We start from the raw sequence: 55,941 nt of genomic DNA, 5'->3' as shown, positions 1-55,941 counted from the left end.
GCACCAGGCCATCGTCGATCGTCCGGTCGATGATAAGTGCGGATTTCGGATCGCCGCCGGCCGGGATCAGATAGGTGATGTTGACCAAAGCGAGCGTGACGTCGTCGAGCGAGCGGTAGGTCTGCGCGGGATCGAGCTCGACGATCTTCAGATTCTTCGGGTTCTCGATGATGTCGAATTTCGAGACCGAGAACCCCTTGCCCGGCGTCAGCTTGATCAGGCCGGCCCGCTCCAGCAGGATCAGCCCGCGCGCGCCATTGAGCGGCTCATTGGGGATGGCGACAGACGCGCCCTCCTTGACCTCGTCGAGCGCCTTGATCTTCTTCGAGAACAGCCCGACCGGCGCGATCACGCCGACCTTGTCGACCTGCACGAAATTATAGCCGCGCTGCTTGTTCTGCAGGGCGAGATAGGTGGCGTGCTGGAACAGATTGGCATCGACGTCACCCGAATTGACAACCTCGTTGATCGCGACCCAATCGGACAGCTCGACGACCTTGACGTCCTGGCCCTTTTCCTTGGCGAGCTTGGCGGCGAAGCCGACGAGCTGCCCGATCGGGCCGGCGCTGGTCGAGATCTTGAGCGGCTCATCAGCGCGACCTGCCACTGAAAGTCCGGATACGAGGCCCAAGGCGAGCGCCACGCGCAACAACATCTTCATCAATATCACATCCTCATGGTCGCGGGCGGCATCGACCGCCGGGCTAACAATGATGTGCAGGGACCGCGTGCCTGTCGAGCACCTGCGAGAAAAAACGATGCGCATCCTTTGTTGCGCGGTTGCGTGGCCGGTTTCTTCCCTGATCGCTGCATCGAGGGACTTATTTGTTGTTCGGCTTCACGTTCCCCCGCCTGCATCGCACGACATATTCTGCTCATCAGCCGATCAGACGCGTCACTGCGGGGCTTATGCCGAGGCTTCTGCCCGCCGGTTAAACCATGTCGTTTCGGCACATGACGGCAGAAGGATTGCTATTAGGCCGGCTTGAAATCGAAACAACGTGCTCCACGTGAGCTGCTATCGTCGGTGCAGACAGGCAGCGCCATATCGTAGGACTCGCGTTGAGCCGCACGTCTATCCGCACACTGGAAATCGCCCATGACCAAGCCGCGAGAGCTCCGGATCAACGCCTTCAACATGATGGCGCCGAGCCACAATTGGGGCGGACTGTGGTCGCATCCGCGCGACCGTTCGGTCGACTACAACACGCTGGACTATTGGGTCGACTATGCCAGGACGGCCGAGCGTGGCCTGCTCGACGGCATCTTCCTCGCCGACGTCTTCGGCGTCTATGACGTGTACGGTAACAGTCCCGACACCGCGCTGGCGCAGGCGATCCAGCTACCGAACGCCGAGCCGACGCTGCTGGTGTCGGCGATGGCGCTCGTCACCCGGCATCTCGGCTTCGGCATCACCGCGAACCTGACCTACGAGCACCCCTACCAGTTCGCGCGGCGCTTCTCGACGCTCGATCATCTCAGCGGCGGCCGGATCGGCTGGAACATCGTGACCGGCTATCTCGACAGCGGCGCGCGTGGCATGGGCCTGCCGAACAACCGCGCCCATGACGACCGCTACGATGCGGCGGATGAGTTCCTCGCCGCTGTCTACAAGCTCTGGGAGGGCAGCTGGCAGCCCGGCGCGGTGCGCCGCGACCGCGCCGCGGGCCTGTTCACCGATTCATCGAAAGTGCACCGGGTCCGGCATGACGCCGCGCATTTCAAGGTCGACGGCATCCATCTCGCCGAGCCCTCGCCGCAGCGCACGCCCCTGCTCTACCAGGCCGGCACGTCGACGCGCGGCCGCGCGTTCGCCGCCCGGCATGCCGAAGCGATCTTCCTGAACGGCCAGACGCGGCCGGTGCTGGCGCGCGCCGTGCGCGAGATCCGGGAGGCGGCAAAGGACGCCGGCCGCGATCCCTATGACATCCGCCTGTTCGCCGGCGCCACCGTCATCGTGGCGCCGACGCGGGCCGAGGCGCATGACCTGCTCGCCGACTACGCAGCCCATGTCGACCAGGCCGGACAGCTCGCGCTGCTCTCAGGCTGGGCCGGCATCGATTTCTCGACCTACAATCCGGACGACCCCATCCGCTATGTCGAGAGCAATGCCATCCAGTCGATGGTCGAGAACTTTACCGTACGCAGCGAGCGTCCGGTCCGCATCGGCGATCTTGCCGCCCTGAGCCGGGCCGGCGCGCGCTCGCCCTTCGTCGTCGGCTCACCGCAGGACGTCGCCGACGAGCTGATCGCCTGGGCCGACGAGACCGACGTCGACGGCTTCAACCTGTTCCGCCTGGTGGCGCCGGAATCCCTCGAAGCCTTCGTCGATCTGGTGGTGCCGGAACTGCAGTCGCGCGGCGTGTACAAGACGGCCTATCGCGACGGCACCTTGCGAGAAAAGCTATTCCCCGGCCGCGGCCCCCTGCTGCACACGACGCATCCCGGCGCCGGCTATCGCGATCCTGCAACCTTGCAGTCCAGTCACCACGCAAGAGACGCGGCCGAGTGACATACGTAAGGGTTCGAGCGCGAACGGCTCCACGCGAGCGAACATGGACATTTTAGAGGGCAGACGGCACCATATTGCTGCCCTCCAACGCTGCCCTCCCACATCGAACCAGATCGGCTAGGCCGCCTCGACCGCCGGAACAGGCAACGCCGTCACTGATTTGATCTTCTCCATTGCGAACCTTGACGTCACGTTCTTCAAGGCTACGGCACCGATCAGCTTCTTGTAGAACAGATCATAGCTCTGCATGTCGGCCACGACCACGCGCAGCATGTAGTCGACGTCGCCTGCCATGCGGTAGAATTCCATGACTTCCGGCATTGCGCTGACCACCTCGGCAAACGTCTTCAGCCATGCGTCCGAATGATCGCCGCTTTCGACGGACACGAACACCGACAATCCGAGACCGATCTTGTTCTGATCGACCAGCGCGACCTTGCCTTTGATGATGCCATCGGCCTCCAGGCGCTGAATCCGCTTCCAGCAAGGCGTCGAGGACAGGCCGACACGCTCGCCGATTTCGGCGACCGACAGCGCCGCATTCTCCTGCAGCACCGTCAGGATCTTGCGATCGATGGTGTCGATACGCCTTGATGCATTCGACGAGGACACAGCAACATCCGCCATTCGGGAAACTTTCTTCTAATAACTTGACCACAAGAACTCTGCATAGAAGCATATTCTATTCAAGCTGATATTTGGCGCGTAAAAGTGCGAGATTGTGAAATATCTCTTCTCGAAATGGCACCCCGCCGCAACGGTCATTCTTTCTCGCGCCATGGCGGACGACCGCTGCCGGCAGAGAGCGCAAGGCAAGGGACGAGGAGGAGCAATACAGCCTCTGGATCGCGTCAGACGAGGATCGCGCGCAGCGACGTCCGGCGCTTTACCGACCCAACATGGCCAGTACCGGCCGGCAGGGTCGACATCGGCTCGTGACCGCAGCGAGAGCAGCGCGCCCCCATAGACGAGCTGCCCCCGATGCGAGGTCGTCACCCCGCCGAAGGCAGCGCCGGCTCACCGAGCGTCAGCATCAGCCGATTGGCCCAGTTGAAGAACGCCGCCGCGTGAATCGCGTCGGAAATGGCGAGGTCGTCGAGACCCGCTGCGCGGAGCGCGGCGATCTCGTCCTGGCCAAACGCAACCGGGGTCTCAGTCAGCGCGACCGAGGCCGCGACGATCGCCTTCCAGCGCGCGTCGAGCTCGACGGTCACGCCTTCCGCCAACAAGCGTTCGATATCCTCGCCGCGCTTGGAATAGGTGGCGGAGAAGCGCGCATGGACCGAGGCGCAGTAGATGCAGCCATTGAAGCGCGACACCGCAGCCGCAGCCAGCTCGCGCTCGGCGCGCGGCAATCCGGCATCGCTGTTGTAGAAGATGTCCTTGTCGGTCAGCGTGCGCGCCTTGAGGATCGCAGGATCGCTCGCCAGCAGCCGGAAATAGGCCGATTTGGCACGGGCGCGATCGATCAGCGCGTCCTGCTGCTCGGCGCTGAGGCTCTCTTCCGCCGGCGGCTGCAGCCAGGGCAGCCAGTCGAGCTGCGCCTGGGTGAAAACCTCCGGCGCAACGTGGCCGGAATGCGTGACGACGGTGTCAGACATGGGCAGCTTCCTCGGAGCGCGGCTCGGCCGCAGTGGCGTTCAGGGCGATCAGGCCGGCGACGACACGCGACTGGAAGGAGACGAAGGCGATGATCTGCGACAGCGTGACAATCGACGGCGTGGTCCAGCCGGCGTCGAGCAGCGCCTGCAGATCGGCCGGACCGGCATCGCGCGGATGCAGGACCAGGAGATGCGCATGACGGAACGCCGCGGCGAGACGCGTGCCGAGCGCCTCGCGCGCCGCTGCATCGGGCTCGTAGACGGGACCGGCGACGGTTTCATGCGACAGCGGACCGTCGGGATAGCGGCCATAAGGCCCCTTGGTCCGACCCTGCGCAAGCTCACGGCCCACCGCCTCGCCCGTCGCAGCGCCGAGGCGAGCGGTCTCCGCGAGATAGAACGACGCCGTTGCTGGCTCGCCCGTCAATCCTGCAACGAAGGCGGCGACCGCCAAGCGTTCAATCCGAGAGACTTCACCCGGCGTCGCCGGCGCAAACAGCGCATCGAAGCTCGCCTGCGCATTGTCGCGCGCCTGCCCCCGGCGTCGCCGGATCAGATCAAGCGAGGACCCCGGAACAATGCCGACGAGCTGGTCGATGACGTCGATCTTGATGGACATGGCGGACTCCGATCAGCCGACGCTCGCGAGCAACGGCTTCGCGGGCGTATGCCGGTTGACCCAGCCCAGCGCCGGCGCGACATGCGCCGCGGTGAGCTCGATCGAACGCAAAGTGTGAGGATGCGGCGGATCGACGGAATGGACCTGGAACACGAGGTCGGTCGCGCGCGCCAGCACGCTGTCGGCACGCAGCGTCTCGATGACATCGTCCGGCGTGCCAACATGCACATCGAGCGCCTTGATGACGTCCTGCAACGAGCCGCTGCCGATGCGATGCCCCTGCTTGGCGAAGCGATGCGCGACGCGGGCGAGCCCGATCTCGGCGAGCCGCAGGGCCTCGGCGCGATCATCCGCCACGAACAGGCTGCGCGAGGCCATGATGCGCGGCGCGCGCCCTGCGGGCAACGCCTCGAGATAGGCATCGATGATCGGATTCTGGATCTCGTCGAGGCGCAGCTGCGGCTGCTCGGCCGGCCTCGGCTGCGTCCGCGACAGCATCAGCCCGTCACCGGCGCGGCCCGCCTGAACCCCGCCATAAACGGAGAAGCTCGCCAGCCAAACCCGCTCGATGAGATGCGGCGCGGCCGGGTAGAGCCGGTTCTCGTCATGCCCGAGCGGTTCGCCGGCCCAGGCGTCCAACAAAATCTTATGACGCGCCTGATACGCCTCGTGGCGCTGCTCGGCGGAGAGGCCGAAGGCCTCGAACGAGGCCGGCGTAGACCCTGCACCGAGGCCGACTTCCAGACGGCCGTCGGAGAGCAGATCGGTGACGATCGCGTCCTCGGCGACGCGGACCGCATCCTCCATCGGAAGAGTGATGACACCGGTGCCCAGACGAATGCGCGAGGTGCGTGCCGCGACATAGGCAAGAAACGGAAACGGCGATGGCAGCCCGCCTTCCTGCTCGTGAAAATGATGCTGCGCGACCCAGGCGCTGTCGAAGCCGTGACGTTCGGCGTGCACGATCTGCTCGGCTGCGAGGCGGTAGCGCTCGGCCGCGGTGGTCTGGTCCAGCAGGCGCGAGAAGAAGCCGAGACGTTTGGTAGGTTGTGTCATGACGATTGAGTCCAGTCTGCAGTTTCATTCGGCCGCAATCGCGACGCGTCGCGGCAGATTGCGGCCGGGCACGGCGGCGATGAGGTCGATCGTATATGGATCGCGCGGATGATGGAAAACGGATTCGACACGACCGCTCTCGACGATCCGGCCGTTCTTGAACACCGAGACGGTGTCCGCGATCTGCCTGACGACAGCGAGGTCGTGCGAGACGAACAGATAGGTCAGCGACAGCTCACGCTGCAGCTCGTCGAGCAGCTTCAGGATCTGCGCCTGCACGGTCACGTCGAGCGCCGACACGGCCTCGTCGAGCACCAGGATCGGCGGATCGAGAATCAAGGCGCGGGCAATGGCGACGCGCTGGCGCTGTCCGCCGGACAGGGCCGCCGGACGCCGGTCGAGGACGGCGCGTGGCAGCTTGACACGGTCGAGCATCGCCTCGACCTTTCGTTGCCGTTCGAGGCGGGGGACCGGCGCGTAGTTCAGCAGCGGCTCGGCAATGATGTCGCGGATGTCCTGCCGCGGGTCGAGCGAGCCGAACGGGTTCTGGTAGACGAGCTGAATCGACCGCCGAAACTGGCGCAGCCGCTCGCCGCGCAGCGAGGACAGCTCGGTGCCCGCGACGATCACCTGTCCGGAGGTGGGGCGCTGATAACCGACGATGGCGCGCACCGTGGTTGTCTTGCCCGAGCCGGACTCGCCGACAATGGCATGCGTCGTTCCCTTGGCGACCCTGAACGAGACGTCGTCGACCGCACGGAACCGCGTCCGGCTCCAAGCGGTCCCGAATTCCACGGTCAGGTTGCGGACCAGGACGGCGTCGGCCGCGGCTGCCGACGGCGCAGGCCGCAGCACGGCTTCCGCCAGCACCGGCACGTCGGCGAGGAGCTGGCGGGTGTAGACGTTCTGCGGCGCAGCGATCAGCTGCCGCGTCTCGCCCTGCTCCTGGATGCGGCCATGCCTGAGCACGACGATACGGTCGGCGCGGTCGGCGGCAATGCCGAGATCATGGGTGATCAGCAGCACCGCGGTGCCGATCTCGCGCCTGAGATCATCGATCAGATCGAGGATGCGGCGCTGGACGGTGACGTCGAGCGCCGAGGTCGGCTCGTCAGCGATGATCAGCTCGGGCTTGAGCGCGATGGCGATGGCGATGAGGACGCGCTGGCGCATGCCGCCCGACAGCTCGTGCGGATACTGCCCGGCGCGCAGCTCAGGATCGGATAGCCCGACCCGGGTGATCAGCTCGATGACGCGCCGCCTGATCTCGGCGCGGTCGCGCTGGCCATGGATGCGGAAGATCTCGCCGATCTGGGCACCGATCGTCCGCGTCGGATTGAGCGACTGGCCGGGATCCTGCGGTACCAGGCTGATGCGCGCGCCGCGCAGCGAATTCAGCCTCGTGTCGTTCCAGTCCGAGATCGTGATGCCGTTGAGGCGGATGGCGCCGGCCTCGATCCGGCCGTTGCGCGGCAGCAGGCCGATGACGGATTGCGCGATCGTGGTCTTGCCGGAGCCGGATTCGCCGACCAGCGCCACGAACTCGCCGGGGCGCACCTCGAACGACACGTCATGCACGACCTGCTGGCGGCTTTCCCCGCTCGCATAGGAGATGGCGAGATTGTCGACGGCCAGCAGGGAGGGAACGTTGGGTGCAGCCGTCACAGCGTCCTCCGCACGAGCGATTGACCGATGCGGTTGGCCGCGAGCACCACCGCGACCACAACGAGGCCGGGAAACACGGTAAGCCACCAGGCGGTCGAGATGTAGTTGCGGCCTTCGGAAATCAACAGTCCCCATTCCGGCGTCGGCGGCGGCGCGCCGTAGCCGAGGAAGCCGAGCGTGGAGATCGCGAGCACCGCATGCCCGAACTGCAGCGCAGCCAGGGCCAGCACCGCCGTCAGCGAGTTCGGCAGCACGTGGCGCCAGAGCACGGCGAAGAACCGCCCACCGCTGCCGAACCCCGCCTCGACATAGTCCATGCGCCGGACGCGCACGACTTCGGACCGCGCCAGCCGCGCAAAGCTCGCGATCGAGGCAACGCCGACCGCGATGGCCGCGTTCACGGTGCCGAAGCCGAGAATGATGATGACCGAGAGCGACAGCAGCAGCGCGGGCACGGCGAGCATCACATCGATCACGCGCATGATGGCATCGTCCAGCCGCCGCTCGACCGAGCCCGCGATCAGGCCGATCAGCGTGCCCACGGCCAGGCCGACGGCGACGGAGATCAGCGCGCCGCTCAGCGTGTGGACCGCGCCATGGACGACACGCGCATAGAGATCGCGCCCAAGCTCATCGGTGCCGAACCAGTGCAGCGCGCCCGGGGGAAGCCGCCGCTGCCGCGGAACGCCATCGACCGGGCTGTAGCTGGTGAAGAGCCAGGGCAGCGTTGCCCAGGCCACCGCGATCGCGACCGTCGCCCACGCCAGCACAAGTCCCGGCCGCAGCCGGCGCAATCTGGCGCGCCAACGCTCCGACGAGACCGATGGCTGATCCGCTGTCGCGAAGCCCTCCGGAGACTGCACGATGCTCATGATGCGCCCCCGAATGCCTTGCGCAGCCGCGGATCGAGGATCGGCATCGCCAGGTCGACACTGAGATTGACCAACACGAAGCCGAGCGCTGCGATCAGCACGATGGCCTGCAGAATGGCGGCGTCCTGCAGGTTGACGGCCTGCTCGGTCAGCCGGCCGAGACCGTTGAGGCCGAACACCGTCTCGGTGACGACGGCACCGGCGAGCAGCTCGCCGAACAGCACGCCGCCGATGGTCAGAGTGGGCGGCACGGCATTGCGGAACACATGGCGCCACAGCACCCAGCGCCGCGACGCGCCCTTGGCGCGGGCGACCGCCACAAAGCCCTGGGTCTCGACCTCATCGATCGAGCGCATCAGCACCTGGGCGAGCGGCGCCGAGATCGGAATGGCCAGCGCCAGCACCGGGAGCACCAACCCTTCCCACGGCCCTGCGCCGATCACCGGAATGAGCTTGAGCTGGAACGAGAAGACCTGGATCAGCACGATGCCGAGCCAGAACACCGGCAGCGAGATGAACAGCGACGGCAGGCCGCGCAGCAGCGACCGCAGGAACGCGAATGGCGTCAGCGTGGCGAGGAACGCGATCACGAGCGCCAGGCTTGCCGCGGTCACGAAGCCGAGGACGGTCAAGCGCAGGGTCGACGGCAGGTTGGCGGCGATCGCATCGATCACCGGCACGCCGCGTTGGATCGAATTGCCGAGCTGGCCGCTCAGCACGCGGCCGAGCGAAAACAGATATTGCTGATGCAGCGGCACGTCGGCGCCGTAAGCGAGCCGGATGTCGGCAATCTGCTGCTTCGAGAGTCCGAGATCCGGGTTCTCGAACTTGATCAGGATCTCGTCGCCCGGCAGCGCCTGCAGCAGGATGAAGCTGACCGTGAACGCGGCCCAGAGCACGAACACCGCCTGCAGCAGCCGCGTGAGGATGTAGCGCGCCATCGCGTGCCCCTATCCCGATCAGCGTTTGGCGAGCCAGGTGTTGTAGAACGACGGCCGCCCGACCGCCTCGAAGCCGAGCCCCTGGACATAGGGCGCCGCCGCGAACGCCTGCGGCTCCTCGAAGATCGGGATGACATAGGCCTGGTCGAGCAGATAGGTCTGCACCTGCACCACGTAGTCGAGCCGCTTCTCCTCATTCACCTCGGCTGCGATGGCTTCGAGCAGCTCATTGAGCTTCGCGTCGACGAATTCGTTGACCTTGCCGCGGCCCGGCTTCTGCCGCAGCATGTCGCGGTTCTCCCAGTGATACTGGCTCTTGATCACGTCGGGATCGGCGCGCCCGACCATGGCCGGCGACACCGGCGTCTTGAGCGGATCGAGATCGTCGGTGGCGCGACTGCCGGAATCGCCAGCGAGCACCGTGAGCTTCACGCCGACCCGCGCCCATTGCTGGGCGATCAGCTGCAAGGTCGCGCGGTTCTGCGGCTGCGGCAGCGATTCATAGGCCGTCAAAGCGAGCTCCTGCGCACCGCGCTGGCGCACGCCGTTGCGGCCAGGCTTCCAACCGGCCTCGTCGAGCAGCGCCTGCGCCTTGGCCGGATCGAAGGTCAGCTTGTCCGAGAGGTTGACATAGCCCTGCGCCGTCGAGGCGATGACCGAGGTCGCCTGCGGATAGTGCTCCGAGAACAGCGACTCCACGATCTCCTTGGCGTTGGTCGCATGCAGCAGCGCGCGGCGCACGCGGATGTCGGCGACCAGCGGATTGTCGGGGCGGAACACGACGCTGTTGTTCACGCCGCGCGTCGACGGCGCGTAGATCCGATAGCCAGCCTTCTCGACTTGGGCTTCGTCATAAGCCTGCACTTGGCGGATGACGTCGGCCTGGCCGGCGAGCAGCGCGCCGATGCGGACGCTGTCCTCGCCGGTCACGATATAGCGGATCTCGTCGAGATAGGGTCGGCCCTGATTGGCCGAGCTGGCCGGCGCCCAGGCGTAGTCCTTGCGCGCGGCCAGCACCAACTCGCGACCGAGTTGCTCGCTTGCCACCACGAACGGGCCGCTGCCGATGATCTTCGTGGCGTCGCCGAGCTCATCGAAACGACGATCCAGCGTCGCCGGCGATACGATCCCGGAGCCAATCACTGAGGTCCCCTGCAGGAAGCCCGGTGACGGTTTGCTGAAGCGGAACCGCACCGTGAGCGGATCGGCGACCTCGCTTCCGGCATAGTTGTTGATCACCTCGGAGACCGGATGACGCAGCTCCTTGCTGCCCTTGCCGTAGACGTCGAAATTCTTGGCCACGGCCGCCGCATCGAGCGGGGTGCCGTCGGAGAACGTCACGCCCTTACGCAGCTTGAAGACATACTCCGTCCGGTCGGCGTTGAAGCTCCAGCTCTCGGCGAGCCACGGCTCGATCTTCAGCGTCTTCGGATTCTGGTAGGTCAGCTTGTCCGTGATCTGATTGAGCACGCCGCCATTCGGATAGAAACCGCCGGCCGGCGGATAGAGATTGGTGTGAGCCTGTTGCTCGAGATAGACCAACCGTCCGCCGGTGACGGGCGCGGTCCCCTGCGCCTGCACGGCTCCCACGCCGCTGCCAAGCGCCACGCTCGTGGCCAGCGACGCAGTGCCGGCGAGAAAGGCACGCCGGGACGGAGCCGGGGTTCGCAAACCATCCGACATGATCAATCTCCTGAAGTGGTGAGCCGCATCGTTCCGGGCTGCGCCGGCCGGCTTCTCACAAAGAATTTTCCTGCACCTTATGCGAGGAGTCGCAGACTTTGCTGGCAATTTGACAAGCTGAGATGGAATGAAGCTATCGTCGATCAGGATCGAAGGAGAATGTTTCTCACTTCGACCTTTCCAGACGATCTCAGGCACGCAGCGTGCGTCGAGGTGCACGCCGCGAGCATCGCGCCGACCGTCACACCACGGCCGGCCCCTACCCCGCTGTGCCGATCCGGTACTGGCCGGGGGGCGGCGTGCCGTTGACGGCGAAGTCGCCGACGATGCGGTCGCGATAGACCCGCGGATTGTGCGAGATGATGGTCCGGGCATTGCGCCAGTAGCGGTCGAGCGCGAGCGGCTTCGCGGCCGAGGAGGCGCCGAGCGCATCGAACAGGATGGTGGTCGCCTGCAGGATCAGATCCGAGATCACGGTGACCGATTGATCGAGCTCGATCTCCGCAATCGCGATCGCCGCGACTGCGTGCTCCTCGTCACCGCCGAGATACGCCTCATGGGCGCGCTGCAGCGCCTCGGCGACCTTGAGCACGATCAGGCCGGCCGCATAGGCATTGCCGCGGACACGCCCCACGATCTGCAGGATCTGCGGATCGGCCGCCACGGTCGACGCATTGCCATGGCTGAATACGCGCTTGCGCTCGCGGACCAGACGGGCGACGTCCCCGGCCGCGGCGCGGCCGATGCCGGCCAAGGTCGCGAGATGGACCAGCTGATAGAACGGATTCGAATACTTGAAGCGTTCGCTGACCGGAACGATCTGGTCCGGCTCGACCGGCGCATCGGTGAAGATTGCGGTGCCGCTCGCGGTGGTCGCCTGGCCAAAGCCGTTCCAGTCATCCAGCACCTCGACGCCGCCGCCATGGCGCGAGACCACGACGCCGACGGGCTCACCATTCTCGAGCTGTGCCGCGACATTGATCCAGTCGGCGAACAGGGTGCCGGTCGTATAGTATTTGCGGCCGTTGAGGACGTCACGTCCATCCTTCTTCGAGACCACGGTCGAGAACGCGCTGACGCTGGCGTCGCCGATCTCGGTGTGACCGTTGCCGAAGAACGTCTTCTCGGCCAGGCGCCCGAGCCACAGCGCGCGGCGCTGCGGATTGCGCGCGTTCAGGACATCCTCAGTGAAGCCGAAATGCGCGCGCACCGCATTGGTGACGTTGGAGTCGCCCTCGGACAGCTCGATCAGCAGGTTGAACAGCTCCGGCAAAGTCGCGCCGCCGCCGCCAAACTCCGCGGGCACACGCACGGCGGTGAAGCCGGCAGCGCGCAGCGCCTTGATCTCGTCGTACGGCAGCTTCCGCTCGAGATCCCGCTCCACCGCGCTCGCGCGGATCTTTTGGAACAGCGGCCTGAACGGCTCGGCCAGCTGCTCATAGCGGGCGCTGGGGCCACTGCCCCAGCCGAGTTCGATCTGCGTCATGTCCATTCTCCTCAAGATCGATCATCGTCACGATCCACGTCGATCATGCCGCGCGCGGCCGCCGGCTCAAAATGCCGCGATCTGTCCGGGCAGCCGGTCCTTGATCAACTGGCGGATCGCGTCGTTCTGAAAGGCACGGACCAGGGTCGGTACCCAGGGCGCATCCTTGTCGCGCTCGCGCACCGCGATGAAGTTGCTGTAGGGATTGTCGACCGGCGATTCGATCGCAATCGAATCTTTGCCCGGGATAAGGCCCGCGGGAACCGCATAGTTGGTATTGACCACGGCGGCATCGAGATCGCCGAGACTGCGCGGCAGCTGCGCCGCGTCGATCTCGCGGAATTGCAGCTTGCGCGGATTGTCGACCACGTCGAGCACCGTAGGCAGCAGGCCGACGCCGTCCTTCACCTTGATCAACTTCTGGGCCTGCAACAGCAGTAGCGCACGACCGCCGTTCGAGGGATCATTCGGAATACCGATCAACGCGCCCGGCTTGATCTCCTCGACCGACTTTACCTTCTTTGAGTAGAGGCCGATCGGCGCGATGATCGTGGTGCCGACCGGCACGATCTTGTAGCCCCGCGTCTTGATCTGGTTGTCGAGAAACGGTCGATGCTGGAACGCATTGGCGTCGAGATCGCCGGCATCGAGCGCCGCATTCGGCAGCAGATAGTCGTTGAAGACGACGACCGAGACGTCGAGCCCGTCCTTGGCCGCGATCTCCTTCACCTTCGCCCAAAGAATCTCGGCATCGCCGCCGGAAATTCCGACCTTGATCTTTTGATCAGCCAGCGCCGGCGCAGCAAACAGAGCCAGTCCTGCGAAGATCGACAACAGGAAACGCTTCATCGGGCAATATCTCCAATTCGTCATGTTCTAGTGGTGACGCGCGCTCGGCGCGGAGTCTTGGCCGTGCTGCCGGACGGCATCATCGCGGCATCTGGGCATAGGGGGCCACGGCTGCGGGACAGGCTGCCTGCCGATCACCGGCAGCTATTCGGCTGCAACAGCCGCTGGCTTTCGCCGCTGCGGCCGGCGCAGGCCGAGATGATCGCGCAAGGTGCGGCCTTCATATTCCTCACGGAACAGGCCACGACGGCGCAGCTCCGGCACGACCAGGCGAATGAAGTCCTCAAGACCCGTCGGCAAGGTCGGCGCCATGATGTTAAAGCCGTCGGCACCGTAGTTCTCGAAGCGCTCTTCGAGCTGATCGGCGATCTGGCTCGGCGTGCCCACCACCTGCCAATGGCCGCGAGCACCGGCGATGCGCAGATAGAGGTCACGCAACGACAGGCCCTCGCGGCGGGCGAGATCGACCAGCAAAGCCTGCCGGCTCTTGCCGCCCTCGGTCTCCTTCAAGGCCGGCACCGGACCGTTGGGATCGGCGTTCAGGATCTCGGTCGTGCCGAGGAAGGTCGCGAGCAGGTCGAGGCCAACCTCGGGTGAGATCAGCGATTGCAGATAGTCGAACTTCTCCTTTGCTTCGCTTTCGGTTTCACCAACCACAGGAAACACGCCCGGCAGAATCTTGAGGTCATCGGGCTCGCGGCCGAACTTCGCTAGCCGGCCCTTGACGTCGGCATAGAACGCCACAGCATCGGCGAGCGTCTGCTGCGCCGTGAAGATGGCCTCTGCGGTCCGGGCCGCCAGCGCCTTGCCGGGCTCGCTCGACCCGGCCTGCACCACGACCGGCCGGCCCTGCGGCGCTGGCGGAATATTGAGCGGCCCCCTCACCTTGAAATGCCGGCCGCGGTGATCGAGGACATGCAGCTTGGCCGGATCGAAATAGCGGCCGTCGGCGCGGTCGCGCAGGAAGGCACCCTCCTCCCAGCTATCCCAGAGCCCGTTGACGACATCGGCGAACTCTTCGGCCCGCGCGTAACGATCCGCATGCGGGATGAGTCCGTCATGATTGAAGTTCAGCGCGGCCGAGGCATCGGTCGAGGTCACGAGATTCCAGCCGGCGCGCCCGCCGCTCAGCCGATCGAGCGAGGCGAACTGCCGGGCCACGTTGAACGGCTCGTTGTAGCTGGTCGACACCGTCGCGACGAGACCGATCCGCGACGTCACCGCCGACAACGCTGACAGCAGCGTCAGCGGCTCGAACGGGTAGACGCCGGTATGCGCCTTGCGGCTCGCCGCATTGAGCCGGTCGATCTTGACGCCAACCTGATCGGCCAGGAACACCGCGTCGAACTTGGCGTCCTCGGCAAGCCTGGCGAACTGCACGAAGTCCTGCAGTGTCTGGCTGTCGGAGGCATCCTTGGAGCGCCACGCCGCGACGTGATGGCCCGTGAACAGGAGGAATGCACCGAGCGAAAGCTTGTCCTTGCGGCGGGCCATCAGAAATCTCCGAGACGAGGTTTGAAAAGGCTGTTAGGATCAGGCCGAGGGGTCGATCCAGAGATCGGCGAAGCTCCCATTCAGCCCCTCAGCACCGGGCGCGAAATTGCGCACCTTGCGGTTGGCGATGATGACGCCGCCGGCAGCGACCAGATCGACCGACGCCACGTCCTCATGGATGATGGACTGGAATGACGACCACAGCTGACGGCGCTTCTCGACATCCGTCTCGATCGCCGCGGCCTCCAGCAGCCGGTCGATCTCCGGATTGCTGTAATGCGCGGCGTTGGAGAATGGCAGGCCGATCCGGAAGTTCTTCGACCAATAAGCCCGCTGCACGCCAAGCGTCGGATCGAACGTGTTCGACAGGCTCTCGATCGTCAGATCGAACGCACGGTCGCGATAGACGACGTTGAGATAGGTCGCGAGGTCGAAACGCTGGATCTCGATATCGAGTCCAATGCGCCGCAACGCGTTGCGAAGAAAATCGGCGAAGCTCGGCGGCAGGAACGGATTCTGCGTCAGCCGGAGCTTGGTGCGAATGCCGCCGGCGCCGCGCGGCAGGCCCGCCTCGTCCAACAGACGCTCCGCCGCCTTGAGGTCGACGGGCCATCCCTGGATCTTGGGATCGTAGAATTTCGGCAGCGCCGTACTGATCGGCGACGGCGAGACCAGACCATAGCCGAAATAGACAACGTCGAGCAGCGCCTTCAGGTCGATCGCATGCGCGATGGCCTTGCGGACGCGCCGGTCCTGCAGCGCCGGCGTATCGAAATTGAAGAACAGCTGCTGCTGCGGTCCGGAATAGGCATAGGTGGTCGTATCGACGACAAACCTCTTGTCGGCCTTGAACCTCTCGATGTCGCCATAGGGAACCGGCGTCGCACCGATATCGACCTCCCCGGCCTCCAGCGCCGCGGCACGCGCGGCCGGGTCGAGCACGACCTTCAGCACTAGGCGATCGACATAGGGCTTCGGTGCATCCCAGTAGTTGGGATTGCGGACGAACAGCAGATGGCTGCCCGGCACCCATTCGTGGAGAATAAAGGGGCCGGTGCCGATCATCTGCTCCAGCTTCGGCTGTTCGTCCGGCTTAAACGTCGAGTAGACGTGCCGCGGCACGATCGGCGACTCCGCGCCGGCCAGCGCCGAAATCAGGAACGGTGCGGGCTTCGCCAGCACGATGACGGCCGTTAGCGGATCCGGCGTCTCGACTGCCTCGACATTGGCGAAAGTGATGCGGCCGCGCGGATGGGCGATCTTGAGGCGTTCGACCGAGAACGCCACGTCGACCGAGGTGAACGGCTGACCATCCGACCATTTCACGTTCGGCCGCAGCTTGAACGTATAGCGCTTGCCGTCCTCGCTGATCGACCAGGACGTCGCGAGCACCGGCTTCGGATTGAGATCATAGTCGTAGGCGAGCAGGCCTTCGTTGACCTTGGTGCCGATCGTCTGGCCGGTGCCCGACGAGGTGTTGATCGCGATCAAGGCCGATGGATCGGGGTAGTAGACCCAATTGAGCGTTCCGCCCGAAACTGGCTTGTCGGCGGCGGCCTGGCCATGCTGCGGGAGCAGCAACGCCGCAGCCGACGCGAGCATGCCAAAGTGAAAGTCGCGGCGATCGAGCTTCATCGCGTCACCATTGAGCCAGGTTCGAGGGCGCGATCGACAGTCACATCCGCGCGTCGTGATCTGATCATCACGCGTTGTCAGCGCTTGATGACCGACCGAACCGATGCGTCATGATAGACACGAGCGACAGAGAATTTGCTTTTTTTGTTGGCGACACCCGCGCGCGAACGCATTCGCATTGTCACGTGTCAGCAGCTGCATTCTTTTCATTTGCGATTGGCCGACCAAATCGGATTGATTGATCAGTTGTTTGATGAATTACTCGTGCGATCGATTATCACCTGATGAGAATAAATGCTCCTCACGCGTCGCAATCTCAGCAAGACCCTTCTATTCGGAACGATCACTGCCGCCGCCGGCCATGCGCGCACGTCGCAGGCCGCAGAGCCGCGGCGTGGCGGAACGCTCAACCTGGTCATTCAGCCCGAACCCCCGATTCTGGTGAGCCTCACTCATACCGCAGGGCCGACGACGCGGGTCAGCCCGAAGATCACGGAAGGTCTTCTCACCTTTGATCTCGACTTCAGGCCGCGGCCGCAACTGGCGACGGACTGGCAAGTCAGCGACGACGGCCTGCGCTACACCTTTGCTCTGCGGCGCGGCGTGAAGTGGCATGACGGCCGGGATTTCACCTCGGCCGACGTCGCCTACTCCATCAGCCTGCTCAAGCAGCATCACCCGCGCGGCCGCGGCACGCTGTCGTCCGTCCGCGAGGTCGAGACACCCGATGCGCACACCGCCACAATCGCGCTGGACAAGCCGGCGCCCTATCTGCTCGCCGCGTTGACGGCCTCGGAATCGCCGATCGTGCCGCGCCATGTCTATGAGGGCAGCGATCCCCTGAACAATCCGAACGGGCGTGCGCCGATCGGTACCGGTCCGTTCGTGTTCAAGGAGTGGCAGCAGGGCAGCCACATCATTCTCGAGCGCAATCCGACTTATTGGGACCCGGGCAAGCCCTATCTCGACCGTATCGTCGTCCGCTTCATCGCCGATGCCAATGCACGCGCCGTCGCGCTGGAGACCGGTGAGATCCATCTGGCGCCCGACACGCCGGTTCCGCTCGGACAGATCGAAGCGCTGAAGTCCAACCCGGCGCTGCTGATCGAGACCCGCGGCTACGATTACCAGCCGATCGTCTACCGCCTCGAATTCAATCTCGCCAATCCATACTTCGCCAAGCGCGAGGTGCGCGCCGCCGTCGCCCACGCGATCGATCGCGACGCGATCACCCGCGTCGTGTTCTATGGCTGGGGCCGGAATGCGCCGAGCGCGATCAGCCCTGCCCTAAAGCAGTTCCACAACCCCGACATTCCCCGCCACGATTTCGATCCGAAGAAGGCCGAGGCGCTGCTCGATGCCGCCGGCTATCCACGCGGTCCAGACGGCATCCGCTTCAAGGTGTTCCACGACTACATGCCCTACAGCGAGGCCTACCAGCAGCTCGGCGCCTACACGCGCCAGGCGCTCGCCAATATCGGCATTGGCGTGACCTTGCGGGCGCAGGACGTCCCGACCTGGTTCAAACGGACCTACACCAACCGCGATTTCGATTTCATGAGCAACGGCATGAGCCACTCGTTCGATCCGACGGTCGGGGTGCAGCGGCTGTATTGGTCGAAGAACTTCAAGCCCGGCGTGCCATTCTCCAACGGCTCGGGCTACAGCAATCCGGAGGTCGACCGGCTGCTGGAGGCGGCCGCAGTCGAGAGCGATCCGGCCAGGCGACGCGAACTGTTCAAGGCCTTCCAGGTCATCGTCGCCACCGACCTGCCCGACGTCAATCTCGTCACCGGCGCCAATTTGACCATCGCCAATCGCAAGGTGCGCGACCACACCACCACGATCGACGGCCCATCGGCGAACTTCGCCGATGTCTGGCTCGAGGCATAGCGATGACCGGCGCCGATCCCGAGCCGTTTGCGTTTCAATAGCGGCGCATCGCAGGAGAGATCCTTGCCCAGGACACCCAAGACCATCGCCGTGAACGGCTTCGCGATCTTCAGCCCGGTGCATCTGTCGCCCGGGTTGTGGCGCCATCCGGACGACCGCTCGCTGGAGTTCGACACGCTCCGCTATTGGACCGACGTGGCGCGGACACTCGAGGCCGGCAGGTTCGATTCGATCTTCATCGCCGACGGCATCGGCATTCATGACGTCTATGCCGGCAATGCTGACGCCGCGCTCAGCACGGCGGCGCAGATCCCGAAGCTCGATCCGATGCTGCTGGTCTCGGCCATGGCTGCTGTCACCGAGCATCTCGGCCTCGGCATCACCGCATCCGTCTCCTACGAGCCGCCCTTCACCCTGGCGCGCCGCTTCTCGACGCTCGATCACCTGACACGCGGCCGCATCGCCTGGAACATCGTCACCGGCTATTCCGCGGCGGCCTCGCGGGCGGTCGGCCGTGCCGACATTATGGCGCATGATCCGCGCTACGATCTCGCCGACGAATTCCTCGATGCGGTCTATGCGCTGTGGGAAGGCAGCTGGGACGACGGCGCGGTCATCGCCGATCGCGACCGCGGCGTGTTCGCCGATCCCAGCCGTATCCGCAAGGTCCATCACCAGGGTCAGCATTTCAAGGTCGACGCCATCCATCTTGTGCACCCGTCGCCGCAGCGGACGCCGTTCCTGTTCCAGGCCGGCGCCTCCCACCGCGGCAAGGACTTTGCCGCGCGCCATGCCGAAGCGGTGTTTCTCGGCGAGCATTCGAAGACGCGCACCGCCGCCAATGTCGCGGAAACACGGGCGCGTGCCCAGGCGTTCGGCCGCAACGCAAACGACATCCGCTTCTTCGGCCTGATCACCGTCATCGTCGGCGAGACCCGTGCCGAGGCCGAAGCGAAATATCGTGACTATCAGCGCTACACCGACCCGAAGGGTGCGCTGGCGCTGCTGTCCGGCTGGACCGGCATCGACCTGTCCCGTTACAGCCTCGACGACCCGTTCCCGACCATCAAGAAGGACAACGCGGTCACCTCGATGATCGACACCTTCGCGGCGTCCGAGCGCGCCTGGACCATCCGCGACATCATCACCCACAATTTCATCGGCGGCCGCGGCCCGGTCGTGATCGGCTCGCCGGCCGAGGTTGCCGACGAGCTGCAGTCCTGGATCGCCGAGACCGATCTCGACGGCTTCAATCTGAGCTACGCGATCACGCCCGGCGGCTATCGCGACTTTGCCGATCTGGTCGTCCCGGAGCTGCAGCGGCGCGGCGTCTACAAGACGGACTACGCGCCCGGCACGCTCCGCGAGAAGACTTTTGGCGCCGGACATGCGCGGCTGCCTGACACGCACCCAGCCGCGCGCTTTCGTTTCGACGCGGCAGCGTCGCGCGCGCAGGCGCTGGCGTCGGTCTGAACCAATCATGCAGACACCATCCATCATCCGGGGGACGACATGTCGACCATGACCCGTCTTGCCAAGGTGCTGCGGCGGACCACGCTGCAGGCGGTGCCGACCGTCATCGGCATCGTCATCCTCAACTTCCTGCTGCTGCAGCTGGCTCCGGGCGATGCCGCCGACGTGCTCGCCGGCGAGTCGGGGTCGGCGACCATGGAGACCGTTGCGGCCCTGCGCGCGCGGTTCGGATTGGATCAGCCGGTGCTGGTCCAGCTGATCGCCTATCTCGACAATCTCGCCCATTTCAGCCTCGGCTTCTCGCCGCGCTACAATCTGCCGGTCTCCGACATCATCGCGCAGCGGCTGCCGGGCACGGTGATCCTTATGCTGACGGCGCTGGCGCTCGCCCTCGCCCTCGGCATCGCGCTCGGCACCGTGATGGCGACCTATGCGGGACGCTGGCCGGACCGGCTGATCTCGGTCGGCATCACGCTGTTCTATTCGATCCCCGGCTTCTGGATCGGCCTGATGCTGATCCTGCTGTTCTCGGTCAAGCTCGGCTGGCTACCGAGCGGCGGCTCCGGCACCATCGGCACCACTGTCAGCGGCTTCGCGCTCGTCATCGACCGGGCGCGCTACATGGTGCTGCCGGCGCTGTCGCTCGCACTGTTCTACATCGCGATCTATTCGCGGCTGACGCGCGCGGCGATGCTCGATGCGCAGACCCAGGACTATGTCCGCACCGCCGCGGCCAAGGGTCTCTCGCCGTTCGCGATCACCTTCAGTCATGTGCTGCGCAACGCCCTGCTCCCGGTAACGACGGTGGCCGGCATGCATCTCGGCGGCCTGCTCGGCGGCGCCGTCGTCGTCGAGACCGTGTACAGCTGGCCGGGGCTCGGCCGCCTCGCCTTCGAGGCGGTCATGAGCCGCGATTTCAGCGTGCTGCTCGGCATCCTCCTGCTGTCCTCACTGCTCGTGATCATCGCCAATGTGACGGTCGATCTCGTGCAGGCCTGGCTTGACCCGCGTATCGAGACCCGCTGATGCTCCAGATCAACACGCGCACCACCCTTCTGCAGCCGGAAGCCGACACGCAGCCGATTGCTGTCTCGGCCGAAGTCAGCCCATCGTCCTGGCCGAACCTGCACGCCGCCGACACCCATGTGATCAGCACGGACAGCCGGCCCCTGCGCCGCCTGACGCTGCTGCGGCTGGTCCGAAATCCCTCCGTCGCCGCCGGCGGCGCGCTGCTGTCGCTGATCATCATGGCCGCAGCGCTCGCGCCCTGGCTCTATCCCGGCGATCCCCTGTCGATGGTGGCGCGACCGCTGCTGTGGCCGGGCCAGAATGCGGCGTTTCCGTTCGGCACCGACTCGCTCGGCCGCGATGTCGCCGCCGGCCTGTTCCATGGCGCGCGGGTGTCGCTCTTGATCGGCGTCGTGGCCACCTCGATCGGCGTCAGCGTCGGCATCCTGGTCGGTGCCACCGCGGGCTATCGCGGCGGCTGGATCGACGACGTGCTGGTCCGCGTGATCGAGCTGTTCCAGACCGTGCCGAGCTTCATTCTCCTCGTCGTGCTGGTCGCGATCGCGCAGCCGTCGATCCTCACCGTGACCTGGGCGATCGGTCTCGTCACTTGGCCGACCATCGCGCGGCTCGTGCGGGCCGAATTCCGCGTGCTGCGCGAGAAGGATTTCGTGATGGCCGCGCGCAGCCTCGGCTTCGGCCATGGCCGCATCGTGATCCGCGAGATCCTGCCGAACGCCCTGCCGGCGATCATCGTCACAGCGTCCGTTATGGTCGCCACCGCGATCCTGATGGAGGCCGCACTGTCGTTCCTCGGGCTCGGCGATCCCAACGTCGTCAGCTGGGGCAGCATGATCGGCTCCGGGCGCGAGCTGATCCGCACTGCCTGGTATCTCACCGCTTTGCCCGGCGTGGTCATCGTGCTGACCGTGCTGGCGCTGAACCTGATCGGCGATGGCCTGACCGACGTGCTCAATCCGCGCACCGGCGTGGAGCGCTGACCATGGCGACCCTGCTCGACATCCAAGGGCTGACGATCAGCTTTCCGAACGCGACGCCGGTCAAGGACCTCAGCTTCCAGGTCGCCGAGGCGGAGACGCTCGCCATCGTCGGCGAATCCGGCTCGGGCAAGTCGCTGACCGCGCTCGCCTTGATGCGGCTGCTGCCGAAGACGGCTGATATCACCGACGGATCGATCCGCTTCGCCGGCGAGGATCTCGTCAACATCCCCGAGCCCGCGATGCGCGAGCGCCGCGGCCGCGACATCGCGATGATCTTCCAGGAGCCGATGACCTCGCTCAACCCGGTGCTCACGATCGGACGCCAGATCGTCGAGGTGCTGCGGCTGCATCGCGGGCTGACGCGTGCCCAGGCGCGGCGCGAGGCGCGCGACCTGCTCGATCTCGTCCGCATTCCCGATCCCGACCGCTGCCTCGACGACTATCCGCACCGGCTCTCCGGCGGCATGCGCCAGCGCGTGATGATCGCGATCGCGGTCGCCTGCCGGCCGAAGCTTTTGATCGCGGACGAGCCGACCACCGCGCTCGACGTCACGATCCAGGCCCAGGTGCTGGAGCTGCTCGATCGTCTCAGGCGCGAATTGTCGCTGGCGCTGCTGCTGATCACCCATGATCTCGGCGTCGTCGGCCAATGGGCGGACCGCGTCGTCGTGATGTATGCGGGACGCAAGGTCGAGGAGGCGCCGCCCGAGCCGCTGTTCAACGATCCCTTGCATCCGTACACGCAGGGCCTGCTCGCGGCCTCGCCGCGCCTGCACGACGATCTGCATTATCGCGACAGCCGGCTGTCGGAAATTCCCGGCAGCATCAGCTCCGCGGTCAAGGAAAAAGGCTGTCCGTTCGTGCCGCGCTGCCCACAGCGCCGCGACGTCTGCCGCACCGTCTTCCCTGATACGACAATGGCCGGCCTCGGCCGCAGCGTCGCCTGCCATGCCGTGCCGCCGCCGATTGCAACAGGACCATCGCTTCATGACGCTGCTGTCCGTCTCTGACCTCACCACCACCTACACCTCAGGCCGCAGCGCCGTGCATGCCGTCGACGGCGTGTCGCTCGAGATCGCGCGCGGCGAGACGATCGGCCTGGTCGGCGAATCCGGCTGCGGCAAGTCGACTTTGGGCAAGACGATCCTGCGGCTGGTCGAGCCGTCGGGCGGCCGCATCCTGTTCGACGGCGAGGACCTCACGGCTCTGCCGGAACGGGCGCTGCGCAGCCGGCGTAAGCGGCTGCAGATGGTGTTCCAGGATCCGTTCGCCTCGCTCAATCCGCGCCAGACCATCGGCGAGATCCTCAGCGCGCCGCTTGCTGTCCATGGCGTCAAATCGCGCGCGGAACGGCAGCGCCGCGTCGACGACATTCTCGCGCGCGTCGGCCTGCCGCCAGACAGCGCGCGANCGCGCGCGTCGGCCTGCCGCCAGACAGCGCGCGACGCTATCCGCACGAATTCTCCGGCGGCCAGCGCCAGCGCATCGGCATCGCCCGCGCGCTGATCCTGGGGCCCGACCTTATCGTCTGCGACGAGCCGGTGTCGGCGCTCGATCTGTCGGTGCAGGCGCAGATCCTCAACCTGCTCGCCGAGTTGAAGCAGGGTCTCAATCTGTCGCTGCTGTTCATCTCGCACGACCTCTCGGTGGTCCGCTATCTCTCCGACCGCGTGCTTGTGATGTATCTCGGCCGCATCGTCGAGAGCGGCAGCCACACGCAGATCTGGCACCGGCCGCTGCATCCCTACACCAAGGCGCTGATCGACGCGGTGCCCGACCCGACCCGCCGCCGCTACGCCGCGCCGCTGCCGGGCGACCTGCCCGACCCCCGCAGCGTCGGCGGCGGCTGCCGCTTTGCGCCGCGCTGCCCGATCGCAACCGAGATCTGCCGAACCCAGGACCCAGCACTGCGCGCCGCCGCAGCGGGACATCACGTCGCCTGCCATCATGCAGAGCCGGCGCTGGTGTCGTGAGCGGCCCTGCTCATGGGTCGGACGCAGGCCGAGTAGCCAGCGCCTCGTTGTTGTACGACGAAGGCGCGGGACATCGAGCGGCACGCTTTCTCCACGCTTCAAACAGCAAGCACGGCTTCGCGATCTCGCGGCCATCTCCGCCCGAGTTTTGTCCGAAGTGAACCTCTCCTCTCGAAGAAGAGGCGCAGGGAAGACCGGGTATCGACTGATACCCGCGGTCCGCGTGCAGCAAATAAGCACGCGGGAGAACCACAGGTTCAGCCCAATATCCGGCCTTCCCTGCGCGACGGTTTTGCGGGTTATAGGCGCTCTCCCCGGGGATCGGCTGTCTTGCCCCCGTCACCAGCGGATCATCATCCCCACCGGCTTGGCATCAGCACCGCGATGCCAGGACCACACCATTTCGCCGTCGCATCGCTCCGTTCGTCGGCGCGGGCTTTAACACCCGGCTGCAGAGCAACACCCCATCGCATCTTCCGACTCGACGCTCGTGACGATCGCGAAACGTCCCTCTTCCGCGAGCCGGGATGCGCGGAAATGTGGAGGTGATTTGCCCGGCGAGGCAAGGGATGAGTCCGCGACAAACTGGCACGACGGGCAGTTGGCGCATGCAGAGTATGCGAGGATTGCCCGTCGGGCAGATGATGCACAGCTTCAGAACTCAACAGTCCGTGCCGGGGAAGGAATACGTTCCGGCACTTCATCCGCTACGAGCGGAGCAGCTACCAACAGCCGCCCAAAGCTCGACACGTGGCTCAGCCGTTCCCATTCCTCATAGCTCAAAACGACCGCTGCACGCCTACCATGACGCATGATAATCGACGGCTTCCCTTCTACAGCCTGATCGACCAAAACGGAGAGGTTGGCTTCTGCATCACGAAGGTAAATTTCGCGCATTGCTTTGCTGGCCCGAACTGCGATGAAAGTAGCACAGAATACAGATTGCGATCCACGGCAAGCCTGGAGCCGCCTGCCGTGCGTTCACGATCAAACCTTCTCAGATCGGCACAGCCGAGCAGTCAACGAGCTGGTAAACTGTCGCCGAATTCCCAAGGGAGCAGATGGCGTGCAATAGTCCACGATTATAGTCGAAATTAAATGCCCTTTCACCGGTGACCTTGCTCATTCCCTCCGCTCCGTAGCCTGCGCGACGAGATCGACGACTTTCCACCCTTGGTCCGTGGCGGGTCCAACAAGGTCGGTTGCTTCGGATTTGCGCAGCGCGAGACCCAGCAACTCGCGGGGCCTGGTAACGCCCACGAAGACGTTTGTCGCTGCGGTGAGCCTTACTCCCGTAAAAGACTCGTTGGTGACGCCGAACGCGCGTGGGAGCACTGAGGTCAGGTCGATACACTGCTCGTCTGCACTACTACCCTTCCAAACCTCGCTTTCAACGACAAGAATGCCATCTACGCTCTTGCCCTTGACCGAGTGGATCGAGCCCAGCCGCAATGTGAGATCGTCGAATTGAACCTGTTTCGTGGAGCGACGCTCGGGGTCGGCAAGATCGGCCTTCTGTTCGGCAACAAAGGCGCAAAAATCAGCGATATCGCCGTCGGAGCCCTGCGGAGCCGGGCTGAACAGTGGGAGCAACTCTTCCATGAAGGCCCGCCATGCCGCCTCTTCCCAAACAGCAGCGCCGGCAAGCACATGGTCCCGCAGCAGTCGACGAATAGTACGGGGTAACGCGAGGTCGCGATGCGCCAGCACCACCCAGACATTGTGCGCGGTGATCGGACGATCATTTGCCGCCTTCCAACCATGAAGCCGCGCCCGTCCAGACACCCCCGCGGCGAGCATCTCACTGACTTCCGCGGGTGGTCGTGCCGCGGCATAGTGCACCGCAGCCTTCTGAAGCTGCCGGCAAAGGAGGTTCGCTTTCGATCGAGATCCTCCCTCGCTTCGATATGCGGGATAATAGTCGACCAGACTTCGGGGCTGCCACGCCCCTTTCTTCACGGCCAGTTTGTGCCGCGACGCGACTGCCCAGATGTCGCGCGTGCTGCAATCGCCACCCCACAGCGCACGCGCCTCTTTGACGAAGGCTTCGAGAACCCGACCGATCGTAGGTTCATCAAACAAGAGCATCACGCGCGACGCGGGCCGAGCGCCAAGGCCCACAATGGTCTGAGCTTGACGCACGGTCAGCCGGCTTGCGAACTCGGCGATCTCCCCGCCGAACCTGCGGCTCGTATCGAGAGGGATACACCCAGGACCCGGCGTCCAATAGGCCGGTGCAGCTCCATCGTCCTCGTATAGCGTTTGATTGCTGTCACCAAGACGCTGGAACGCCGCCCCGCCTTGCTTGAACACATGCTCCAGCAGCCGGAGTTGGTTGCCGTGTGTGTCCTGCGCCTCATCAAGAATGACGAGCGGAAATCGGTCGCGAAGCCGCTCGGCGAGAGCGGGGCGCTCGCGTAGCGCACGCCACGCGAGCGCGGTCATGTCGGCGTAACGGTAGAGCCCACTCTTGACCATCGAGGCCTTGAGGGATTCAAGCGCCTTCCCACATTCGGTGTGGGCGCCCCATTGCCCTTTCCGGCAGCGCACGGCCAAAGCGCTTGGCTCGGCGGCGGTGTCGGTGAAGGCTGGGTCCAGCTCGAGAAGCGCGATCCAGTCCTCGAGCTTGCGTTTCAGTTTGAGCTTTCGGTTCTTGGCGAGGTCGTCGAGGACGCGCCAACCCGGATACCGCCGCAACGCCTCAGCCACGAAGGCATCGTCGTCAATTTGACGCACGTGCCAGCCCAGGCCTCGAAGATAGGGCAAGGCGAGATACTGGTTGATAAAAGCTGTGACCGTGCCGGTGAAATGAGGATAGGCCATCAGCCGCGCGGCAGTCGGATGACGGGAGATCAAATCTTCGACCTCGGTCCGCGCCGCGTTGGTGTGAGAGATGACGCAGACGCCACGCCTACGGGTGGTCCAGTTGCGCGACAGCAGCGCGAGCTTGGCTGCGAGCAGCGTCGTCTTGCCGTTGCCGGGAGCTGCCTGAACGTCGCATGGGATGATCTTCGCCAAGAAGTCGGTCTGGCTTGGATCGGTGAAATTACAGCCGCCAAGCTCGTCGCCAAGTTCGGCAAGCAATTCGGGGGTGAGCGGCAGGATCTCGATCATCCTTCTACACCTTCACCGCGGGCGCGCCGTCCACACCGATCTCTTGGTCTTCGGCTTCCGGCTCAGCGGCGATCACTGGCGCCCCGGACTCGTAGCTGTCCGTCACATAGTCAATTGCGCGCACCAGATAGGGCGGGAGCCACTTGCGCATCTGCTCCGGCGTATCCGTGCGTTGGCGCAGTATGGCGGCGAGCCGCTCGGCGACCTCGGCTTTAGACGCCTCCTTGTCATGGACGGGCTGGTAAATCTTGACGGCGATCTCGGTCGCAGAGAACCCAGCCTCTTTCCATTCTGCGTAGGTTTCGCTGGCCTTCTGCACGATCATGGCAAGCCGCTCAGACTTGCGACTGCTAGTTTTTGCGAGCTGGACCGACTGGTGAACGCTCTCTGCTAGCTCAGGCCGTAGCGCGAGATCGAACTCAAGCGTCCAGCTGTCGGCAACGAAAGCGTCGACATGGTCTCCGACGTCGCGCCGCAGCGTCTTCAGCCGCGCTTCGATCTCACCCTGCGTCAGCTCGTTCTCGGTCCTCCGACTACCAACGAGAGTCTTCGCCTCAGCCGGCGGGATGTCCCTGTCGGGGATCAGCGCCACAGGTACCGGGATCGCGTTCCCGGTCCTGCGCTGCAGGATCCGGCTGTACCGAAACAGACCGCGGTGACCGACATTAACGATCGACACGCCGTGACGGCTGAGTGGACGGCCGAGCTTCTCGGCAATTGCGGGTAGCAACAGGAACTCACCGTCGCCCTCGACCACAATCAGCGCGCGGGCGAAAAACAGGTTTGCCTTTGTCGCGTCAAGGAATCTTCGAAGGAACTCATAGTCGTCGGCGTCAAGCCGGGTATGCGCAGCGCCCAGCGGAAAGGCGCGGTGACCGACAATCATCGTCATGGTCTCAAGCTCTGCGCCGGCCGCGAGCTGCGGGCTATGAGTAGTGAGCAGGACCTGGACCTGTTGATGGGTCTCCGCCTTATCGGGATCCGGCTTTGTGGCGCGAGCGGCAAGCACCTCCATGAAGAGCGTCTGGTGCTGGGGATGCAGATGCGCTTCCGGCTCCTCAATCAGCAGAAATGGCACTTGATCAGGGTGCGACTGAAGCAACAATAGCTCTGCCGCCATGAACAGTAGGTTATTGTAGCCCAATCCGCGTTGTACGCGCGCAGTGCCTGCCTTCGAGTTGAGATAAAGCTCAAACCGTTCGAGGATCTGATCGAACGACCCGCCCGCACCGAGGTCCAGCGTCGCGACGAGGCGATCATCCACGAACGACAGCTTGTCGAGAAAATCGGTGTTCACGCTGCTAGCGACGCCCCCCACGGCTGGGTTTTCTCGGACTGCCGTATCGGCAGCAGCGAGCGTGTCGTGGAGCGTAGCCCTGGCGCCTGGCGCGGCTGGCTTGCTCTGTGAGCCCATCGTGGGCATCGCACCGAGAATGCGCGACAGGCGCGACCGGCGGCCCGCTCGCATCTCTCGTTCGGCGTCCCGCAAAGGCTTGAGATAGGTGGCCTTCAGATACTCCCGCAGTTCGCCATCGAGTGGCAGGCCTTCGCCTTCAGCGCCGGCTCGATGCTGACTCGACACGATGCTGCCCCCGCCGGGTGACACACGGCGGGCGCCCCGCATGCAAACGTGCAGACGTAGCTTTCCCTTCTCGTTGGTGCACCATTCGAGAAATCGGGCTTCTTCGTCAGCGCTGAGATCGTCGAAGGTGCAACGAACGAGGAAGTCTAACCCTCGGATGCCGGTCGCGCTGACATGGAAGTCGTGCTCGTCGGGGCGGATATAGTCGTCGCCACGTGTCCAAAGGACATATCGAGCAGCATCAATGATCGCGCTCTTGCCGGCATCGTTTGGCCCGACGAGGATATTGAGACCGGGCGAGAGCTTCAAATGCAATGGGGCGGTCGGTTCGAAACATCGGAAGCCGCTAGCGTGAATTTCGGAAATATACACCGTCGCTCCCCAGGGCGTTTTATCTTCGCGCCGCGCTGTTGGCTCGCGCAGGGCAGTCGGCAAGAAATCCACAACCGTTGGCGAAATCGCGTCATCGCAACACGATGCTCTACGGGAATATTTTACAATCGGAGGCCGCCGCCCCCAAAATCATCTATCGCCTGCTATCGCCAGGACTGCAACTCAAAATAGCGAATTCTACTGCAGCCGCTCGTGGATAACACAAGCGGGCCATATGCTTCATGAGTCATTGGAGTTGACCATCGGCGACGAGCCTGTGTCAGCACCCGGCCACATGGTGGGGGCGAATATTGTCGATCTGCTCCCGAGCTGAAGCCGAGCCTCAATCCGCCGCGGCTGTCATCTCGCACGACCTATCTGTCGTCCGCCATCTCTCCGACCGCGTGCTGGTGATCCATCTCGGCCGCAATCGGCTGCGCGTTGATGATTGAATTCTGAAGCTCGATGTTTCGAAAATTCGGCGCAAGACAATATCGAGATTCCGGGTTCAAGGCCTGCGGCCTTGCCCCGGAATGACGGGGATTGCGATGCAGTCGGATAAGTGAGGCGCCGGCCGAACCGCCGCCATCCCCTCACTGCCCAAACAGCCGAAAGCTGCGATCCGCCTCGCGCAGATGCTCCGTCTCCTCGGTCCAGCCGACGGCGCGGCGGTAGCTGCCGAGCAGGCCGCTCTGGCGGGCGGCGACCACGTCGATACCCTGAGGCTGCTCGGCGAAGGGGGAGACGAACAGCGCGTCCTCGGGGCAATAGAGCTCGCACAGGAAACAGGTCTGGCAATCGGCCTGGCGGGCGATCACGGGAAGGCCTTCGGTCTTGTCGAAGACGTTGGTCGGACAGGCCGTCACGCAGATGTTGCAGGCGGTGCAGCGCTCGGGATCGATGATTTCGATCATTCCGCGGCCTCCACCAGCGCGCCCTCGTCATGCGGGCGGGCCGCGGTCCAGACCTCGTCGAGCCCGCCCGAGGTCACGTAGTGGCGCTGCCGCGCATCCGGCTGCGGATGATCCTCGCGCCAATGCATGCCGCGGCTCTCGGTGCGCGCCAGCGCGCTGCGATACATCCAGCGCGCGGTGGCGAGCATCGCCGCGCCTTCGCGGGTCCGGATCAGGTCCGGCCACGCCGCGGCGTCGGCGTCCGTCACATCGCGCCAGAGCTGGTCGAGCCGACCGAGCGAGGCCGTCAGCCGGTCGGCGTTGCGGAAATAGTTGATCTCGTACGGATACGCTTCGTCCTGCACCGCGCGGGCGAGCTGCGCCGGATCGAGCGCGCGCTGGGGCGCCGCCTGCAGGCCGGCCGTGCCGGCGCGCCGCACCGATGTGTCCGGAGCCCGCTTTGTCTGCAGGGCGTAGTCCGCCGCGCCGCGGCCGGCAAAGCTGCCCGAGGAGATCGCCCAGGCCGCGTTGTGGCTGCCGCCGCCGGTGAAGCCGCCGCAGATCAGCTCGCGCGTCGCGGCATCGCCGGCCGCAAAGAGGCCCGGCACCGTGGTGGCGCAGCTGTCGTCTGTGATGCGCAGGCCGCCGGTGCCGCGGATCGTGCCCTCCAGCCGCAAGGTGATCGGGAAGCGCTCCGTGAACGGATCGATGCCAGTGCGGTCATAGGGCAGGAAGAAGTTCGGCTGCGAGGCGCGCATTGTCGCGCGCACCTGCTCGTCCGCCTTGTCGAGCTGCGCATAGACCGGCCCCTGCGAGAGCGCACGCGCGATCGCTTTGCGTCCGCCCTTGGAGGCCGCGCCGGGAACGACGCTGCCATCCTCATAGGTGAAGGTCGCCCAGCCGAAGAACAGCGTCTTGGTGACCGAGCCGAACGCGGCCGAGATCGCATAGGCGTTGGAGAACTCCATGCCGCTGAACTCGGCGCCGGCCTCCGCCGCCATCAGATAGCCGTCGCCGGTCAGCCCGTTGGAGCCGAGCGTCTTGCTCAGGAACGCGCATCCACCGGTGGCGACGACGACTGCGCCCGCGCGCACCGTCCAGCTGTCCTCATGCTGGCGCCGCACGCCGCTCGCGCCGGCCACCGCGCCGCTGTCGTCGACCAGCAGCTCCAGCGCCGGACTGTGATCGAGGATGGTGACGCCGGCCGACTTGGTCCGCTTGCGCATCAGCCGCATGTATTCCGGACCCTGCAGCGAATTGCGCCGCGGCTGGCCGTCGTCGCCGGCCGGATACGGATAGCCCCACTCCGCCAGGCGGTTGCTCTGCGCGTAGGTCTCGTCGAGCACCCGTGCCATCCAGTGGCGGCTCTGCAGATAGCCGCCCGCCGCTTCGCGGCTGGCCATCGCCGCCTCGCGCTGGGCCGGCGCCGGGTCGACATACCAGACGCCGGTGCCGGACGGCGCCGTCGCGCCCGACGTGCCGCAAAATCCCTTGTCGGCGAGCACGACGCGCGCACCACGCTCGGCGGCGCTGATCGCCGCCCATGTGCCGGCGGGGCCGCCACCGAGCACCAGCACATCGGCCTCGAACGCGACGCCGCCATTCGAATCGTTGCGCCTCTCCGCGCGCGGCCTGATAGCAACCATGAGCAAGCTCCGGACTATACATCGATTGATAAGAGCGTTGCGACATCGTCGTTCAGCGACGCAATCCACGCAATTCCACAGTTCGCCGATTGCGAGCAGCCGCGTGCTCGGCAGCGGTGAGGCCGGAGAATTTTTGTTTGAACTTGTCCGAACCGTGTGAGCTGCGGCGTTGCGCAACAGCGTGAGGTGTGACTCGATCTGGTGCCTCCTCCGTCATTGCGAGCGAAGCGAAGCAATCCAGGGTGGTGGGCGGGACCCTGGATTGCTTCGCTTCGCTCGCAATGACGTGGGGCTGGCGGCCGACCCGAATAGCGACATCGTCTCTGTCACTCGTCACATCTGTTATGACGGATGAAATTCTTATATCGCAGCCAAAGTCGATGCTGCACTGCGCAAGCCCGTCGCTTTCCCGGAGGAAAGCGCAGAGTGGTATCCATCTATTCTTGCCGGTATCCGCAGCAGGATTAGTCTCCACAATAGAAGAACGACAGCACGATCGTTCTCAACGACTGGAGACTTTCGATGAACGCCGCGATGCAGATGATGCCGATGCCTGCCATGATGGGCGGAATGATGAACCCGATGATGTCGGGCATGATGCCGATGTCCGGCGGCATGATGCCCATGGGGGCCCCGATGGGCGGCATGATGCCCGGCATGCCCATGATGGCCATGCCGATGATGGCCTGTCAGATGAAGTGCACGATGACGCCGACCGGCATGACCTGCGAGATGATGCCGATGGACGCCGCCATGAAGGACATGTTCATGAAGTGCTGCGAATCGATGATGTCGATGATGCAGATGGGCATGCCGATGATGATGAGCTGCGGCGGCATGATGATGATGTGCATGCCGATGAAGGCGGCGAGCTGATCCCAGCTGCTCGGCGAGAGCGGCGGTGCCGGCTTGGCCTGCCGCTCGACCTGTCTTGAAACAATCCGTCGTCGCGCTGTCTCCTGTCTCCGCCTCAGGAGACGCGCTCGGCATAGGTCATGACGAGATAGAGCACCGCTTCGCTGGTCACCAGGTTGCGGTAGACATGCGGCGCATCGGCCTCGAACAGCGCGGCATCGCCTTCGGCGAGCGTCATCGGCTTGTCGCTGCCGACCGCAATCTCGATCACGCCTTTCGCCACGAACAGATTCTCCCGCGTCCCCGGTGCGTGCGCCTCCGCGGTTTCCCGGTGCAGCGGCGCGATGCGCAGCTCGTAGAACTCCACGGTCCGGCTGCCCTCGAACGGAAACAGCGCCCGCGAGATGAACTTGCCGCTATTCGAGCTCAAGAGCTTGGCGTCGGAGCCGCGCAGGATGCAGGGACCGCGGGACGTCTCGCCTTCGAGCAACTGGGCGAAGGGAACATCCAGCGCATTGGCGATTTTCCAGAGCACGCTGATGGTCGGGACGCTCTTGCCGGTTTCGATCTGCCCGAGCATGGCCCGGCTGACCCCGGACTGCCGCGCCAGCCGCTCCAGCGAATGGCCGCGCCGCGTGCGTAAGCGGCGCAAATTGCGTCCGAGCACGATGTGAAGATCGGCCTGCGAGTCCGGCGGCAACGCGCCACTGGGCGAGAGCGACGCGCCGTTCTCCGGCGTCCGCTCGACCTGCTCGCTCATCCCCGCTCCCACGCCGGCGCGATCGATCCGACGGGCACCGGGACCCAGACGAAGGCCGGCCAGATCCACCACGCCCACAGCGCAGGCACCGCCTGGCCAGCGCCCTCGGGCGCGGCTCGCATCCCGGTCACCCGCTGCTGCCGCCGCGCGCGATACGCGTCCAAATCGATGATGTCAGCAGTGCTCGCCACGTCAGCGCTCGTGCTCTTGGGTGATCTCTTGGGTGATGCCGTCATCAGATGGTAATCCAAGCGGCGACGGCGACAAGCCGCCGGGAAAGAAAACAACAAAACCACCGCCGCTTTGCCGCTGGTAGCAAGCTTTGCCGGAGCCATCCATCTTCATGGCATCGATGTTTCACGCAGGCTGCCATGAGGCCACGCGGCCGCCTGCCTAGAAATCACGCAACCTAGATGCGGCGTTGAGACCGCGGAGATAGCAGCCCCGATCGTCTCTCGTCGCGACGCCTCGACTCTGCGCATCGTCAAGGGCTTGCGCAGGTGTGACGCGAGCAAAAATTCGACGGGCGAGGCGACCTGCGCCGATCAACAATTCTCGGTCACGGATTAACAACGAAATATCCATCCGTTGCACCGAACGATCAGCCCGTTAGTCTTGTGGTCCGCGTTCGATCGCGCCAACTCACTCTCTCGAGCAAAACCTCCCATGACTGTCTCCGACCGTTTCAACCCGCGCGCCAGCCGGCGCGAGGTACTGACCGCATCTCTTGCCCTCGCCGCAGCTCAGCTGTTTCCCGGTCGCGCCGTCGCGGAGGCCAGGCGCGGTGGCATCCTGACCATCGCCACCCAGGCGGAGCCGCGGACATTGGTGCCCCTGCTCGACACCAACACGCTGACCCGCAACATCAGCACCAAGGTCACCGAGGGGCTGCTGACCTTCGACGCGCAGTTCAATCCGAAGCCGCTGCTGGCGACGGAATGGACGGTGTCTCCGGACGGGCTGGACTATGCCTTCAAGCTGCGGCCGAACGTCAAATGGCACGATGGCACCAGCTTCACCTCCGAGGACGTCAAATTCTCACTGCTCGCATTGAAGAAGGTCGGGCCGCGCGGCCGCATCAGCTTTGCCAACATCGCCGACATCGAGACGCCGGATCCGCTTACGGTCCTCGTCAAGCTCGCCAAGCCGACGCCCTACTTCCTGAAGGCCTTGACCGCGGCTGAATCGCCGATCGTGCCGAAGCACGCCTATGCTTCGGACGACCTTGCCGCCAGCCCGAACAACAACGCGCCGATCGGCACCGGTCCCTTCATCTTCGAAGAATGGAAGCGCGGCGCCTATGTTCGCCTCAAGCGCAATCCGTCCTATTGGCGCGCTGACCGGCCCTATCTCGACGGCATCGTCGTCAAGTTCATCGGCGACGCCGCGGCCGCCTCGGCGGCGCTGGAGACCGGCGAGATCGACATCGACGCCAACGTGGCATTTTCCGACCTGGAGCGCCTGGGCGGCATCAAGACGCTACAGATCTCGTCACGGCGCGACGGCTATCTCAACAACGCTTCCGTCCTGGAGTTCAATCTCGAGCACACCGAGCTGGCCAAGACGCCCGTTCGCCACGCGATCGCCCATGCCATCGACCGCAACTTCATCCGCGACTCGATCTATTACGGCCACGCCGACCATATCCGTTCGCCGATCCCCGAGATCTTCCAGGCCTATCACGATCCCGCAGGCTTCAACTATCCGACCGATATCGCCAGAGCGAACCGGCTGCTCGACGAGGCCGGCGTCACGCGTGGGCGTGACGGCACGCGCTTTTCCGTCCGGCTCACCTTCATTCCCGGCCCCGCCTTCAAGACTACGGCGGACTATCTGCGCTCGGCGTTGAGCCAGATCGGCATCAAGGTCACGGTGCTCGAGGGGGATCTCGCGACCTTCATCAAGCGGGTCTATTACGAGCATCAGTTCGACCTCAACATCAACGGCCTCGGCCTCTTGTTTGATCCGACCGTCGGCGTGCAGCGGATCTACTGGTCGGACGGGATCAAGAATCCCCTGCCCTATGTCAACGCCGCCCACTACAACAATCCGGCGGTCGACGATCTCTTCCGCCAGGCGAGCACCGAAGCCGACGAAAGCAAGCGCGCCCAGCAGTTCCGCGCCTTCCAGACAATCGCGAGCGAGGACTTGCCCGCCCTGCCGCTGGTATCGCTGCGGACGGTCATCGTCTCCAGCAATCGGGTGAAGGACATCTACAACAGCGTCGACCTGACCGCCGGAGACTTCTCCGATACCTGGCTCGATCGCTGAGCCGCGGGCACGACCGCCGCGCTCAGGTGTCGCGATGGCGCAGCAGACCCATGACGTGGCGCTTGAGCCGGACGAAGTCCGGCTCGGTCACGAGATCGGCGTGTCTCGGCCTGGCAAAGGGCAGCCTGATGTCGTCGATCACGCGGCCGGGCCGGTGGCTCATGACGATGATGCGGTCGGCGAGAAACAGCGCTTCATCGATGTCATGGGTCACGAAGACGGTCGTGGTCGGAATGCGGGTCCAGATGTCCAGCAGCACCTGCTGCATCCGGGCGCGCGTCAAGGCATCCAGCGCGCTGAACGGCTCGTCCATCAGCAGCACGCGCGGATGATTGATCAGGACGCGGGCGATCTCGACCCGCTGCTGCATCCCGCCGGATAATTGCGCCGGGTAGAAGTCCTCGAAGCCGGCCAGGCCGACCAGCGCGAGTAAGTCGGCGGCGGCCTTCAGGCGCTCGCGCCGGGCGACACGGCGCATCTTCGGGCCGAACGCCACGTTGTGCCGGACCTTCTTCCACGGAAACAGCGTGTGCTGCTGGAACACGAGGCCGCGATCCGGGCTCGGCCCGGCCACCGGCTCGCCATCGAGCGTAATCGCCCCGGTCGCAATCTCCAGGTGACCCGCGAGCGCGCCGAGCACGGTCGACTTGCCGCAGCCGGAGGGCCCGAGCAGGCACAGCAGTTCGCCGGGCGCGACCTCGAAGGAGAGGTCATCGACCGCCTGAAACGCCTTGTCGCTCTCGCCCAGCATGATCGAGACGCGGCTGACCTTCACGTGGCCGCTCGGACGGCGATGGCCGTCCGCGGGGTCTCCGCTCATCGCGCCGCCGACGGCCGGTGCCACGGCATCAGGACGCGGCCGAGCGAGGTCAGGGCCCAGCTCGAGCCCATTCCCATCAGGCCGATCACCAGCATCCCGACGACGATGTCCGCGTAGTTCTGCAACGTGTAGGCTTCCCATGTGTAGTATCCAATGCCGAACTGTCCGGAGATCATCTCCGCGGTCACGAGGCAGAACCAGGACGTGCCCATGCCGATCGCGAGCCCCGTCACAATCGCTGGCGCCGCGCCCGGGAGCACGATCTCCTGCAGGATGGCGAGCCGGTTGCCGCCGAGGCTGCGCGCCGAGGCGATCAGCCGCTGGTCGACATTGGCGACGCCATGCACGGTGTTGAGGATGATCGGGAACAGCGCGCCGATGAAGGTGATGAAGATCATCGACATTTCTGACGAGGTGAAGATCAGGATCGAGAGCGGAATCCAGGCCACCGCCGGGATCGGCCGCAGCAGCTCCAGCGGCGGCAGCAGCAGATCGGACGCGGCGCGCGAGCGTCCGATCGCAATGCCGAGCGCGATACCGAGCAGCGCGGCTGCGCCATAACCGGCGAACACGCGCGCCAGGCTGCTGCCGAGATGCGCCATCAGCTTGGGCGACCTGAGCAGCACCATTGCCGCCTCGGCCACCTCCGTCGGCGGCGGCACGTTGCGGAAGGTGACCGCGCCGAGATTCAAATGCGCCGTCGCGGCGAACTGCCAGAGGCCGAGGCAGGCCCCGATCGAGGCGGCGCGGATCGCCCATCGCACCGCCTGTCGCGGCCTCGTCGCCATGGCAGGATCCCTTACCGGCTGGCGACCAGCGCGTCGCGCGCCGCGGCGAAATCGACGACGTCACCGCCCTTCGCCTTGGCCCAGCGCTCGGCGCCCTCCTTCAGCAGGAACGCACTGAGCTCGCCCGACGAGCTGCGCACGAACCAGGCCTGGCTCGCGAACAGCTTGATGCCGCTCTCGCGATCTTGCGCATAGACGACCCGGGCGGTCTTGCCATCCTTCTCCAGCGCCACCAGCGCCTTCAACGCCGCCTCCGGGGACGCGTAATGACGAACCTGCGGCTCATCCTTCAGCCAGATCTGCGCGACGCGGCTGACATCGGTGATCTCGGCGCCCGATGCCGCATCCTTGGCCTTCAGCGGCAACTGCGCGTAGTTGGTCTTCTCCGCGTCGTAGTCGCGGCCAGCCTGGGTCAGCGCCGCCCTGATGAACTTGTCGGTCACGAACTTGTCGATGTCGAGATCGCTGTCGGCCCGCTTGAGATATTTCAGCGTCTTGATCGACGTCGCCACCGCCTGCCGGAATTCCGGCTTCCAGGTGGCGTCGCGGGTCTGCAGCCCGAGCGGGCCGTGGAACAGATACACCACCTCGGCCTCGATCCCTGTCACCTTCGAGATCAGCTCGCTGTAGCGCTCCGGCTCGGAGGCGATCAGCCGGTCGGCCTCCAGCGCGGCCCGCAGATAGGCTGTCACGACTTCCGGATATTTGTCGGCGTAATCGCCGTCGACCAGCGCGCCGTGAAAGGTCGGTGTGCTCGCTTGCGAACCGTCGAAGATCTTGCGAGCGAAGCCGCGCCAGGGAAACAGCTCGGCGAACGGAACGAAGTCGGCATGGGCATCGACCTTGTTGGCCTGCAGCGCGGGGCCTGCGACCTCCGGCGCCTGGGTGATGATGCTGACATCGGTGTCCGGATTCCAGCCCTTGGCCTCGATGGCGCGCAACAGCATGCCGTGCGCCGTCGATGCAAACGGCACCGAGATGGTCTTGCCCTTGAGATCGTCGAGCGAACGCGCGGGCGAGTCCTTGGGCACCACGATGCCGTTGCCGCTGCCCTTGGTGCTGCCCGACAGCACCGAGATGAACAGGCTGCGGCGACCCGCCTTCTGAAACGCCACGCCGTTCAGCGAGCCCGGAAAGTCGGCCATGGCGCCGAAATCGAGCTTGCCGGCCACCATCTCGTTGGTCAGCGGCGCGCCGGACGTGAAGTTGCGCCACTGGATGTCATAGGTCGTATCCTTGTACTTGCCATCATGCGGCAGATATTTGTCGAGCAGATTCAACTCCCGGATCAGGAGCCCGCCGGTCGCGCAATTGATGGTGGTGTCCTGCGTACCGATCGCAACGCGGATGGTTTCCGCCTTCGCGGTTCCGAGCGTCACCGCCAGAACGACGGCAGAAAGTGCGGCGTATCGATGAAGCGTCATGCGTCGGTCCTCGCTGAGATCGGCGAGCGGCATCCTCCTCCGCCCGTTCCGAGAAGCCGGACTATTCAGCGGACGCACGGGATCGCTGAAGCAATTAGTTGCCGCCTGCCGACACAGAGCCTCACATCCAGGTAGGCTGGACGTGGCCTGCCGCCAATTCATTCTCATGAATATCTCTTCACCGAAACAAACATTCTTATAGACCGGCCAATTGAGCACGAAGCTTGCCAAGTGCACCGTACCATCAGCAAAGGCGTGGACTTCTTCTGCTGCTCGCCTCTACTCTGCGGCTGACAATCGTGAGCAACGGACGAGAAGGATCTGGAGACGGTGGACACCACGCGCGCACTACGAATTCCGGATCCGATCCTGCGTCCGCCGGTCGTCGAATCCCGTAACGAGGTGCGCCCCAAGCGTGCGGCGGTCGAACGCCAGGCCGTGACCGAGCCAACCGTGAAGCTCTCAGGCGATTCGGCGCTGTTCCTGAGCGAAGGTGTCGCGGGGCTCAACGTCGGAGCCCATTTCCTCGATCGCCTCTCTTATGCCGAGAGACAGCGGATCGCAGCGGCTGGCCGCGACGTGGTCGTGCCGCAGGGCGGTACCGTGTTCAACCAGGGCGATGCGCATGACGGCATCTTCATCATCCGGCGCGGCCAGGTCCGCGTCTACTACACCGCGCCCTCGGGCCGCGAGGTCACGCTGGCCTATTGGACGCCGGGGCATTTCATCGGCGGCCCGGAAATTTCCGGCGGCGGCGTCCACATGTGGTCGGGCGTTGCGGTGGAACCGTGCGAGATCACGGCGCTGCCAGGCGCAAGTGTGCAGACGCTGCTGGCCGAGATGCCGAGCTTTGCGCTCGCGCTGATCGATGGCCTCGTGGCCAAAGGAAAATGCTACTCGTCGATGGCACAGATGCTCGGCACCCGCTCCGTCATCGAGCGCTTGGCACAGCATCTGCTCAACCTCGCCGAGCTACATGGCGTCAGGGACGGTGAAACCGTCCTGATCAACCGCAGGATCACACACGACCAGATCGCAGCCATGGTCGGTTCGACGCGGCAATGGGTCACGATGATGCTGAAGCGCTTTCAGACCAAGCGCATCATCGCCATCGAAGGCTCCAGCATCCGCATCAGGCGCGTCGATCTGCTCGAAACCATGCTGTCAAAGGATTGAGCCGCGGGCCTCGCTCACAGACGCCCGAGCGCCCAGGCCACCGTCTTGCGCACATCGGGATCGGCGTCCTGGGCGCGCGTGGCGAGTGCCTCACGCGACGCGGGATCGGCGATCTCGCCCAGCGTGGCCGCAGCGTCCTTGCGCAGCGATGGATTATCATCGCCGAGTAGCACGATGATGGCCGGCAGCGCCTCGCGCGCACGAAGACGACCGAGGCTCTGCAGCGCCTTCTGCCGCACCTGCCACAATTCGTCCGCCAGGGCCGCCACCAAAGCGGGTGATGCGCTCGACACGCCGAGACGGCCGAGGGTCTCGGCCGCGGCCGCCCTCACCTCCCAGGCGGCATCCTTCAAGGCAGCCGACACCGCCGCCGCAGCCTCAGCGCTCTGATCGGCGAAGGACAGCGCCTTGACGGCCGCGAGCCGGACTTCGGCGCTGCCGTCGCGGGCCGCGCCGATCAGGGCCGGCAGAGTCTCTTGACGCTTGAGATAGCCGATGACACCCACCGCTTGTACACGTACGGCCGGCTCGACGTCGCTCAACGCCGTGATCGCCGGCTGCAGGGATGCCTCGATCTGCAGCGCCTTCAAGCCGCGTAAAATGGCCGTACGTACGAAAGGCGACGGATGGGCCACCAGCGCCAGCAGCGCCCCGCCCGCGTCCGCGTCGCGCAGCTCGGCGAGGCTCTCGGCTGCAGCGGCGGCAACCGCGGCGACCGAGTCGGTCACCGCGCGCGCCAGGGCCTCGCCGACGGCGCGGCCGTCGAACTCGCCCAACGCCCGCGCCGCCTGCTCACGCACCTCGGGCGCAGCGTCAGCGATCGCGGCGACCAGATGCGGCACCGCCTGCCAATCCGAGGTTTCGGCGAGCGCCATCACGGCGAGCCGACGCACCGTGGCATCCGGGCTCGCCAGGTCGGCCGCAAGATCTTCGACATCGCCGAACGCTTCGAAGGGCTCCGACATCTCAGCTCACCGCAGCAGATAGGGAATGTTCACGGTGACGGCCCCGGTGGGGCAATCCGTCTCGCACGGCATGCAGTACCAGCATTCGTCATATTTCATGTAAGCTTTGCCGGTGAGGTCGCTGATGCGCAGCACGTCGAGCGGGCAGACGTCGACGCAGACCGTGCAGCCCTTGTCGGCGATGCATTTGGCCTCGTCCACGACCACGGGCAGCGTGGTCGGCGTGTATGCAATGGGCAAGCGGGCCTCCTCGTTAGGCGCTTTCGCGGATGCGCTGGCGATCATAGGCCGAGCGCTCCGCGTCCTCGATCGGCACGATGTACGGCGCGACCGGCCGCTTCTCCAGCATCATCCGCCCGTCCTGCTTGCGCAGGATGCTGTGGCAGAACCAGTCGGCGTCGTTCTTCTCGGGGTGGTCGACGCGATAGTGATAGAGTCCCCAACGGCTCTCGGTGCGGAACAGCGACGCAGCAGCGGCCATGTCGGCACAGTCGAGGATCGAGGCGACTTCCAGCGAGCGCAGCAATTCATGGGCATCGCGGGCGACCATCGCGCCTTCGAGATCCTCGCGCACCTCCGCCAGCCGCTCCTGCCCCAGCTTCATCTTGGCCGTGACCTTCGGCGGCTGCAGATAGTCGTTGACCATCCGTCGCGCCTTGTACTCGATCTGGTTCGGCGGAATTCCGTCGTCGCGCCGTGTCGGCGCCAACACGCGCGCCCGCTCCTGCTCGACATCAGACGGATCATAGTCCGGCAGGTCGCGCCCGGCGGCAAATTCTGCGGCATGCTCGCCTGCGACCGCACCATTGGTGAACGCGCCCAGCATGTAATTGTGCGGCACGCTCGCCATGTCACCGGCCGCGTAGAGACCGGTGACGGTGGTGCGGGCGAATTCGTCGACGAACACGCCGGACGCACTATGGCCCGAGCAGAAGCCGATTTCCGAAATATGCATCTCGACCATGCGCTCGCGATAATCGGTGCCGCGGTTCTCGTGGAAGCGGCCGCGCGACGGCCGCTCGACGGTGTGGAGAATCGCCTCGATCTTGCCGATCGTGTCGCTGTGCAAATGGTTGAGCTTGAGGAACACCGGACCCTTGCCGGATTGCAGTTCGCTGTAGAACTCCTGCATCATCTGCCCGGACCAGTAGTCGCATTCGATGAAGCGCCGGCCCTCGCTGTTGGTCGTATACGCACCGAACGGGCCGGCGACATAGGCGCAGGCCGGGCCGTTATAGTCCTTGATCAGCGGATTGATCTGGTAGCATTCGAGATTCGCGAGCCCCGCACCGGCGTGATAGGCCATGGCATAGCCGTCGCCTGAATTGGTTGCGTTCTCGTAGGTGCCCCAGAGATAGCCGGATTGCGGCAGGCCGAGCCGTCCGGCGGCGCCGGCACAGAGGATGACGGCCTTGGCGCGCAGCACGAGGAATTCGGCGGTGCGCGTGTTCACCGCGATCGCGCCGGCAATCTCGCCGTCCCGCCCCGTCAGCAGCCGCGTCGCCATGTAGCGGTTGGAGATCAGGATCTGCTCGCGCCGCAACTGCCGGTACAGCGCCCGCTTGACCGTGTCGCCGTTCGGCATCGGCAGCACGTAAGTGCCGAGATGATGCACCTTCTTGACGTCGTAGTCGCCATTCTCGGTCTTCTGGAAGCGGATGCCGAAGCTGTCGAGCTCCTGAATGATGTCGAAGCAGCGCGAGGCATATTTGAACACGGGCGCCTGATCGCAGATGCCGTCATTGGCGATCGTGATCTCCTTGGTGTACTGCTCCGGCGTCGCATAGCCCGGCACCACGGCGTTGTTGAGCCCGTCCATGCCCATGGCGATCGCGCCGGAGCGCTTGACGTTGGCCTTTTCAAGCAACACCACGCGCGCCTGCGGATTGCGCCGCTTCGCCTTGTAGGCGGCCATCGGCCCGGCCGTACCGCCGCCGATCACCAGGATGTCGCAGGAGACCTCGGTCAGGCCGTCGGTGATGTCGTCCATGAATGCCTCTGGTCGGTTCGGTCGTCGGGCGCCAGGTCCGCGAGCTCGCGCAAATAGGACCAGGGATAGATGCCGCGGTCATGGCCATCGGAGAACAGCAGCCGGACGGCATAATTGCCGATCGGCTGCAGCCCGGTCAGATGCAGATCGGCCGGCAGGACAAGCGCAATGCCGTCGATCTGCCGGCGCAGCTCGGACGCCGCGCGGCTCGCCTGTCGCAACGCTGCCGCATCAAGGCACACCCGCGCGTCTGGCCAGGTCACCGCCAGGCGGCGGGCCTCGTCGACGATCTCGATCAGCTCAGGTTCCAAGCTCACTCGCTCTGCTCCATTGGCTCGATGACCTACCCGAGCGCGGACGGAGCTGCCCGCAATAAATTGCTTTCACGCGATCGCGTTGCAGCCGTCGCGCGGAGACTCTCCGGCAGATCGCCGATGGAAGGCCATTGCCCGCTCGCAGGGGGTCGACGAAACGATCATTGATGCATTCGATCGTCAGCAATCGTTTTCTTCTTATTTGGTCTCACCGGCTTGACCATCATGCGCGGCGCATGGTCTGCGACGTCAGGCGAATGCATGTTCCAGGAGACGTGGTGATGGTCTTCAGTCCGGACCGGAGATCGTTGCTGGGCGGTCTTGCCGCTGCCGCGGGCGGATGGATCGGCACGGCGGGTGCCGCAGAAGGCCGGCTGCAGGTGCCGGTCTGGACGCGCCAGCAAGGATCGCCGGTGGCGAGCCCGGCCTATGGTGTGCCCTCGCGGTTCGAGGACGGCATCAAGCGCCGCCCGCGCACGCCGCCGCCGATTCCGACGGCGGCCTCCAGCGGCACGCCGCTGCAGCATCTCCACGGCATCATCACCCCGGCCGGCCTGCATTACGAGCGCCACCATGCCGGCGTGCCCGACATCGATCCCGATCAGCACCGGCTGGTCGTGCATGGCTTGGTCGAGCGCCCGCTGGCGTTCACGATGGATGACCTGCTGCGGTTTCCCTCGGTCTCGCGCATTCATTTCATGGAGTGCTCGGGTAACACCTCGACCTGGGGCGGCGGCAATCCGAAATGGACCGTGCAGGACACCCATGGCCTGATCAGCTGCAGCGAATGGACCGGCGTGCCACTCGCGACCGTGCTGCAGGAAGTGGGCGTCAAGCCGGAGGGCCGCTGGATCCTCGCGGAAGGCGCCGATGCGGCGGCGATGACGCGCAGCGTGCCGATCGAGATCGCGCTCGACGACGCCATTCTCGCTTATGCGCAGAACGGTGAGCGGCTGCGGCCCGAGCAGGGCTATCCGCTGCGCCTATTCCTGCCCGGCCTCGAAGGCAATCTCAGCGTCAAATGGCTGCGACGGCTCAAGGTCGGCGACAAACCGTTCCAGTCACGCGAGGAGACCTCGAAATACACCGACCTGATGCCGGACGGCACTGCACGGCAGTTCACCTTCACGATGGAGGCGAAATCCGTGATCACGCAGCCTTCCTCCGGGCATCAGCTGCGCGAGCGCGGCCTCTACGAGATCCGTGGGCTGGCCTGGTCGGGACGCGGCAGCATCAGCAAGGTCGAGGTCTCCACCGACGGCGGCCAGACCTGGCGCGAGGCCGAGCTGCAGCAGCCAGTGCTGTCGAAATGCCTGACGCGCTTCCGGCTGCCATGGCAATGGGATGGCGGACCGGCGCTGCTGCAGAGCCGCGCCACCGATTCCACCGGCTATCTGCAGCCGACCAAGGAGCAGCTGATCCGCGCCCGTGGGCTGAACTCCAACTATCACTTCAATGCGGTCTATGGCTGGCAGCTCAATGCCGAGGGAGCGGTCACCCATGTCGTTTAGATCCATCGCGGCAGCGGCGGCGCTGATCGTCGTCTGCTCCGTCGCGGGCGTCGCCGCGGAGCGCACCAATCTCGGCCGCGCCGTCACCGCCGACGAGATCGCCGCCTGGAACATCGACGTCTCCGGCGACGGCGCCGGCCTGCCCGCCGGCCGCGGCAGCGTCGCCGAGGGCCGCGCATTGTTCGCGGAGGCGTGCGCGGCGTGCCATGGCGACAAGGGCCAGGGCGGCGCAGCCGATGCACTGGTCGGCGGCCGCGGCACGCTGGCCACCGCCAAGCCGGTCAAGACCATCGGCAGCTTCTGGCCCTATGCGCCGACCGTGTTCGACTACGTCAACCGCGCGATGCCGTTCAACGCGCCGCAATCGCTGACGCCGGACCAGGTCTACGCGGTCACCGCCTATCTGCTGTTCCTGAACGGCATCGTGTCCGAGGATACCACGCTCGATGCCGCGTCCCTGGCGAAGGTCGAGATGCCCAACCGCAACGGCTTCACCCGGGATCCGCGTCCCGACGTGCCGCCGAAATGACGGCATGGCGATCGCTGAGGACTTCAGGAAATAACTTTCCCTTCTAAGTGCGCGACCAAGAAGGTTCGGCTCCGATCGCTGCACTTTACGTAATTGCAACCAGCACGACATTCCCGGCAAATCGAGCCTTGTTTGCTTCGGACCGGGATTGAACTGATGATTGTGAAATGGCTTGCAAGCGCCGCGCTGCTGCTGAGCGTGGTCGCGTCGACTCCTTCTTACGCCGAGGGACGGCTTCGAATCGTCGAGCAGTTCGGCACCGTCTATCTGCCGCTGCACGTGCTGCGCGACCAGAAGCTGATCGAGAAGCATGGCCAGAAGGCCGGCCTCGAGATCAAGGTCGAATGGACCAAGCTGAGCGGCGGCGCCGCCATCAATGACGCCCTCATCTCCGGTGCCGTCGACATCGGCGCAGCCGGCGCAGGCCCCGTGCTTGTGCTGTGGGACCGCACCCGCGGATCGGCCGACGTCAAGATCATCGCCGCACTCGGCGAGCAGCCGAACTACCTCATCACCAGCAATCCCAATGTCAAGACGTTGAAGGACTTCACCAAGACCGACAAGATCGCGGTGCCGGCGGTGGTCGTATCGCAGCAGTCGCGCCTGCTGCAGATCGCGGCGGAAAAGGAGTTCGGTGAGAGAAAATTCAACGCGCTCGACGATCTCACCGTCAACCTGCCGCATCCCGATGCGACGGCCGCCCTGCTGTCGGGGTCGTCGACCATCACCGCGCATTTCTCCAATCCGCCCTATCAGGAGCAGGCGCTGCAGGATCCGAAGATCCACAAGGTGCTGAGCTCCTACGACATCATGGGCGGCCGCATCACGCCGACGCTGCTCTATGCCACCTCGAAGTTTCGCAACGAGAATCCGCGGACGTTCAAGGTGTTCTACGACGCGCTGAACGAGGCCTCACATTGGATCGAGAGCCACAAGGCGGAGGCCGCCGAGACCTATATCCGCATCGAGCAGTCCAAGCTCGACCCGGCCTTCGTCAAATCGGTCATCGATAGCCCCGAGGTCAGCTTCACGACGGTCCCTAAAGGCACGTTCAAATACGCCGCGTTCCTCGCCAAGATCGGCGCCATCAAGACCAGGCCCGCGAGCTGGAAGGACTACACGTTCGAAGAGCTGCACGACAAGCAGGGCGACTGAGCGATGTCTTCCGTGATCGAGGCCCGCCGGCTGAGTATCGACTACGACACCGAGCATGGCCCGGTGCGCGCGGTCGACAATGTCAGCTTCACGGTGGCGCGCAGCGAGCGGCTGGTGCTGCTCGGCCCGTCCGGCTGCGGCAAGTCGACGATCCTGAAGAGCATCGCCGGCTTCATCCGCCCGAGCAGCGGCGACATCCTGGTCGAGGGCCGCGCGGTGACGAAGCCGGGCCCCGACCGTCTGGTGGTGTTCCAGGAGTTCGATCAACTGCTGCCCTGGAAGACCGTGCGCGACAATGTCGCCTTCCCGCTCAAGGTCGCCCGCGGCAAATCGGGCGCTGAAGCGCGGGCGCTCGCGGAAGCGGCGCTCGCCAAGGTCGGACTGGCCCGGGTGATCAAGGACTATCCCCATACGCTGTCCGGGGGCATGAAGCAGCGCGCCGCGATCGCCCGCGCTTTGGCCGCTTCGCCCGAGGTGCTGCTGATGGACGAGCCGTTCGCCGCACTCGACGCGCTGACGCGCGGCACCTTGCAGCACGATCTGCTCGCGCTCGCTGAGGAGCTGCAGTTCACGCTGGTGTTCGTCACCCATTCGATCGACGAGGCGATCCTGATCGGCACCCGGCTGCACCTGCTCAGCGCCCATCCCGGACGCACCATCACCACCTTCGACACGTCAGGCATCGGCGCGGCGCAGCTCGGCTCGCCGCAGTTCCGCGCGCTGTCCGAGGAGATCCGCCACACCCTGTTCGGGCGCAGGTCGGGAGCTGCCGCATGACGGATCACATTGCCGAGGCGCCGATCGCCGCAACGGGCAGCAGCGCGCGGCGCCTGCACTGGAGCGCACTTCGCCGCTCCGCCATGGTCCGCCGCGTCCTGGTGCTGGCAACGCTCGCCCTGCTCTGGCAGCTGGCCGCGACCTTCACCGCGAGCCCGCTGCTGCTACCGAGCTTCACCCAGACGATGACGGCGCTGTGGGACGGACTGCTGCACGAGAACCTCGCCTCGGCCACCGCCGCTTCGCTCGGCATCCTCATCAAGGGGTATCTGCTGGCGCTGCTGCTCGGCCTCATCTTCGTCTCGCTCGCCACAGCCAACGCGCTGTGCCGGGAGGCGCTGATCACCCTGACGGCGATGTTCAATCCGCTGCCCGCGATTGCGCTGCTGCCGCTGGCGATGCTGTGGTTCGGGCTCGGCGAGACCAGTCTGATCTTCGTGCTCGTGCATTCGGTGCTATGGCCGTTCGCGCTCGCGACCTTCACCGGCTTCCAGTCGGTGCCGGACACCCATCGCCTGGTCGGGCGCAATTACGGTCTCACCGGCGCCCGCTATGTCGGCTCCATCCTCATTCCCTCCGCCCTGCCCTCGATCCTGTCGGGCCTGAAGATCGGCTGGGCGTTCGCCTGGCGGACGCTGATCGCCGCCGAGCTCGTGTTCGGCGTCAGCGCCAGCCAGGGCGGCCTCGGCTGGTTCATCTTCCGCAACCGCAACGAGCTGTTCACCGACAAGGTGTTCGCAGGCCTGATCATGGTGATCCTGATCGGCCTCATCGTCGAGTTCGGTCTGTTCCGCGCCATCGAAGCCGTGACCGTCCGGCGCTGGGGCATGCAGCGCGGCTGATCCGGGAAGCCGTCGTCCCGATCGACGCAGCGCTGCTCGGCCAGACCTCCGCGTCCCGCGCTTCGCGTGCGGTCAGCCTCGGCGCAAAACAGCCGAGCGCGGGACCAGAACAAATCGGAAACAGATTCAGCTTTGGGGTGAGGTTGGATGGTGCGCTCGGAGGGACTCGAACCCCCACGGTGTTACCCACTGCCACCTCAAGGCAGCGCGTCTACCAATTCCGCCACGAGCGCTAAGGAGAAGCCGGAACCAGAAGAGAGAGGCACCGGATCAGTGGCGCCCGTGTATCAAATCGATGCCGGGGGGACAAGGGCCGCACAGGCCCTAAATCCGGGATTGTGGACGGTTTTTTGCTCCGCCCGGTCCGCTAGCGCGAATGCGCCGTGGGCGACCGCGGCAGCATTTCCTTGACTTCCACCGCAATGCGGTTGCGATCGACCAGCACGACGCCATTGGCGATCGGCAGGTTGTTGGCCAGCACCTTGACGTCGTCGGCCTCGGTGGCGTCCAGCTCGATGATGGCGCCTCGCGACAGGCGCAGAACCTGGTGGATAGGCATAGAACAGGTGCCGAGAACGACCATCAGGTCGACTGTCACTTTGTCGAGGGTTGACACTGCAGGACCACCGAAGTCACGACTAGATTCCGTTACCGAAGACATCACCATGTTGTGGTTAGCCAATGGTTAACAGCCGCGAAACGCTCGATCTGACCACCTTCGTCGGCCCTGCCGGCAATGCCGTGGACTGGCGCATCTCCGATTCGCGGGTGGATTATGCCGCAGCCCTCGCGTTCATGGAGGCGCGGGCGGCCGCGATCGCCGCGGGCGAGGCGCCGGAGTTGGTCTGGCTGCTCGAGCACCCGCCGGTCTACACGTCGGGCACCTCGGGCAAGCCGGAAGACCTGCGCGATCCGCGCTTTCCTCTGGTGCCGACCGGGCGCGGCGGCCAGGTCACCTATCACGGTCCGGGACAGCGCGTGGCCTATGTCATGCTCGACCTGAAACGGCGCCGGCCGGATGTGCGCGCCTATGTCGCGGCGCTGGAGGAGATGATCATCCGCACCCTCGACGCCTTCAATGTGCGTGGCGAACGGCGCGAGGACCGCGTCGGCGTCTGGGTCCGGCGACCCGACAAGGGCGAAGGATATGAGGACAAGATCGCCGCCATCGGCGTGCGGCTGAAGCGCTGGGTCAGCTTCCACGGCATCGCCATCAATGTCGAGCCGGACCTGACGCATTTTCAGGCGATCGTGCCTTGCGGGGTCACCGACCCGCGTTACGGCGTCACCAGCCTGGTCGATCTCGGCCTGCCGGTCACGCTGACCGATGTCGACCTCGCGCTCCGGCAGGCCTTCGAGAGCGTCTTTGGCGCAACCCGCGCCAGCCTGCCGGAGACGGCCTAGCTCAGACCTCGCGCTGATGCGCCGGGACACCGAGGCTGGCTGCGACATAGCGGCGCTCCTGGGTCAGCCCGCCGAAGCCATAGGCATCTCCCCTCACCTCGTCGACATGCAGATAGGTCTCGGGATGCAGCGGGCCGATCAGCGACGCCATGCGGTCGAACACCGCCGCGAGATAAGCGGCCTTCTCGTCCTTGGTGTTGGTGCCTTCGCTGACATGGACGTCGATCCAATAGCTGGCAAGCCCCTGCTCGGCCAGCGAGGCGCCGCCGGCGAACCAGTCCGCCGCATCGGCCTCCGAAACGATGACGGCGGTGACCTTGGGGTCCTTGCGCAGGATCTGTGCCGTCAGCGCGGTGACGGCCTCGGCAATCTCCCGCTTCAGCGAAAGGGAGCGGCGCTGGCTGGCATAGACGATGGTGATCAGGGGCATGGGGGTCTCTCCGTTCAGGGCGGCAATGCCGCCGTTGCCCCGAGAACCTAGCCCTCCCGTTATGATTTCGGTATGCTATTGCTGACGATATCAATGATAAGCACTTGTAATGAAGATCACGCTCGACATCGGTGCGGTCCGGGCCTTTCTTCTGGTCTCCGACCTGCAGAGTTTCACGCGGACGGCGGAAGCGCTCGGCACCACCCAGGCGGCCGTCAGCCTGAAGCTGCAGCGCCTGGAGGCAACCTTGGAGAAACGCCTCCTGGAGCGTTCGCCGCGCGCGGTCCGGTTGACGGCCGAGGGGGCGGCTTTCGTGGAGAACGCGCGCGCGCTCGTGGCCGCACATGATCTTGCCGTGGCCGGCCCCGCCCGCATCCGCCCCCGCCTCTCGCTCGGCATCAGCGATCACGCGGCCGGCCCGGAGCTGGTGCCGATGCTGCGACAATTCCAGGCCAGCACGACGGAGCTGGCTCTGTCGGTGAGCATCGGGTTCTCGCGCGACCTGCTCGATCTCTACGATGCGGGCACGCTCGACGCGGTCATCGTCCGGCAGGAGGCCTCGCGGCGCGGCGGCGAGACCTTGGCCGAGGACGAATTCGGCTGGTATGCGAGTCCGCGCTTCGGCTTTGCTTTGGGAAGTCCCGTGCCGCTGGCGACTCTGGCCGCGCCTTGCGGCGTCCGCGCCATCGCGGTCCGCGCGCTCGACAAAGCGCGGTTGCCCTTTGTCGAGAGCTTTGTCGGCGGCGGTGTCGCTGCTGTGGCCGCCGCCGCACAGGCCGGACTCGCGATCGCGCCCCTGGCGAGGCGAATCGCGCCACCTGGCCTCGTCGATGTCGGGCCAGCCCTCGGCCTGCCCAGGCTAGGACGATCGAAGGTCATTCTCCACGCCAAGGTCAGCGATGCTGCCAAACGTGCAGCGCTGCGGACGCTGGCTGCGGCATTGCGAAGCGCGTCGCACGCGAATTAGTTGACGGCGACCCGCGGTCCTGTAGCATGGGTTAATTTCCGGAGTTCAGGAGCAGCGGCTTGAACCGTCTCTTGACCGCAGCTGCAGCTGACATCGTCAGCGCCGCACCACAGCCGAGCCCGGCGCCGGGCACATTCGGCCTGGAACCGCTGCACCGCCACGCTCTGATCCGAACCTCCAACGCCGAACTGCTGCGCGATCTCGGCAGCCGTCTGCTTGGCGCCGACCGCATCGACTTCAGAAGCGCCAACCGTTTCGAAGCCGTCGTCAACCTGATCGAGCTCGACAGCATCGGGCTCGCTTTCGGCGCGACGAGCTGCGACATGGTCAGCGACCACCGCGCCGCCGACTTCATCAGGGTGCAGATTGCCATGACAGGCCGCGCGGTCAGTTGCGCCCGCGGCGAGGCGACCGACGTCACCGATCAGCAGATCGCCGTCGCGCCAGCCGGCGTCCCCTGGCAGATGGCCTGCCAGGGCGGCCACCGCCGTCTCACTCTGCGTCTCGAACCGCAGGCCTTGCGGCAACGGCTGGCGGCGCTGGTCGGCGTGCAGCCGCGCGCCGACTATGCCATCGGCTCCGCGATTCCGGCCAACGATCCGCACGCCCGCAGCCTGCTGCGGCTGCTCGATTTCCTCGGCACCCAGCTCAACGAGCAGGATGCCGCCTTCCCGGCCGCCGTCTACCGAGAACTGGAGGAAGCCGTTCAGGTCGCCTTCCTCTGCGCCAGCCGCCATCGCTTCCGCGACGCGCTGATCGATCCGGCCCCGATGCCGGATTTCGGTCTGGTCAAGCGGCTCGAGGACTATATCGAGGCCAATTGGCGCGAGCCGATCACGATCGAGCGCCTTGTGCGCGAGGCCGGCGTCAGCGCCCGATCGATCTTCCGCGTGTTCGAACGCGTCCGGGGCTATTCGCCGATCGCATTTGCCAAATCTGTCCGTTTGCGCCGCGCGCATGAGATGCTGCGCTCGGGCGATCCCTCCGTCACCGTTGCGGCGGCGGCCGCCGCCTGCAACTTTGCCAATCCCGGACATTTCGCGCGCTATTACCGCGCCACGTTCGGCGAGCTGCCATCAGTGACGATGGCGCGCGCCGAACGCTCCTGACGCTTAGCCGAGTCAAAGATTCGGACGGCTCAAAGGATCGCCTCGAGCGCGCTGCGCAGGCTCTGGTGACGGAACACGAAGCCGGTCGACAGCGCCTTGTTCGGCACCACGCGCTGACCGCCGAGCAACAGCTCGTCAGCGAATTGGCCGCCGATCCGGCGTAGCAGGCCGGCAGGAACGCGCAGCAGCGCCGGACGCCGCAGGCAACGCGCCAGCTCGGTCGTGAAGGCGCCGTTGCGCACCGGCAGCGGCGCCGTTGCGTTGACGGGTCCGGTGATTGCGTCGGTGGCCATGACATGGGCGATCAGCCGGATCAGATCGTCGCGCTCGATCCAGGACATCCATTGCAGCCCGGAACCAAGTGGACCTCCGAGTCCGAACTCGAACGGCGTCAGCATGCGCGATAGAACGCCGCCGTCGCGGCCGACGACGAGACCGATGCGCAGCAGCGCCACGCGCGTCCCATGGGCTTCAGCGCCACGAGCGGCCTGCTCCCACGCCTCGCAGAGTTCATGGCTGAAGCAGTCATGCGCCTTCGCCGATTCCGTCAGCGGCTGGTCCTGCCACAGGCCGTACCAGCCGATCGCGGAGCCGTTCACCAGCACCTGCGGCTTGCGCGCGAGCCGTGCGATCAGCGCCACGACGGCCTCGGTCGTGGCAAGGCGCGACTGCAGGATCTTCTCGCGCTTCGCTGCGGTCCAGGCCGCGTTGCCGATCGGCTCACCGGCGAGATTGACGATTGCGTCGATGCGGGTGTCGGACGCGATCTGGTCAAGGCTGGTGATCAGCGTCAATGGCGGCGGCAACGCACGGGCCTTGGCCGGATCGCGCACCAGCGCGATGACGTGATGGCCTGAAGCCGCGAGTCCCGCCACCAGCCGCGTACCAACGAAGCCGGTGGCCCCCGTGACCAGGACCGTCTGCGCCGGCGGCAATGCGGCGAGCAGTTCGGCCGCATCAGGCTGCGACATCCGTGCCAGCCGCCGTGCCGCGGCGACGTCGCGCAGCCCGCACAGAGCGGCGCCGATCGCCGCTGCGGCCGCGATCCAGCTCAAGAGGTCAGCATAGGCCGGCACGATGGCAGAAGGCTGCATCATCCAGTCGATCAGCAACGGCACCAGCAGCATCAATACGGCGCCGTAATTGATCGCGAGCAGCGTGTGATTGATGCGCTCGCTCGGCGGCAGCTTGCGGGTCAGATCCTCCTCGACGAAATCGGTCAGGGTGATCGCGATCTCCGCGACCAGCACCGCGAGCACCAGCGCGGCAAACAACCCATGCACCTCGCACCAGCCGAGGATGGCGAACAGCAGCGCGTAGAGCAGGTTCCGGACGGCGTGGAGCTTGAGCTCGCTCTGCTGGGACGGCCGCCAGGCGAGACGCTCGGTGAACTCGTGATGGTAGAAGGTATCGAACACGCCCATCACGATCTGGAGGGCGATCAGGGACCAGAGCAGCGGCGTCATGGCGCGGACTCCCGGAACATTGCGCTCTGGCGGATGATGCGCCCGAAGCGCGGGTGGATGATCTCCAGCGTGAAGCGAAAGGCGCCGGCGCCGAGATCGGCATGGGTCACGGTGAGATCACCGGGCGTCAGCCAGGCTGGCAAGCGTAAGCGGCGGCCAGCGCACTCGAAGGTGAAGCCGGCGCTCTGGAAGACGAGCGCGCCATCGGTCACGCAGACGCGCAGGCTCATGCTGAGACCCCAGCCGAGATACTCTTCGAGCCCGGTCGGACCGGCAAAGCGCTTGGCCGAATGGATCACCTGCGGGAAGCCGTGAGGACGGCCGCAGATGCGTGTCCAGATCTGGCCGCCGCTCGCCGCATCCTCGGTCACCGCGACGATCATCGGCACGCCGAGATCCGCCCGCGTCGGCAACGGTCCGCCGATCAGCCGCGCGAGCTGCGCGAACCAGAAGCCGGCGGGGCTGATCTCGGCCTCGTCGACCTCACCGACATAGACCGCCGTCGCTCCCTCGGCGAGACGCTTGGAAAACCGGCGCCAGATCGAGACCGGAAGCCGGCCCCAATCCTCGGGCGACAGCAGCGCACGAAATCTGTGATCGTCGTGGAGCCTGGCGTTGGAGGGCGCTGCAAGTCCGAGATGTCGTAGGCTCACCATGGCGTCCTCCTCGACTAATCGCTGCCGGACCGGGATCGTCCCGACGGCAGCAGGTTTGCAATCTTCTCGCCGAGCTTGATCAGCGCGACCAGGCGCGGCCGCGGCACCTTCAGCATCTGCACGTACCAGCGGTCGACAAGTTCGGTGAACGCCAGCATGTCCTTCAGCCGCTTGCTTGCGACCGGGCTGATGCCGGGATCGCCGGTGGCCTCCGCCACGCAGGCGCGCAGCGCCGCGATCGCCGGATCGATCTCGCGCTCCTTGCGCCCCGCCGCGATCCGCTGCGCCACCTCCCAGATGTCGGTCTCCGCCTCGAAATGGTCGCGGCGGTCGCCGAGGATCGGCACCCGGCGGATCAGATCCCACGCGAGCAGCTCCTTCAGCGAGTTGGAGACGTTGGAGCGCGCCATGCCGAGCGTGTCGGCGATGTCCTCGGCCGTCATCGGCTTCTCCGCCAGATACAGCAGACCATGGATCTGGCTCACCGAGCGGTTCACGCCCCATTGGTCACCCATGTCGCCCCAATTGAGGATGAAGCGCTCGACGGCGGGAGGAAGTTTCTTCTTGCCGGTTGTTTCTGTCATGACAGAAATATCTGACCGATGAGCATGAATGTCAAGAGCGGTTCTGCTGTGAACCGCGCAGCTGATTGGCAAGACGGAGACGAAGGGGCTCCTTTCGCCAGCGGCGGATGACCGCCGATCGCACTCCCCCTGCCCCTTGGAACAGGAGCAAGCCATGACGGCATCCGACAAGGCTTTCACCGGATCGATCCCGCAGATCTACGACGAACTGCTGGTTCCCCTGATCTTTACGCCCTATGCCCAGGACCTCGCAGCGCGCATCGATCGTCGCCAGCCTCGCGACGTGCTGGAGACGGCGGCGGGAACCGGCGCGGTCACGAGGGCCCTGCACGCCGGGCTGCCGCCGGAGGTCCGGATCACCGCGACCGATCTCAACGAGCCCATGCTGATGCGGGCGAAGTCGCATCTTGGCGATGCGGCACGCATCGGATGGCAGCAGGCCGACGCGCTGGCCCTGCCCTTTGCCGATGCGAGCTTCGACGCCGTCGCATGCCAGTTCGGCGTGATGTTCTTCCCCGACCGTATCAAAGGCTACGCCGAGGCCCGCCGCGTGCTGCGGCCCGGCGGCCGTTTCATCTTCAATGTCTGGGACCGGATCGAGGACAATGAGTTCGCGCATGTGGTGCATGAGGCGCTGCAGCAGATCTTTCCCAACGACCCGCCGCAATTCTTCACCCGGACGCCGCACGGCTATTACGACCCGGAGCGGATCACGGCCGATCTGAACGAGGCCGGCTTCACCGACGTCGAGATCGGCACCGTCACCCATCGCAGCCGCGCGGCCTCGCCGCAGCACCCCGCCACCGCCTACTGCCAGGGCACACCGATGCGCGGCGAGATCGAGGCGCGCGGGACACTGGACCTGGCCGCGGCGACGCAGGTCGTGGCGGATGCACTTGAACGGCGGTTCGGCAGCGGACCGGTCGAGGGACGGATTCAGGCGCTGGTGATTTCAGCGGCCTGAGCGGCGGCCTGTTTCGTCGGCGAGGTCATGATGCGTTTCCGGGGAAACGGATCCCGCCCCATTCCCTCTGTTTGCACGCCGTCTTCGGAAAACGGGTTTCGACCTTCCCGGATCATGCGTGAGCTGGAATTAGAGCGTCGGCAGCACCGAAAAGGCTTCGCCGGGCCGTCGCAGCGCGAGCTGGTCGGCCGTGCCCGGCTCCTCCACCACCGCGTTCACCCGCGCGGCCGGCGGTCCCTTGTGGCAGGCCGCGACCATGGCCGTGACGTCATCGGCGGGGCCGGCAAACACCGCCTCGACACTGCCATCGGCGCGATTGCGCACCCAGCCTTGCAGGTCGTTCAGGATGGCCTGGTCCTCGACCCAGGCACGATAGCCGACGCCCTGGACACGGCCGCGGACCGTGACGTGAACGATCGCATCGTCGCTCATGATCCCGGCTCCAGATAGACGCGCAGGCGCCGCTTCACCTCGGCCTCGCGCATCACCTGTGCCGTCAGTTCGGCCGATGGCAGGCCCTTCAGCTGTTTGGGCGCGGCGCCGCCGCGCAGCGCCTTCAGCGTCTCGTACACGGCCTGCGTCGCGGCTGCGATCGGCGCATGGCCTTGCAGCGCAACGCGGACGCGGCGCGCGGCGAGATAGCCGAGATCGGACATGTGCTCAGGCGCGCCGCCGAGCACGATCGGCAAGGTCGTGGCAGCGGCGATGGCGTCGAGCTGATCGCGCGCGGTGATGCCGGTGAAGAACAGCCCGTCCACGCCGCAGACTTCATAGGCCCTGGCACGCGCGATCGCGTCGTCGAGTGAGGTGACGGAG

General features: G+C 65.5%; 54 protein-coding genes, 1 tRNA gene and 1 pseudogene (2 of these 56 running past the window's edge). 19 read left to right on the top strand and 37 right to left on the bottom strand.

The features are described 5' to 3' along the window. Positions 1-661, bottom strand: partial view of a MetQ/NlpA family ABC transporter substrate-binding protein gene (locus HL671_RS07140; protein WP_012044851.1) — the 5' portion only. The gene continues 146 nt to the left of window position 1, outside the view; the window shows 661 of its 807 coding nt (coding positions 1-661); the start codon lies at positions 659-661; its stop codon lies beyond the left edge, outside the window. 438 nt (positions 662-1,099) lie between these two features. Here HL671_RS07140 and HL671_RS07135 point away from each other — a divergent pair, with 438 nt between their 5' ends. Continuing rightward, positions 1,100-2,512 (top strand): LLM class flavin-dependent oxidoreductase, encoded by a 1,413-nt coding sequence (locus tag HL671_RS07135; RefSeq protein WP_172235981.1) that lies wholly within the window; start codon positions 1,100-1,102, stop codon positions 2,510-2,512. A 117-nt stretch (positions 2,513-2,629) separates the two neighbouring features. On the opposite strand, the gene HL671_RS07130 is transcribed toward HL671_RS07135, so the two are convergent. From HL671_RS07130 to HL671_RS07075, 12 genes are all read right to left on the bottom strand, one after another. Beyond that, positions 2,630-3,139, bottom strand: a complete 510-nt coding sequence (locus tag HL671_RS07130) for an Lrp/AsnC family transcriptional regulator (protein ID WP_012044853.1) — start codon at positions 3,137-3,139, stop codon at positions 2,630-2,632. A 365-nt stretch (positions 3,140-3,504) separates the two neighbouring features. After that, positions 3,505-4,113, bottom strand: a complete 609-nt coding sequence (locus HL671_RS07125) for an alkylhydroperoxidase domain protein (protein WP_012044854.1) — start codon at positions 4,111-4,113, stop codon at positions 3,505-3,507. Next, the gene (locus HL671_RS07120) at positions 4,106-4,732 is read right to left on the bottom strand and encodes a CMD domain protein (RefSeq protein ID WP_172235980.1); all 627 of its coding nucleotides are present in this window, start codon (positions 4,730-4,732) and stop codon (positions 4,106-4,108) included. The genes HL671_RS07125 and HL671_RS07120 overlap by 8 nt, the downstream gene beginning before the upstream one ends. 12 nt (positions 4,733-4,744) lie before the next feature. Beyond that, complete coding sequence (locus HL671_RS07115) at positions 4,745-5,788, bottom strand: putative FMN-dependent luciferase-like monooxygenase (RefSeq protein ID WP_172235979.1); 1,044 nt, start codon at positions 5,786-5,788, stop codon at positions 4,745-4,747. Positions 5,789-5,812: 24 nt separating this feature from the next. Continuing rightward, complete coding sequence (locus tag HL671_RS07110) at positions 5,813-7,453, bottom strand: dipeptide ABC transporter ATP-binding protein (protein WP_172235978.1); 1,641 nt, start codon at positions 7,451-7,453, stop codon at positions 5,813-5,815. Continuing rightward, entirely contained in the window at positions 7,450-8,325 is an 876-nt protein-coding gene (locus HL671_RS07105; RefSeq protein ID WP_210263789.1) for an ABC transporter permease, read from the bottom strand. Before HL671_RS07105 ends, HL671_RS07110 begins: the two co-directional genes overlap by 4 nt. Beyond that, positions 8,322-9,266 (bottom strand): ABC transporter permease, encoded by a 945-nt coding sequence (locus HL671_RS07100; RefSeq protein ID WP_172235977.1) that lies wholly within the window; start codon positions 9,264-9,266, stop codon positions 8,322-8,324. Before HL671_RS07100 ends, HL671_RS07105 begins: the two co-directional genes overlap by 4 nt. Positions 9,267-9,284: 18 nt before the next feature. Next, positions 9,285-10,949, bottom strand: coding sequence for a TIGR04028 family ABC transporter substrate-binding protein (locus HL671_RS07095; protein WP_172235976.1), 1,665 nt, complete (start codon positions 10,947-10,949; stop codon positions 9,285-9,287). A 259-nt stretch (positions 10,950-11,208) separates the two neighbouring features. Continuing rightward, positions 11,209-12,435: an acyl-CoA dehydrogenase family protein gene (locus HL671_RS07090; RefSeq protein WP_172235975.1), complete on the bottom strand. Its 1,227-nt coding sequence runs from the start codon at positions 12,433-12,435 to the stop codon at positions 11,209-11,211. 66 nt (positions 12,436-12,501) lie between these two features. Then, on the bottom strand, positions 12,502-13,284 hold the full coding sequence (locus tag HL671_RS07085; RefSeq protein WP_172235974.1) for a MetQ/NlpA family ABC transporter substrate-binding protein: 783 nt from the start codon (positions 13,282-13,284) through the stop codon (positions 12,502-12,504). Between the two features lie 144 nt (positions 13,285-13,428). After that, positions 13,429-14,778 carry an LLM class flavin-dependent oxidoreductase gene (locus tag HL671_RS07080; protein ID WP_172235973.1) on the bottom strand — a complete coding sequence of 450 codons (1,350 nt, stop codon included), beginning with the start codon at positions 14,776-14,778 and terminating at the stop codon, positions 13,429-13,431. A gap of 39 nt (positions 14,779-14,817) precedes the next feature. Further along, positions 14,818-16,413 carry an ABC transporter substrate-binding protein gene (locus tag HL671_RS07075; protein WP_012044864.1) on the bottom strand — a complete coding sequence of 532 codons (1,596 nt, stop codon included), beginning with the start codon at positions 16,411-16,413 and terminating at the stop codon, positions 14,818-14,820. Between the two features lie 294 nt (positions 16,414-16,707). On the opposite strand from HL671_RS07075, the gene HL671_RS07070 reads away from it, so the two are divergent. The 6 genes and pseudogenes from HL671_RS07070 to HL671_RS07045 all read left to right on the top strand — a co-directional run bounded on the left by HL671_RS07070 (position 16,708) and on the right by HL671_RS07045 (position 23,761). Continuing rightward, entirely contained in the window at positions 16,708-18,306 is a 1,599-nt protein-coding gene (locus tag HL671_RS07070) for an ABC transporter substrate-binding protein (protein WP_172235972.1), read from the top strand. 63 nt (positions 18,307-18,369) lie between these two features. Next, positions 18,370-19,779, top strand: a complete 1,410-nt coding sequence (locus HL671_RS07065) for an LLM class flavin-dependent oxidoreductase (protein WP_012044866.1) — start codon at positions 18,370-18,372, stop codon at positions 19,777-19,779. A 39-nt stretch (positions 19,780-19,818) separates the two neighbouring features. Then, positions 19,819-20,805 carry an ABC transporter permease gene (locus HL671_RS07060; protein WP_172235971.1) on the top strand — a complete coding sequence of 329 codons (987 nt, stop codon included), beginning with the start codon at positions 19,819-19,821 and terminating at the stop codon, positions 20,803-20,805. After that, complete coding sequence (locus HL671_RS07055) at positions 20,805-21,788, top strand: ABC transporter permease (protein ID WP_172235970.1); 984 nt, start codon at positions 20,805-20,807, stop codon at positions 21,786-21,788. The genes HL671_RS07060 and HL671_RS07055 overlap by 1 nt, the downstream gene beginning before the upstream one ends. A 2-nt stretch (positions 21,789-21,790) precedes the next feature. Then, complete coding sequence (locus HL671_RS07050; RefSeq protein WP_172235969.1) at positions 21,791-22,798, top strand: ABC transporter ATP-binding protein; 1,008 nt, start codon at positions 21,791-21,793, stop codon at positions 22,796-22,798. Further along, a pseudogene (locus HL671_RS07045) lies at positions 22,776-23,761 on the top strand (ABC transporter ATP-binding protein). The gene HL671_RS07050 and the pseudogene HL671_RS07045 overlap by 23 nt, the downstream one beginning before the upstream one ends. Before the next feature lie 654 nt (positions 23,762-24,415). On the opposite strand, the gene HL671_RS07040 reads toward HL671_RS07045, so the two are convergent. The 6 genes from HL671_RS07040 to HL671_RS38250 all read right to left on the bottom strand — a co-directional run bounded on the left by HL671_RS07040 (position 24,416) and on the right by HL671_RS38250 (position 32,042). Continuing rightward, positions 24,416-24,658, bottom strand: coding sequence for a type II toxin-antitoxin system prevent-host-death family antitoxin (locus HL671_RS07040; RefSeq protein ID WP_172235968.1), 243 nt, complete (start codon positions 24,656-24,658; stop codon positions 24,416-24,418). Between the two features lie 225 nt (positions 24,659-24,883). Further along, entirely contained in the window at positions 24,884-26,875 is a 1,992-nt protein-coding gene (locus HL671_RS07035) for a UvrD-helicase domain-containing protein (protein ID WP_172235967.1), read from the bottom strand. A gap of 4 nt (positions 26,876-26,879) precedes the next feature. Further along, on the bottom strand, positions 26,880-28,829 hold the full coding sequence (locus HL671_RS07030; protein WP_172235966.1) for an ATP-dependent nuclease: 1,950 nt from the start codon (positions 28,827-28,829) through the stop codon (positions 26,880-26,882). A 593-nt stretch (positions 28,830-29,422) separates the two neighbouring features. Beyond that, the gene (locus tag HL671_RS07025; protein WP_172235965.1) at positions 29,423-29,743 is read right to left on the bottom strand and encodes a 4Fe-4S dicluster domain-containing protein; all 321 of its coding nucleotides are present in this window, start codon (positions 29,741-29,743) and stop codon (positions 29,423-29,425) included. Continuing rightward, complete coding sequence (locus HL671_RS07020) at positions 29,740-31,368, bottom strand: FAD-dependent oxidoreductase (RefSeq protein ID WP_172235964.1); 1,629 nt, start codon at positions 31,366-31,368, stop codon at positions 29,740-29,742. Before HL671_RS07020 ends, HL671_RS07025 begins: the two co-directional genes overlap by 4 nt. Positions 31,369-31,832: 464 nt before the next feature. Next, a complete protein-coding gene (locus HL671_RS38250; RefSeq protein ID WP_246579389.1) occupies positions 31,833-32,042 on the bottom strand; it encodes a hypothetical protein in 210 nt (69 codons plus the stop codon). Between HL671_RS38250 and HL671_RS38245 the strand changes: the two genes are divergently transcribed. Beyond that, positions 32,026-32,244 (top strand): hypothetical protein, encoded by a 219-nt coding sequence (locus HL671_RS38245; RefSeq protein WP_246579390.1) that lies wholly within the window; start codon positions 32,026-32,028, stop codon positions 32,242-32,244. The two genes, HL671_RS38250 and HL671_RS38245, sit on opposite strands and share 17 nt — an antisense overlap. Before the next feature lie 94 nt (positions 32,245-32,338). Here HL671_RS38245 and HL671_RS07010 read toward each other — a convergent pair whose 3' ends face one another. Genes HL671_RS07010 through HL671_RS07000 form a run of 3 tightly spaced genes read right to left on the bottom strand, consistent with a single transcriptional unit; the run spans position 32,339 to position 33,328 of the window. Continuing rightward, entirely contained in the window at positions 32,339-32,983 is a 645-nt protein-coding gene (locus HL671_RS07010) for a helix-turn-helix domain-containing protein (protein ID WP_012044880.1), read from the bottom strand. Then, complete coding sequence (locus tag HL671_RS07005) at positions 32,980-33,174, bottom strand: hypothetical protein (RefSeq protein ID WP_148221487.1); 195 nt, start codon at positions 33,172-33,174, stop codon at positions 32,980-32,982. Before HL671_RS07005 ends, HL671_RS07010 begins: the two co-directional genes overlap by 4 nt. 1 nt (position 33,175) lies before the next feature. Beyond that, positions 33,176-33,328 (bottom strand): hypothetical protein, encoded by a 153-nt coding sequence (locus HL671_RS07000; protein ID WP_168167911.1) that lies wholly within the window; start codon positions 33,326-33,328, stop codon positions 33,176-33,178. Between the two features lie 321 nt (positions 33,329-33,649). Here HL671_RS07000 and HL671_RS06995 point away from each other — a divergent pair, with 321 nt between their 5' ends. Continuing rightward, a complete protein-coding gene (locus tag HL671_RS06995) occupies positions 33,650-35,254 on the top strand; it encodes an ABC transporter substrate-binding protein (protein WP_172235963.1) in 1,605 nt (534 codons plus the stop codon). A 22-nt stretch (positions 35,255-35,276) separates the two neighbouring features. Here HL671_RS06995 and HL671_RS06990 read toward each other — a convergent pair whose 3' ends face one another. Genes HL671_RS06990 through HL671_RS06980 form a run of 3 tightly spaced genes read right to left on the bottom strand, consistent with a single transcriptional unit; the run spans position 35,277 to position 38,286 of the window. Beyond that, positions 35,277-36,074, bottom strand: coding sequence for an ABC transporter ATP-binding protein (locus tag HL671_RS06990; RefSeq protein WP_172235962.1), 798 nt, complete (start codon positions 36,072-36,074; stop codon positions 35,277-35,279). Continuing rightward, the gene (locus tag HL671_RS06985) at positions 36,071-36,862 is read right to left on the bottom strand and encodes an ABC transporter permease (RefSeq protein ID WP_172235961.1); all 792 of its coding nucleotides are present in this window, start codon (positions 36,860-36,862) and stop codon (positions 36,071-36,073) included. The genes HL671_RS06990 and HL671_RS06985 overlap by 4 nt, the downstream gene beginning before the upstream one ends. 11 nt (positions 36,863-36,873) lie before the next feature. Then, positions 36,874-38,286, bottom strand: coding sequence for an ABC transporter substrate-binding protein (locus HL671_RS06980; RefSeq protein WP_172235960.1), 1,413 nt, complete (start codon positions 38,284-38,286; stop codon positions 36,874-36,876). A gap of 453 nt (positions 38,287-38,739) precedes the next feature. Between HL671_RS06980 and HL671_RS06975 the strand changes: the two genes are divergently transcribed. Then, entirely contained in the window at positions 38,740-39,462 is a 723-nt protein-coding gene (locus HL671_RS06975; RefSeq protein WP_374050099.1) for a Crp/Fnr family transcriptional regulator, read from the top strand. A 14-nt stretch (positions 39,463-39,476) separates the two neighbouring features. Here HL671_RS06975 and HL671_RS06970 read toward each other — a convergent pair whose 3' ends face one another. Genes HL671_RS06970 through HL671_RS06955 form a run of 4 tightly spaced genes read right to left on the bottom strand, consistent with a single transcriptional unit; the run spans position 39,477 to position 42,734 of the window. Further along, positions 39,477-40,427 carry a HEAT repeat domain-containing protein gene (locus tag HL671_RS06970; RefSeq protein ID WP_172235959.1) on the bottom strand — a complete coding sequence of 317 codons (951 nt, stop codon included), beginning with the start codon at positions 40,425-40,427 and terminating at the stop codon, positions 39,477-39,479. 6 nt (positions 40,428-40,433) lie between these two features. Beyond that, on the bottom strand, positions 40,434-40,667 hold the full coding sequence (locus tag HL671_RS06965; RefSeq protein WP_012044888.1) for a 4Fe-4S dicluster domain-containing protein: 234 nt from the start codon (positions 40,665-40,667) through the stop codon (positions 40,434-40,436). Between the two features lie 13 nt (positions 40,668-40,680). Continuing rightward, positions 40,681-42,417, bottom strand: a complete 1,737-nt coding sequence (locus tag HL671_RS06960) for a fumarate reductase/succinate dehydrogenase flavoprotein subunit (RefSeq protein WP_172235958.1) — start codon at positions 42,415-42,417, stop codon at positions 40,681-40,683. Beyond that, a complete protein-coding gene (locus HL671_RS06955; RefSeq protein WP_012044890.1) occupies positions 42,393-42,734 on the bottom strand; it encodes a gamma-butyrobetaine hydroxylase-like domain-containing protein in 342 nt (113 codons plus the stop codon). Before HL671_RS06955 ends, HL671_RS06960 begins: the two co-directional genes overlap by 25 nt. A gap of 278 nt (positions 42,735-43,012) precedes the next feature. Between HL671_RS06955 and soxC the strand changes: the two genes are divergently transcribed. The 5 genes from soxC (at position 43,013) to HL671_RS06930 (ending at position 47,545) form a co-directional block, all read left to right on the top strand. After that, positions 43,013-44,242: a sulfite dehydrogenase gene (gene soxC, locus HL671_RS06950; protein WP_012044891.1), complete on the top strand. Its 1,230-nt coding sequence runs from the start codon at positions 43,013-43,015 to the stop codon at positions 44,240-44,242. Further along, on the top strand, positions 44,232-44,771 hold the full coding sequence (locus tag HL671_RS06945) for a c-type cytochrome (RefSeq protein ID WP_012044892.1): 540 nt from the start codon (positions 44,232-44,234) through the stop codon (positions 44,769-44,771). Before soxC ends, HL671_RS06945 begins: the two co-directional genes overlap by 11 nt. Before the next feature lie 156 nt (positions 44,772-44,927). Beyond that, positions 44,928-45,926 (top strand): ABC transporter substrate-binding protein, encoded by a 999-nt coding sequence (locus tag HL671_RS06940; RefSeq protein WP_172235957.1) that lies wholly within the window; start codon positions 44,928-44,930, stop codon positions 45,924-45,926. A 3-nt stretch (positions 45,927-45,929) separates the two neighbouring features. After that, positions 45,930-46,703 (top strand): ABC transporter ATP-binding protein, encoded by a 774-nt coding sequence (locus HL671_RS06935; protein ID WP_012044894.1) that lies wholly within the window; start codon positions 45,930-45,932, stop codon positions 46,701-46,703. Next, complete coding sequence (locus HL671_RS06930) at positions 46,700-47,545, top strand: ABC transporter permease (RefSeq protein WP_012044895.1); 846 nt, start codon at positions 46,700-46,702, stop codon at positions 47,543-47,545. The genes HL671_RS06935 and HL671_RS06930 overlap by 4 nt, the downstream gene beginning before the upstream one ends. Positions 47,546-47,693: 148 nt before the next feature. Here the strand turns inward: HL671_RS06930 and HL671_RS06925 are convergent. Both HL671_RS06925 and HL671_RS06920 read right to left on the bottom strand, forming a co-directional pair. Further along, positions 47,694-47,778: transfer RNA gene (locus HL671_RS06925), tRNA-Leu, on the bottom strand. A 134-nt stretch (positions 47,779-47,912) separates the two neighbouring features. After that, positions 47,913-48,161 carry a FliM/FliN family flagellar motor switch protein gene (locus HL671_RS06920; protein WP_041750832.1) on the bottom strand — a complete coding sequence of 83 codons (249 nt, stop codon included), beginning with the start codon at positions 48,159-48,161 and terminating at the stop codon, positions 47,913-47,915. A gap of 65 nt (positions 48,162-48,226) precedes the next feature. On the opposite strand from HL671_RS06920, the gene lipB reads away from it, so the two are divergent. Further along, a complete protein-coding gene (lipB, locus tag HL671_RS06915; RefSeq protein ID WP_012044897.1) occupies positions 48,227-48,949 on the top strand; it encodes a lipoyl(octanoyl) transferase LipB in 723 nt (240 codons plus the stop codon). Position 48,950: 1 nt separating this feature from the next. Here the strand turns inward: lipB and HL671_RS06910 are convergent, their stop codons facing one another. Beyond that, positions 48,951-49,379: a tautomerase family protein gene (locus HL671_RS06910; protein ID WP_172235956.1), complete on the bottom strand. Its 429-nt coding sequence runs from the start codon at positions 49,377-49,379 to the stop codon at positions 48,951-48,953. Positions 49,380-49,488: 109 nt separating this feature from the next. On the opposite strand from HL671_RS06910, the gene HL671_RS06905 reads away from it, so the two are divergent. Together HL671_RS06905 and HL671_RS06900 are read left to right on the top strand one after the other, a co-directional pair. Continuing rightward, entirely contained in the window at positions 49,489-50,346 is an 858-nt protein-coding gene (locus HL671_RS06905; protein ID WP_012044899.1) for a LysR family transcriptional regulator, read from the top strand. Between the two features lie 59 nt (positions 50,347-50,405). Further along, positions 50,406-51,455, top strand: coding sequence for an AraC family transcriptional regulator (locus HL671_RS06900; protein WP_012044900.1), 1,050 nt, complete (start codon positions 50,406-50,408; stop codon positions 51,453-51,455). 29 nt (positions 51,456-51,484) lie between these two features. Here the strand turns inward: HL671_RS06900 and HL671_RS06895 are convergent, their stop codons facing one another. From HL671_RS06895 to HL671_RS06885, 3 genes are read right to left on the bottom strand one after another with little or no spacing between them, the layout of a single operon-like run. Beyond that, on the bottom strand, positions 51,485-52,921 hold the full coding sequence (locus HL671_RS06895) for a TIGR01777 family oxidoreductase (protein ID WP_012044901.1): 1,437 nt from the start codon (positions 52,919-52,921) through the stop codon (positions 51,485-51,487). Further along, entirely contained in the window at positions 52,918-53,577 is a 660-nt protein-coding gene (locus tag HL671_RS06890; protein ID WP_012044902.1) for a DUF4166 domain-containing protein, read from the bottom strand. Before HL671_RS06890 ends, HL671_RS06895 begins: the two co-directional genes overlap by 4 nt. Before the next feature lie 14 nt (positions 53,578-53,591). Next, positions 53,592-54,161, bottom strand: a complete 570-nt coding sequence (locus HL671_RS06885) for a GbsR/MarR family transcriptional regulator (protein WP_012044903.1) — start codon at positions 54,159-54,161, stop codon at positions 53,592-53,594. Positions 54,162-54,315: 154 nt separating this feature from the next. Here HL671_RS06885 and HL671_RS06880 point away from each other — a divergent pair, with 154 nt between their 5' ends. Next, positions 54,316-55,125, top strand: coding sequence for a methyltransferase domain-containing protein (locus HL671_RS06880; RefSeq protein ID WP_012044904.1), 810 nt, complete (start codon positions 54,316-54,318; stop codon positions 55,123-55,125). A 129-nt stretch (positions 55,126-55,254) separates the two neighbouring features. Here the strand turns inward: HL671_RS06880 and HL671_RS06875 are convergent, their stop codons facing one another. Continuing rightward, positions 55,255-55,557, bottom strand: a complete 303-nt coding sequence (locus tag HL671_RS06875; protein ID WP_172235955.1) for an acylphosphatase — start codon at positions 55,555-55,557, stop codon at positions 55,255-55,257. Then, a protein-coding gene (locus HL671_RS06870) for an isocitrate lyase/PEP mutase family protein (RefSeq protein ID WP_172235954.1) crosses the window boundary here: on the bottom strand, positions 55,554-55,941 show its end. The gene runs 479 nt beyond the window's last position; the window shows 388 of its 867 coding nt (coding positions 480-867); its start codon lies beyond the right edge, outside the window; it ends in the stop codon at positions 55,554-55,556. The genes HL671_RS06875 and HL671_RS06870 overlap by 4 nt, the downstream gene beginning before the upstream one ends.

The organism is Bradyrhizobium denitrificans (assembly GCF_013179005.1).
Taxonomy (GTDB): domain Bacteria; phylum Pseudomonadota; class Alphaproteobacteria; order Rhizobiales; family Xanthobacteraceae; genus Bradyrhizobium; species Bradyrhizobium denitrificans.
This window is presented reverse-complemented; position numbering and strand designations above follow the sequence as displayed.

What these genes read in the sequence shown, in the direction of transcription:
- lipB (WP_012044897.1), top strand. Translation starts at nt 48,227, where the DNA reads ATGGTTAACAGCCGCGAAACGCTCGATCTGACCACCTTCGTCGGCCCT.
- HL671_RS07090 (WP_172235975.1), bottom strand. Translation starts at nt 12,435, where the DNA reads ATGACGCAGATCGAACTCGGCTGGGGCAGTGGCCCCAGCGCCCGCTAT.
- HL671_RS07035 (WP_172235967.1), bottom strand. Translation starts at nt 26,875, where the DNA reads ATGATCGAGATCCTGCCGCTCACCCCCGAATTGCTTGCCGAACTTGGC.
- HL671_RS07125 (WP_012044854.1), bottom strand. Translation starts at nt 4,113, where the DNA reads ATGTCTGACACCGTCGTCACGCATTCCGGCCACGTTGCGCCGGAGGTT.
- HL671_RS07130 (WP_012044853.1), bottom strand. Translation starts at nt 3,139, where the DNA reads ATGGCGGATGTTGCTGTGTCCTCGTCGAATGCATCAAGGCGTATCGAC.
- HL671_RS06945 (WP_012044892.1), top strand. Translation starts at nt 44,232, where the DNA reads ATGTCGTTTAGATCCATCGCGGCAGCGGCGGCGCTGATCGTCGTCTGC.
- HL671_RS38245 (WP_246579390.1), top strand. Translation starts at nt 32,026, where the DNA reads ATGCCCATGATGGCCATGCCGATGATGGCCTGTCAGATGAAGTGCACG.
- HL671_RS07000 (WP_168167911.1), bottom strand. Translation starts at nt 33,328, where the DNA reads ATGAAGATGGATGGCTCCGGCAAAGCTTGCTACCAGCGGCAAAGCGGC.
- HL671_RS06980 (WP_172235960.1), bottom strand. Translation starts at nt 38,286, where the DNA reads ATGACGCTTCATCGATACGCCGCACTTTCTGCCGTCGTTCTGGCGGTG.
- HL671_RS06970 (WP_172235959.1), bottom strand. Translation starts at nt 40,427, where the DNA reads ATGTCGGAGCCCTTCGAAGCGTTCGGCGATGTCGAAGATCTTGCGGCC.
- HL671_RS07025 (WP_172235965.1), bottom strand. Translation starts at nt 29,743, where the DNA reads ATGATCGAAATCATCGATCCCGAGCGCTGCACCGCCTGCAACATCTGC.
- HL671_RS06905 (WP_012044899.1), top strand. Translation starts at nt 49,489, where the DNA reads ATGAAGATCACGCTCGACATCGGTGCGGTCCGGGCCTTTCTTCTGGTC.
- HL671_RS07085 (WP_172235974.1), bottom strand. Translation starts at nt 13,284, where the DNA reads ATGAAGCGTTTCCTGTTGTCGATCTTCGCAGGACTGGCTCTGTTTGCT.
- HL671_RS07080 (WP_172235973.1), bottom strand. Translation starts at nt 14,778, where the DNA reads ATGGCCCGCCGCAAGGACAAGCTTTCGCTCGGTGCATTCCTCCTGTTC.
- HL671_RS06930 (WP_012044895.1), top strand. Translation starts at nt 46,700, where the DNA reads ATGACGGATCACATTGCCGAGGCGCCGATCGCCGCAACGGGCAGCAGC.
- HL671_RS07040 (WP_172235968.1), bottom strand. Translation starts at nt 24,658, where the DNA reads ATGCGCGAAATTTACCTTCGTGATGCAGAAGCCAACCTCTCCGTTTTG.
- HL671_RS06895 (WP_012044901.1), bottom strand. Translation starts at nt 52,921, where the DNA reads ATGACGCCGCTGCTCTGGTCCCTGATCGCCCTCCAGATCGTGATGGGC.
- HL671_RS07060 (WP_172235971.1), top strand. Translation starts at nt 19,819, where the DNA reads ATGTCGACCATGACCCGTCTTGCCAAGGTGCTGCGGCGGACCACGCTG.
- HL671_RS06875 (WP_172235955.1), bottom strand. Translation starts at nt 55,557, where the DNA reads ATGAGCGACGATGCGATCGTTCACGTCACGGTCCGCGGCCGTGTCCAG.
- HL671_RS07050 (WP_172235969.1), top strand. Translation starts at nt 21,791, where the DNA reads ATGGCGACCCTGCTCGACATCCAAGGGCTGACGATCAGCTTTCCGAAC.
- HL671_RS38250 (WP_246579389.1), bottom strand. Translation starts at nt 32,042, where the DNA reads ATGGCCATCATGGGCATGCCGGGCATCATGCCGCCCATCGGGGCCCCC.
- soxC (WP_012044891.1), top strand. Translation starts at nt 43,013, where the DNA reads ATGGTCTTCAGTCCGGACCGGAGATCGTTGCTGGGCGGTCTTGCCGCT.
- HL671_RS07095 (WP_172235976.1), bottom strand. Translation starts at nt 10,949, where the DNA reads ATGTCGGATGGTTTGCGAACCCCGGCTCCGTCCCGGCGTGCCTTTCTC.
- HL671_RS07135 (WP_172235981.1), top strand. Translation starts at nt 1,100, where the DNA reads ATGACCAAGCCGCGAGAGCTCCGGATCAACGCCTTCAACATGATGGCG.
- HL671_RS06890 (WP_012044902.1), bottom strand. Translation starts at nt 53,577, where the DNA reads ATGGTGAGCCTACGACATCTCGGACTTGCAGCGCCCTCCAACGCCAGG.
- HL671_RS07010 (WP_012044880.1), bottom strand. Translation starts at nt 32,983, where the DNA reads ATGAGCGAGCAGGTCGAGCGGACGCCGGAGAACGGCGCGTCGCTCTCG.
- HL671_RS07020 (WP_172235964.1), bottom strand. Translation starts at nt 31,368, where the DNA reads ATGGTTGCTATCAGGCCGCGCGCGGAGAGGCGCAACGATTCGAATGGC.
- HL671_RS07055 (WP_172235970.1), top strand. Translation starts at nt 20,805, where the DNA reads ATGCTCCAGATCAACACGCGCACCACCCTTCTGCAGCCGGAAGCCGAC.
- HL671_RS07120 (WP_172235980.1), bottom strand. Translation starts at nt 4,732, where the DNA reads ATGTCCATCAAGATCGACGTCATCGACCAGCTCGTCGGCATTGTTCCG.
- HL671_RS07075 (WP_012044864.1), bottom strand. Translation starts at nt 16,413, where the DNA reads ATGAAGCTCGATCGCCGCGACTTTCACTTTGGCATGCTCGCGTCGGCT.
- HL671_RS06985 (WP_172235961.1), bottom strand. Translation starts at nt 36,862, where the DNA reads ATGGCGACGAGGCCGCGACAGGCGGTGCGATGGGCGATCCGCGCCGCC.
- HL671_RS06940 (WP_172235957.1), top strand. Translation starts at nt 44,928, where the DNA reads ATGATTGTGAAATGGCTTGCAAGCGCCGCGCTGCTGCTGAGCGTGGTC.
- HL671_RS06990 (WP_172235962.1), bottom strand. Translation starts at nt 36,074, where the DNA reads ATGAGCGGAGACCCCGCGGACGGCCATCGCCGTCCGAGCGGCCACGTG.
- HL671_RS07105 (WP_210263789.1), bottom strand. Translation starts at nt 8,325, where the DNA reads ATGAGCATCGTGCAGTCTCCGGAGGGCTTCGCGACAGCGGATCAGCCA.
- HL671_RS06880 (WP_012044904.1), top strand. Translation starts at nt 54,316, where the DNA reads ATGACGGCATCCGACAAGGCTTTCACCGGATCGATCCCGCAGATCTAC.
- HL671_RS06995 (WP_172235963.1), top strand. Translation starts at nt 33,650, where the DNA reads ATGACTGTCTCCGACCGTTTCAACCCGCGCGCCAGCCGGCGCGAGGTA.
- HL671_RS06960 (WP_172235958.1), bottom strand. Translation starts at nt 42,417, where the DNA reads ATGGACGACATCACCGACGGCCTGACCGAGGTCTCCTGCGACATCCTG.
- HL671_RS07115 (WP_172235979.1), bottom strand. Translation starts at nt 5,788, where the DNA reads ATGACACAACCTACCAAACGTCTCGGCTTCTTCTCGCGCCTGCTGGAC.
- HL671_RS07070 (WP_172235972.1), top strand. Translation starts at nt 16,708, where the DNA reads ATGCTCCTCACGCGTCGCAATCTCAGCAAGACCCTTCTATTCGGAACG.
- HL671_RS06910 (WP_172235956.1), bottom strand. Translation starts at nt 49,379, where the DNA reads ATGCCCCTGATCACCATCGTCTATGCCAGCCAGCGCCGCTCCCTTTCG.
- HL671_RS06885 (WP_012044903.1), bottom strand. Translation starts at nt 54,161, where the DNA reads ATGACAGAAACAACCGGCAAGAAGAAACTTCCTCCCGCCGTCGAGCGC.
- HL671_RS06935 (WP_012044894.1), top strand. Translation starts at nt 45,930, where the DNA reads ATGTCTTCCGTGATCGAGGCCCGCCGGCTGAGTATCGACTACGACACC.
- HL671_RS07100 (WP_172235977.1), bottom strand. Translation starts at nt 9,266, where the DNA reads ATGGCGCGCTACATCCTCACGCGGCTGCTGCAGGCGGTGTTCGTGCTC.